This window comes from Amycolatopsis taiwanensis DSM 45107, from assembly GCF_000519205.1.
Classification (GTDB): domain Bacteria; phylum Actinomycetota; class Actinomycetes; order Mycobacteriales; family Pseudonocardiaceae; genus Amycolatopsis_E; species Amycolatopsis_E taiwanensis.
In genome coordinates, this window is record NZ_JAFB01000019.1 from 169,440 (window position 1) to 225,638 (window position 56,199).

52 protein-coding genes and 2 pseudogenes (1 of these 54 cut by a window edge) are annotated in these 56,199 nt (G+C 69.1%); 28 read left to right on the top strand and 26 right to left on the bottom strand.

Features of this window, described 5'->3' with window-relative positions; translation table 11 throughout:
• The 4 genes in view from qcrB to ctaE are tightly spaced (at most 46 nt apart) and all read right to left on the bottom strand, a layout consistent with a single transcriptional unit that may run on beyond the window.
• Window positions 1-417, bottom strand: the 5' portion of a protein-coding gene (gene qcrB, locus A3CU_RS0116710; protein WP_027943284.1) for a cytochrome bc1 complex cytochrome b subunit. It extends 1,239 nt beyond the left edge of the window; only the first 417 of its 1,656 coding nucleotides appear in the window; its start codon is at window positions 415-417; its stop codon lies beyond the left edge, outside the window.
• Window positions 414-1,556 carry a cytochrome bc1 complex Rieske iron-sulfur subunit gene (gene qcrA, locus A3CU_RS0116715; protein WP_027943285.1) on the bottom strand — a complete coding sequence of 381 codons (1,143 nt, stop codon included), beginning with the start codon at window positions 1,554-1,556 and terminating at the stop codon, window positions 414-416. Before qcrA ends, qcrB begins: the two co-directional genes overlap by 4 nt.
• Entirely contained in the window at window positions 1,553-2,371 is an 819-nt protein-coding gene (gene qcrC / locus A3CU_RS0116720; RefSeq protein WP_027943286.1) for a cytochrome bc1 complex diheme cytochrome c subunit, read from the bottom strand. Before qcrC ends, qcrA begins: the two co-directional genes overlap by 4 nt.
• A gap of 46 nt (window positions 2,372-2,417) precedes the next feature.
• Window positions 2,418-3,041 (bottom strand): aa3-type cytochrome oxidase subunit III, encoded by a 624-nt coding sequence (gene ctaE, locus A3CU_RS0116725; RefSeq protein WP_027943287.1) that lies wholly within the window; start codon window positions 3,039-3,041, stop codon window positions 2,418-2,420.
• Window positions 3,042-3,124: 83 nt separating this feature from the next.
• Here ctaE and A3CU_RS0116730 point away from each other — a divergent pair, with 83 nt between their 5' ends.
• The 3 genes from A3CU_RS0116730 (at window position 3,125) to trpD (ending at window position 5,248) form a co-directional block, all read left to right on the top strand.
• Window positions 3,125-3,541, top strand: a complete 417-nt coding sequence (locus tag A3CU_RS0116730) for a hypothetical protein (protein ID WP_027943288.1) — start codon at window positions 3,125-3,127, stop codon at window positions 3,539-3,541.
• 149 nt (window positions 3,542-3,690) lie between these two features.
• Complete coding sequence (locus tag A3CU_RS0116735; protein ID WP_027943289.1) at window positions 3,691-4,101, top strand: chemotaxis protein CheY; 411 nt, start codon at window positions 3,691-3,693, stop codon at window positions 4,099-4,101.
• Between the two features lie 121 nt (window positions 4,102-4,222).
• Complete coding sequence (gene trpD / locus A3CU_RS0116740; protein WP_027943290.1) at window positions 4,223-5,248, top strand: anthranilate phosphoribosyltransferase; 1,026 nt, start codon at window positions 4,223-4,225, stop codon at window positions 5,246-5,248.
• 87 nt (window positions 5,249-5,335) lie between these two features.
• Here the strand turns inward: trpD and A3CU_RS0116745 are convergent, their stop codons facing one another.
• Together A3CU_RS0116745 and ctaC are read right to left on the bottom strand one after the other, a co-directional pair.
• Window positions 5,336-5,755, bottom strand: a complete 420-nt coding sequence (locus A3CU_RS0116745; protein ID WP_027943291.1) for a cytochrome c oxidase subunit 4 — start codon at window positions 5,753-5,755, stop codon at window positions 5,336-5,338.
• Window positions 5,756-5,768: 13 nt separating this feature from the next.
• A complete protein-coding gene (gene ctaC / locus A3CU_RS0116750) occupies window positions 5,769-6,665 on the bottom strand; it encodes an aa3-type cytochrome oxidase subunit II (protein WP_043841335.1) in 897 nt (298 codons plus the stop codon).
• 177 nt (window positions 6,666-6,842) lie between these two features.
• On the opposite strand from ctaC, the gene asnB reads away from it, so the two are divergent.
• Window positions 6,843-8,777 (top strand): asparagine synthase (glutamine-hydrolyzing), encoded by a 1,935-nt coding sequence (gene asnB / locus A3CU_RS0116755; RefSeq protein ID WP_027943293.1) that lies wholly within the window; start codon window positions 6,843-6,845, stop codon window positions 8,775-8,777.
• 103 nt (window positions 8,778-8,880) lie between these two features.
• Here asnB and A3CU_RS0116760 read toward each other — a convergent pair whose 3' ends face one another.
• Window positions 8,881-9,870 carry a carbohydrate kinase family protein gene (locus A3CU_RS0116760; protein WP_027943294.1) on the bottom strand — a complete coding sequence of 330 codons (990 nt, stop codon included), beginning with the start codon at window positions 9,868-9,870 and terminating at the stop codon, window positions 8,881-8,883.
• A gap of 207 nt (window positions 9,871-10,077) precedes the next feature.
• Window positions 10,078-10,452, bottom strand: a complete 375-nt coding sequence (locus A3CU_RS0116765; protein ID WP_027943295.1) for a HesB/IscA family protein — start codon at window positions 10,450-10,452, stop codon at window positions 10,078-10,080.
• A gap of 139 nt (window positions 10,453-10,591) precedes the next feature.
• On the opposite strand from A3CU_RS0116765, the gene A3CU_RS0116770 reads away from it, so the two are divergent.
• A complete protein-coding gene (locus A3CU_RS0116770; RefSeq protein WP_027943296.1) occupies window positions 10,592-11,254 on the top strand; it encodes a DUF3043 domain-containing protein in 663 nt (220 codons plus the stop codon).
• 10 nt (window positions 11,255-11,264) lie between these two features.
• Here A3CU_RS0116770 and A3CU_RS0116775 read toward each other — a convergent pair whose 3' ends face one another.
• The 3 genes from A3CU_RS0116775 to A3CU_RS0116785 all read right to left on the bottom strand — a co-directional run bounded on the left by A3CU_RS0116775 (window position 11,265) and on the right by A3CU_RS0116785 (window position 16,332).
• Window positions 11,265-15,194, bottom strand: a complete 3,930-nt coding sequence (locus tag A3CU_RS0116775; RefSeq protein WP_027943297.1) for an NACHT and WD repeat domain-containing protein — start codon at window positions 15,192-15,194, stop codon at window positions 11,265-11,267.
• A gap of 171 nt (window positions 15,195-15,365) precedes the next feature.
• A complete protein-coding gene (locus A3CU_RS0116780; RefSeq protein WP_027943298.1) occupies window positions 15,366-15,914 on the bottom strand; it encodes a DUF2165 domain-containing protein in 549 nt (182 codons plus the stop codon).
• A 31-nt stretch (window positions 15,915-15,945) separates the two neighbouring features.
• A complete protein-coding gene (locus A3CU_RS0116785) occupies window positions 15,946-16,332 on the bottom strand; it encodes a VOC family protein (RefSeq protein ID WP_027943299.1) in 387 nt (128 codons plus the stop codon).
• A 278-nt stretch (window positions 16,333-16,610) separates the two neighbouring features.
• On the opposite strand from A3CU_RS0116785, the gene cobT reads away from it, so the two are divergent.
• Entirely contained in the window at window positions 16,611-17,627 is a 1,017-nt protein-coding gene (cobT, locus tag A3CU_RS0116790; protein WP_027943300.1) for a nicotinate-nucleotide--dimethylbenzimidazole phosphoribosyltransferase, read from the top strand.
• Window positions 17,628-17,675: 48 nt separating this feature from the next.
• On the opposite strand, the gene A3CU_RS0116795 is transcribed toward cobT, so the two are convergent.
• On the bottom strand, window positions 17,676-18,779 hold the full coding sequence (locus tag A3CU_RS0116795; protein ID WP_027943301.1) for a branched-chain amino acid aminotransferase: 1,104 nt from the start codon (window positions 18,777-18,779) through the stop codon (window positions 17,676-17,678).
• A 36-nt stretch (window positions 18,780-18,815) separates the two neighbouring features.
• Between A3CU_RS0116795 and A3CU_RS45065 the strand changes: the two genes are divergently transcribed.
• From A3CU_RS45065 to A3CU_RS0116810, 3 genes are all read left to right on the top strand, one after another.
• Window positions 18,816-19,064 carry a type II toxin-antitoxin system prevent-host-death family antitoxin gene (locus A3CU_RS45065; RefSeq protein ID WP_043841337.1) on the top strand — a complete coding sequence of 83 codons (249 nt, stop codon included), beginning with the start codon at window positions 18,816-18,818 and terminating at the stop codon, window positions 19,062-19,064.
• Window positions 19,061-19,324 (top strand): type II toxin-antitoxin system RelE family toxin, encoded by a 264-nt coding sequence (locus tag A3CU_RS0116805; RefSeq protein ID WP_027943302.1) that lies wholly within the window; start codon window positions 19,061-19,063, stop codon window positions 19,322-19,324. Before A3CU_RS45065 ends, A3CU_RS0116805 begins: the two co-directional genes overlap by 4 nt.
• A gap of 78 nt (window positions 19,325-19,402) precedes the next feature.
• Window positions 19,403-19,693 (top strand): hypothetical protein, encoded by a 291-nt coding sequence (locus A3CU_RS0116810; protein ID WP_027943303.1) that lies wholly within the window; start codon window positions 19,403-19,405, stop codon window positions 19,691-19,693.
• Here the strand turns inward: A3CU_RS0116810 and A3CU_RS45070 are convergent.
• Window positions 19,635-20,666 (bottom strand): hypothetical protein, encoded by a 1,032-nt coding sequence (locus tag A3CU_RS45070; protein ID WP_052371786.1) that lies wholly within the window; start codon window positions 20,664-20,666, stop codon window positions 19,635-19,637. The two genes, A3CU_RS0116810 and A3CU_RS45070, sit on opposite strands and share 59 nt — an antisense overlap.
• Before the next feature lie 76 nt (window positions 20,667-20,742).
• On the opposite strand from A3CU_RS45070, the gene A3CU_RS0116820 reads away from it, so the two are divergent.
• The gene (locus tag A3CU_RS0116820) at window positions 20,743-22,236 is read left to right on the top strand and encodes a leucyl aminopeptidase (RefSeq protein WP_027943304.1); all 1,494 of its coding nucleotides are present in this window, start codon (window positions 20,743-20,745) and stop codon (window positions 22,234-22,236) included.
• A gap of 229 nt (window positions 22,237-22,465) precedes the next feature.
• Here A3CU_RS0116820 and A3CU_RS0116825 read toward each other — a convergent pair whose 3' ends face one another.
• Window positions 22,466-22,807, bottom strand: a complete 342-nt coding sequence (locus A3CU_RS0116825) for a hypothetical protein (RefSeq protein ID WP_027943305.1) — start codon at window positions 22,805-22,807, stop codon at window positions 22,466-22,468.
• A gap of 217 nt (window positions 22,808-23,024) precedes the next feature.
• Between A3CU_RS0116825 and lpdA the strand changes: the two genes are divergently transcribed.
• The 5 genes from lpdA to lipB all read left to right on the top strand — a co-directional run bounded on the left by lpdA (window position 23,025) and on the right by lipB (window position 28,519).
• Window positions 23,025-24,398: a dihydrolipoyl dehydrogenase gene (gene lpdA / locus A3CU_RS0116830; protein ID WP_027943306.1), complete on the top strand. Its 1,374-nt coding sequence runs from the start codon at window positions 23,025-23,027 to the stop codon at window positions 24,396-24,398.
• 54 nt (window positions 24,399-24,452) lie between these two features.
• Complete coding sequence (sucB, locus tag A3CU_RS0116835) at window positions 24,453-26,198, top strand: 2-oxoglutarate dehydrogenase, E2 component, dihydrolipoamide succinyltransferase (RefSeq protein ID WP_027943307.1); 1,746 nt, start codon at window positions 24,453-24,455, stop codon at window positions 26,196-26,198.
• Window positions 26,199-26,296: 98 nt separating this feature from the next.
• Window positions 26,297-27,175 (top strand): TIGR01777 family oxidoreductase, encoded by an 879-nt coding sequence (locus A3CU_RS0116840; protein ID WP_027943308.1) that lies wholly within the window; start codon window positions 26,297-26,299, stop codon window positions 27,173-27,175.
• Window positions 27,172-27,801 carry a phosphatase PAP2 family protein gene (locus A3CU_RS0116845; protein WP_027943309.1) on the top strand — a complete coding sequence of 210 codons (630 nt, stop codon included), beginning with the start codon at window positions 27,172-27,174 and terminating at the stop codon, window positions 27,799-27,801. Before A3CU_RS0116840 ends, A3CU_RS0116845 begins: the two co-directional genes overlap by 4 nt.
• A 10-nt stretch (window positions 27,802-27,811) precedes the next feature.
• Window positions 27,812-28,519, top strand: coding sequence for a lipoyl(octanoyl) transferase LipB (gene lipB / locus A3CU_RS0116850; RefSeq protein WP_027943310.1), 708 nt, complete (start codon window positions 27,812-27,814; stop codon window positions 28,517-28,519).
• Between the two features lie 209 nt (window positions 28,520-28,728).
• On the opposite strand, the gene A3CU_RS0116855 is transcribed toward lipB, so the two are convergent.
• Window positions 28,729-29,664 carry an LLM class F420-dependent oxidoreductase gene (locus A3CU_RS0116855; RefSeq protein ID WP_027943311.1) on the bottom strand — a complete coding sequence of 312 codons (936 nt, stop codon included), beginning with the start codon at window positions 29,662-29,664 and terminating at the stop codon, window positions 28,729-28,731.
• 45 nt (window positions 29,665-29,709) lie between these two features.
• Window positions 29,710-30,300 carry a TetR/AcrR family transcriptional regulator gene (locus A3CU_RS0116860; RefSeq protein ID WP_027943312.1) on the bottom strand — a complete coding sequence of 197 codons (591 nt, stop codon included), beginning with the start codon at window positions 30,298-30,300 and terminating at the stop codon, window positions 29,710-29,712.
• A 126-nt stretch (window positions 30,301-30,426) separates the two neighbouring features.
• Here A3CU_RS0116860 and A3CU_RS0116865 point away from each other — a divergent pair, with 126 nt between their 5' ends.
• The 4 genes from A3CU_RS0116865 to A3CU_RS45075 all read left to right on the top strand — a co-directional run bounded on the left by A3CU_RS0116865 (window position 30,427) and on the right by A3CU_RS45075 (window position 33,630).
• Window positions 30,427-30,927: a hypothetical protein gene (locus A3CU_RS0116865; protein ID WP_027943313.1), complete on the top strand. Its 501-nt coding sequence runs from the start codon at window positions 30,427-30,429 to the stop codon at window positions 30,925-30,927.
• A 19-nt stretch (window positions 30,928-30,946) separates the two neighbouring features.
• Window positions 30,947-31,882, top strand: a complete 936-nt coding sequence (locus tag A3CU_RS0116870; RefSeq protein ID WP_027943314.1) for an oxidoreductase — start codon at window positions 30,947-30,949, stop codon at window positions 31,880-31,882.
• 37 nt (window positions 31,883-31,919) lie between these two features.
• The gene (gene lipA, locus A3CU_RS0116875; protein WP_027943315.1) at window positions 31,920-32,921 is read left to right on the top strand and encodes a lipoyl synthase; all 1,002 of its coding nucleotides are present in this window, start codon (window positions 31,920-31,922) and stop codon (window positions 32,919-32,921) included.
• An 88-nt stretch (window positions 32,922-33,009) separates the two neighbouring features.
• Complete coding sequence (locus A3CU_RS45075) at window positions 33,010-33,630, top strand: hypothetical protein (RefSeq protein WP_027943316.1); 621 nt, start codon at window positions 33,010-33,012, stop codon at window positions 33,628-33,630.
• On the opposite strand, the gene A3CU_RS0116885 is transcribed toward A3CU_RS45075, so the two are convergent.
• Window positions 33,627-35,561 carry an acyl-CoA dehydrogenase family protein gene (locus A3CU_RS0116885; protein WP_027943317.1) on the bottom strand — a complete coding sequence of 645 codons (1,935 nt, stop codon included), beginning with the start codon at window positions 35,559-35,561 and terminating at the stop codon, window positions 33,627-33,629. The two genes, A3CU_RS45075 and A3CU_RS0116885, sit on opposite strands and share 4 nt — an antisense overlap.
• A gap of 255 nt (window positions 35,562-35,816) precedes the next feature.
• Here A3CU_RS0116885 and A3CU_RS0116890 point away from each other — a divergent pair, with 255 nt between their 5' ends.
• Entirely contained in the window at window positions 35,817-37,037 is a 1,221-nt protein-coding gene (locus A3CU_RS0116890) for a L,D-transpeptidase (RefSeq protein WP_052371787.1), read from the top strand.
• Between the two features lie 78 nt (window positions 37,038-37,115).
• On the opposite strand, the gene A3CU_RS0116895 is transcribed toward A3CU_RS0116890, so the two are convergent.
• Window positions 37,116-37,673, bottom strand: a complete 558-nt coding sequence (locus tag A3CU_RS0116895) for an HD domain-containing protein (RefSeq protein WP_027943319.1) — start codon at window positions 37,671-37,673, stop codon at window positions 37,116-37,118.
• Between the two features lie 141 nt (window positions 37,674-37,814).
• Between A3CU_RS0116895 and A3CU_RS0116900 the strand changes: the two genes are divergently transcribed.
• Both A3CU_RS0116900 and A3CU_RS0116905 read left to right on the top strand, forming a co-directional pair.
• A complete protein-coding gene (locus A3CU_RS0116900) occupies window positions 37,815-38,177 on the top strand; it encodes a YciI family protein (RefSeq protein ID WP_027943320.1) in 363 nt (120 codons plus the stop codon).
• Entirely contained in the window at window positions 38,177-39,403 is a 1,227-nt protein-coding gene (locus tag A3CU_RS0116905) for an RNA polymerase sigma factor (protein WP_027943321.1), read from the top strand. Before A3CU_RS0116900 ends, A3CU_RS0116905 begins: the two co-directional genes overlap by 1 nt.
• A 9-nt stretch (window positions 39,404-39,412) precedes the next feature.
• Here A3CU_RS0116905 and A3CU_RS55635 read toward each other — a convergent pair whose 3' ends face one another.
• The 4 genes and pseudogenes from A3CU_RS55635 to dnaE all read right to left on the bottom strand — a co-directional run bounded on the left by A3CU_RS55635 (window position 39,413) and on the right by dnaE (window position 44,441).
• Window positions 39,413-39,781 carry a CysS/YqeB C-terminal domain-containing protein gene (locus A3CU_RS55635; RefSeq protein ID WP_425388254.1) on the bottom strand — a complete coding sequence of 123 codons (369 nt, stop codon included), beginning with the start codon at window positions 39,779-39,781 and terminating at the stop codon, window positions 39,413-39,415.
• Window positions 39,690-40,109 (bottom strand): annotated as a pseudogene (locus A3CU_RS55640) (YqeB family protein); the annotation flags it as partial. The pseudogene A3CU_RS55640 and the gene A3CU_RS55635, both read right to left, overlap by 92 nt.
• A gap of 287 nt (window positions 40,110-40,396) precedes the next feature.
• Window positions 40,397-40,774, bottom strand: coding sequence for a DUF6928 family protein (locus A3CU_RS55645; RefSeq protein WP_425388255.1), 378 nt, complete (start codon window positions 40,772-40,774; stop codon window positions 40,397-40,399).
• Window positions 40,775-40,877: 103 nt separating this feature from the next.
• On the bottom strand, window positions 40,878-44,441 hold the full coding sequence (gene dnaE, locus A3CU_RS0116920; protein ID WP_027943323.1) for a DNA polymerase III subunit alpha: 3,564 nt from the start codon (window positions 44,439-44,441) through the stop codon (window positions 40,878-40,880).
• Window positions 44,442-44,633: 192 nt separating this feature from the next.
• Between dnaE and A3CU_RS0116925 the strand changes: the two genes are divergently transcribed.
• Window positions 44,634-45,803 carry an aminotransferase class V-fold PLP-dependent enzyme gene (locus A3CU_RS0116925; RefSeq protein WP_027943324.1) on the top strand — a complete coding sequence of 390 codons (1,170 nt, stop codon included), beginning with the start codon at window positions 44,634-44,636 and terminating at the stop codon, window positions 45,801-45,803.
• A gap of 39 nt (window positions 45,804-45,842) precedes the next feature.
• Window positions 45,843-46,307, top strand: a complete 465-nt coding sequence (locus tag A3CU_RS0116930; protein ID WP_027943325.1) for an NUDIX hydrolase — start codon at window positions 45,843-45,845, stop codon at window positions 46,305-46,307.
• Between the two features lie 63 nt (window positions 46,308-46,370).
• Here A3CU_RS0116930 and A3CU_RS0116935 read toward each other — a convergent pair whose 3' ends face one another.
• Both A3CU_RS0116935 and A3CU_RS0116940 read right to left on the bottom strand, forming a co-directional pair.
• The gene (locus A3CU_RS0116935; protein WP_043841341.1) at window positions 46,371-48,668 is read right to left on the bottom strand and encodes a beta-xylosidase/alpha-l-arabinosidase; all 2,298 of its coding nucleotides are present in this window, start codon (window positions 48,666-48,668) and stop codon (window positions 46,371-46,373) included.
• Between the two features lie 95 nt (window positions 48,669-48,763).
• Window positions 48,764-49,768, bottom strand: a complete 1,005-nt coding sequence (locus A3CU_RS0116940) for a LacI family DNA-binding transcriptional regulator (RefSeq protein WP_052371788.1) — start codon at window positions 49,766-49,768, stop codon at window positions 48,764-48,766.
• A 230-nt stretch (window positions 49,769-49,998) separates the two neighbouring features.
• Here A3CU_RS0116940 and A3CU_RS0116945 point away from each other — a divergent pair, with 230 nt between their 5' ends.
• From A3CU_RS0116945 to xylA, 4 genes are all read left to right on the top strand, one after another.
• On the top strand, window positions 49,999-51,285 hold the full coding sequence (locus A3CU_RS0116945) for an extracellular solute-binding protein (RefSeq protein WP_027943328.1): 1,287 nt from the start codon (window positions 49,999-50,001) through the stop codon (window positions 51,283-51,285).
• A gap of 63 nt (window positions 51,286-51,348) precedes the next feature.
• The gene (locus A3CU_RS0116950; protein ID WP_052371789.1) at window positions 51,349-52,302 is read left to right on the top strand and encodes a carbohydrate ABC transporter permease; all 954 of its coding nucleotides are present in this window, start codon (window positions 51,349-51,351) and stop codon (window positions 52,300-52,302) included.
• Entirely contained in the window at window positions 52,302-53,129 is an 828-nt protein-coding gene (locus A3CU_RS0116955; protein WP_027943330.1) for a carbohydrate ABC transporter permease, read from the top strand. The genes A3CU_RS0116950 and A3CU_RS0116955 overlap by 1 nt, the downstream gene beginning before the upstream one ends.
• Window positions 53,130-53,263: 134 nt before the next feature.
• Window positions 53,264-54,421, top strand: a complete 1,158-nt coding sequence (xylA, locus tag A3CU_RS0116960; protein ID WP_027943331.1) for a xylose isomerase — start codon at window positions 53,264-53,266, stop codon at window positions 54,419-54,421.
• A 281-nt stretch (window positions 54,422-54,702) separates the two neighbouring features.
• Here the strand turns inward: xylA and A3CU_RS51105 are convergent.
• Window positions 54,703-54,882, bottom strand: a pseudogene (locus tag A3CU_RS51105) (transposase); the annotation flags it as partial.
• On the bottom strand, window positions 54,878-55,942 hold the full coding sequence (locus A3CU_RS0116965) for an IS110 family RNA-guided transposase (RefSeq protein WP_027943332.1): 1,065 nt from the start codon (window positions 55,940-55,942) through the stop codon (window positions 54,878-54,880). The pseudogene A3CU_RS51105 and the gene A3CU_RS0116965, both read right to left, overlap by 5 nt.
• Window positions 55,943-56,199 lie beyond the last annotated feature (257 nt).

The window sequence follows — 56,199 nt, forward strand, 5'->3', positions numbered from 1 at the left end:
GGTGAAGAAGACGCGGAGCATGTGCACCATCATCGCGGCGACGAAGATCAGCGCCGCCCAGTGGTGGAGCTGGCGGACGAACAACCCGCCGCGCACGTCGAAGGAGATGTCCAAAGTGGTCGCGAACGCCCGCGACATCTCCACGCCCTGCAGGTTGGCGAAGCTCCCGTGATAGGTCACCTCGGCCATCGACGGGTCGAAGAACAGCGTCAGGTAAACGCCGGAGAGGATCAGCACGATGAAGCTGTAGAGCGCGATCTCGCCCAGCAGGAACGACCAGTGCGTGGGGAAGACCTTGTTCATCTGGTGCCGCAGACCCTTGGCCAGGCGGTAGCGCTGGTCCATGTCGTTCGCGGCCCGCGCGGCTTCCCGCTGCAGCAGGTTGGTCCCCTTGGTCGGCGTGGTGAGTGAACTCATGACTTACGCTCCCAGAAGGCCGGGCCGACCGGCTCGACGAAGTCGCTGCGGGCGACCAGATACCCGTCCGCACTCACCGTGATCGGCAGCTGGGGCAACGCACGGGTAGCCGGGCCGAAGATCGGCTTTCCGTAGTGTAGCGCGTCGAACTGCGATTGGTGGCACGGACAAAGGATGCGGTTGGTGCGCTGCTCGAACAGCGACGCCGGGCAACCCACGTGTGTGCAGATCTTGCTGTAGGCGTAGTACTCGCCGAAGTTGAAGTCCTCCTGCCCCTGGCGCTTGACCACGCGGGCCGCGTCCTCGGGCCGGAGCCGGATGAGCATGACCGGCGTGTCCGAGCGGTTGAAGACCGCCGAGAGCTTCTCCGGGTCGTTGCGCTCGGACTCGTGGAACGGGAAGACGGTCTCCATACCGCCGGCGTCCAGGTCCTCCGGGCGGAGCAGGACGATGTCGTGCGAGTTGCCGGTGTAGCGGCGCAGGTACACGACGTCGCCCGGGTGCTCCGGCCCCCACGGGGTGTGCCACAGCGTGTTCGCCGGGTCGGGCTCCGTCCACGGGTTCTTGATGAACGACGCGACCGGCAGCGCGACCAGACCAAGGCCGAGCGCGCCACCGCCGAGCGCGGCGCTGCGCTTGATCAGCGACCGGCGGGCGATGGTGCTGCGGTGACCCGCATCCTCCAGGTGCGCGACGATCGTCTTCCTGTCGATCTCCGACGAGCCCTCGCCGCCGCCGTCGTGACGCTCCTGCACGGCCAGCTCGTGCGGGATGAACCTCTTGGTGTAGAGCAGGATCCCGACCCCGAGGCCGAGAATCGCGAGGCCGAGCGTGACCCCGAGCGCGGGGGTGTACAGGCTGTACCAGAAGGTTCCCTCGGCTTCCGGGGCCTTGTACCGCCAGACGTCGGGCCAGCACAGCAGCACCACGAACGCCAGCCCGGCCAGCCCGGCGAGCAGGAACCACAGCGCGACGCCGCGCTCAGCGCGCTTCTCCGCCCTGGTGCCCTTGACCGGCCACGGGTCCGGGTAGTCGACGATCTCCACGCCGTCCAGCGCGCCGCCCAGCTTGAGCAGCTGGTCCCGGTCCATCTCGGCCAGTTCGGCTTCGGACGGCTCCCTTGCGTCCTTGCTATTCATGCCCTCGATCCAATCCACAGGGTTACGCCGACGAGCGCAGCGATCCCCACGATCCAGGCGATGACGCCCTCGGACGCCGGGCCGAAGCCGTTGAGCGAATCACCGCCCGGGCTGTTGTTGCTGTCGGACACCGACTTGATGTAAGCGATGATGTCCTTCTTCTCCTCCGGCGAGAGCTGCCGGTCGGAGAACCTCGGCATGTTCTCCGGGCCGGTGAGCATCGCGGTGTAGATCTGGTCCTCGTTGGCCGGGTCGAGGTTCGGCGCGTACTTCCCGGCGGACAGCGCACCACCACGGCCGGTGAAGTTGTGGCACGAGGCGCAGTTGAGGCGGAACAGCTCGCCGCCGCGGGCCGGGTCGTTGCCGCGCAGCGCGGCGCCGGTCTCCGCGGGCCGCTGAGGACCACCGCCGTTGGCCTGGATGTAGGCGCCGACCGCGTCGATCTCCTCCGGCGTGAGCTTCGGCGGCTTGCGGTCGGCCTGGGCCTCCTGGCGCACCAGGGGCATCCGGCCGGACGAGGTCTGGAAGTACACCGCCGCGTCACCGACGCCGATCAGGCTCGGTCCGCGGTCCTGCACGCCCTGCAGGTTCGAGCCGTGGCAGGTGATGCAGGTGTTGTTGTAGACCTGCTCGCCAAGGCGCAGCTGCGCGGGATCGCCCTGCGCCTGCGCGGTTTGGGGCTTTGGCACGAACACGGCGTACGCCGCGCCCGCGCCGAGCAGCGCCATACCCAGCGCGAGCAGGCCGGCGAACCGCCTGCGCAGCTTGGTGCGCGCACGGAACCGGCGCTCGGAGGTCTTCTTGCTGGTGGTCATCTCTGCGGCAACCCTTGCTGTCGGAATACGGAGGAGGGCCCTGCGGTCAGGGGAGGATCTCGATGACCGCGAACAGGCCAATCCACACGATGTCGACGAAGTGCCAGTAGTACGACACCACGATCGCCGACGTCGCCTGCGCGGGCGTGAACTTGCTCAGCTTGGTGCGGATGAGCAGGTAGATGAACGCGACGAGCCCACCCGCCACATGCAGACCGTGGAAACCGGTCGCGACGAAGAAGATCGAGCCCCATGGGCCCGACGGGATGGTCACGCCTTCCTCGACCAGGCTGGCGTACTCACCCGCCTGACCAGCGAGAAAGATCGCGCCCATGATGAGGGTCACGACGTACCAGCGGCGCAGGCCGTAGACGTCCCCGCGCTCGGCGGCGAACACACCGAGCTGGCAGGTGAACGACGAGGCGACCAGGATGATCGTGAACGGCAGCGAGAACGGGATGTCCAGATGGATCGGCTCGCCGGTCGCCGGGTTGATCGGCGGCCAGACGCCCGTGGAGTTCTGCGCCTTGATCGTGAAGAACATCGCGAACAGGCCGGCGAAGAACATGAGCTCGCTGGAAAGCCACACAATCGTGCCGACGCTGACCATGTTCGGCCGGTTCAGCGAGTGCACACGCTGGCTGATGGAGGGAGCTGTCACGAGTCGCATTATGTCCTCTGGCAAACCGGCCCGCCGCGTCGGGTCTGGGGCATGCGAGTCAGGACCGCGGACGCGGTAGACGAGGAGTGGCCATGAGCCCGCGGAATCGACTGTTTCGACTGTTCAGAAGGCCTGTGGAGGAAGAGCTGACGATCGACGCGCCCGATCTTGCCGTGGTGGCCGAGGCGTTCGATCCCGCGGAAGCCGATTCGGCCGTGCTGTGCAGGTCACACCGCTGGAACCCGGCGCGCGCGGCCGTGCTGCGGCACCATCTCTCGCTTCCGGCGGAGGGCATCGATACCGCGGCACGGATCTTGGCTCAGGACGGCTACCAGCTGCGCATGGCGCCCGACCAGCGAGAATCCGGCGAGGTCACGCGGGTCCACGCGGTGCGCGTGCAGGTACTGGACGCCCTGGGTTGCGCCCAGGAACGCGCTCGGATGGCGGGGCTGGCACAGCGGCTCGGCGGCGACGCGCTGGGCTGGGACGCCCTGCAGCCGCCGGCGTGAACCGGCAGGGTGAGATCGGACACGTCCACCGCGGGGCCGGGCGAAAGCGCCATCTCGCCATGCGGCCGGGGCGGAAATCACGCCGCCGGTGGTAATCGGTGGCGGATTGGTGTTCGCAGCGGTGGGCGCGAACACTAGCATCTCCAGACATGAGCGAGCAGGCGATGAGGGTACTGGTGTTCAGCCACCGGGCGGACGTGCGCGAGTCGATCACCTCGGCCGTGGGCCGACGTCCGGCCGCCGACCTCGGCCGGGTCGAGTACGTGGAGGCCACGGGGGTCGGCGAGGTGATCACCGAGATGGACGAGGGCGACATCGACCTCGCGATCCTCGACGGTGAGGCGCAGCCGACCGGCGGGATCGGGCTGTGCCGCCAGCTCAAGAACGAGATCGAGGACTGCCCACCTATCGTGGTCGCGGTGCGCCGCAAGGACGACCGGTGGCTGGCCACCTGGTCACAGGCCGACGCCGTGCTGGTGCACCCGCTCGACCCGCTGTCGGCCGCCGAGACTGTCGCCGACGTCCTGCGGGGGCAACGCATTCCCACCGTGCACGCATGACGGGCGTTGTGACCCCCTTGGCGTGGCGGCGGGGCGCCCTCGTCGCGGCCTTGACTCGATCCCCTACGCAGCGCCCCGCCGACACGGTCGCGGTCGCGCGCACACTCGCGAAGGAAACAGCGTGACCGACCAAACCTGGCCTGCCGTGCTCACCCGGCTCATCGCCGGGGCCGACCTGTCCGAACAGGACGCCGCGTGGGCGATGGACCAGATCATGTCGGGCGCCGCGACGGAAGCGCAGATCGGTGCCTTCGCGGTCGCCCTGCGCGCCAAGGGCGAGACGCCCGAGGAGATTTCCGGTATGGCCGAGGCCATGCTCGCCCACGCGCACCGGGTACAGCTCGACCGGCCTGCCGTGGACGTGGTCGGCACCGGGGGTGACCGGTCCGGCTCGGTCAACATCTCCACCATGTCCGCGCTCGTCGTGGCGGCCGCCGGGGTCCCGGTGGTCAAGCACGGCAACCGGTCGGCCTCGTCGAAATCCGGCGCCGCGGACGTGCTGGAGGCGCTCGGCGTCGCGATCTCCCTGCCCGCCGAGGGCGTGCGGCGCTGCGTGGCGGAACTGGGCATCGGCTTCTGCTTCGCGCCCGTGTTCCACCCTGGCTTCCGGCACGCCGGGCCGCCGCGCAGCCAGCTGGGCGTGCCGACGACGTTCAACCTGCTCGGCCCGCTGACCAACCCCGCCCAGCCGGGCGCCGGGCTGATCGGGTGCGCCTACCCGGACAAGGCCAGGGCGCTGGCGGAGGTGTTCGCCCGCCGCGGCGCCAGCGTGCTCGTGGTACGCGGCGACGACGGCCTCGACGAGATCACCACCACGACGAGCACGTCGGTGTGGGTCGTCTCCGGCGGCCAGGTCCGTGCAGAGCGCTTCGACGCATCCACTTTGGATATCCCACGGGCGGCCGCGGAAGACCTGCGCGGCGGGACGGCGGAGATCAACGCGGAGGTCGTGCGCGAACTGGTCGCCGGCAAGCCCGGACCGGTGCGCGACGCCGTGCTCATCAATGCCGCGGGCGCGGTGGCCGCGCACACCGGGTTCACCGCTTCCCTGACCGACGACCTGGCCGCCGCCCTGTCCCGGGTGGCCGAGGCGATCGACTCCGGCGCCGCCGCGGAGCTGCTGACCCGCTGGTCTTCGTACCGCTAGCAGACCGTCTCGCGTGACCTGCCAGGCGGTGCGGGTAGCGAAAGGGGCCGCGCGGGGATCTCCCGCACGGCCCCTTTCAAAATCTTTTTACTCGTGGTTGGGGCCGGTGTGGTACTCGAAGACCAGCCCACCGACGGTGATCAGGATCAGCACGCCGGCAACGACGATCAGCCAGATGTGGAAGAACGCCAGCGCGATCCCGCAGGTGGCCACCGCGGCGGCCATGCCGATCGGCCAGTAGCTGCCGGGGCTGAAGAAACCCATTTCGCCGGCGCCGTCGCTGACCTCGGCGTCCTCGCGGTCCTCGGGGCGAGGCTCGATGCGGCGTGAGACGAACCGGATGTAGCTGCCCGCGATGAGCGAGAGACCGCCGGTGAGGCCGAGCGCGACCACGCCGATCGGCTCGATGCCGAACCCACTGAACTTGGCTGTGGTGACGCCGTAGATAACGGCGACAATCAAGCAGAATCCCGTGACCAGATCGAAAATCCGGGCTTCGACCTTCATGGAGCTATCCCTCTCAGCGGGCGGTGCGGTCGGTGTTGAACGGTTCTGTGGTCACCGCGTGGGGTGTGCACAACTCGCCACAGTTCAGCGCGGCCAGTGCCTCTGCCGCCGTGTTCGGCAACCCGGTGGCCGGGTTGACCTGCGTACGCAACTGAATGTAGCGCGCGTACTCGTCCGCCGGCAGGGCCCGGACCTCGAAGTTCATCATCGAGTGATAAGTGCCGCACAGCTCGGCGCAGCGGCCGACGAAGGACCCGGGCCGGTCGATCGTGTTCTGGAACGAGGAGTCCTGGTTGTTCTTCTCCGGGTAGGGGAAGACGTCGCGCTTGAAGTTGAACTCCGGCACCCAGAACGAGTGGATCACGTCGGTGGAGCGCAGGTTGTACTGGATGGTCTTGCCGACCGGAACGACCAGGAGCGGGATCTCCGAGGAGCTGCCGATGGTCTTGATCATCTGACCATTGGCGTCCTTGGCCTCCGCCGGGTAGTCGAACTCCCAGTTCCACTGGAAGGCGACCACGTCGACCGTCACGTCCGGGTTGGGCTTCTTGTCCAGCACCTGGCTTTCGGTCGTCGCGGTGAAGAAGAACAGCACGCAGACCATGACCAGCGGCAGCACGACACAGAACAGTTCGAGCGGCACGTTGTACTGGAACTGGCGGGGCAGCGCGGTCGGGTCGGCGTTCTTCTTCCTGCGGTGGAAGGCCGAGGACCAGAAGATCAATCCCCACACGATCACGCCGACGACCAACGCCGCGATGACGGACCAGGTCCACAGCCAGCGCATCTTGGCGGCCTGCTCGGTGACGCCGACCGGCCAGCCGAAGCGCAGCACCTCGTCACCCGAGCACCCAGTCGCCAGCAGCGCGACCAACCCGGCCAGCGCGGCGACCTTACCGACCCTCTTCAACCCAGGCCTCCTCGATTTCTGGCGTGACAGCCGGAGTCTAGCTGTCGTGTTCACCGGGTCCGTTGAGGGTGGTGGTGGGAGACATTCCCGGCCGACCAAGGGGTAACGGGTGACACAACGGCCGCCCGGCATACTGGGCGCCCGACAACCAGTGACGACGCAAGGGTGTGAGTACACGTGTGCGGCCTGCTTGGACTGGTCTGTGCCAGTGAGAACGACGCTGCCAAGGCCCGTGACGCGCTCGGCGCTGCCCTGCGCTGCCAGCGCCACCGCGGCCCGGACGAGACCGACACCTGGGCCGACGCCGAGGTCGTCTACGGCTTCAACCGGCTCGCGTTCATCGACGTCGAGCACGCCCATCAGCCGCTGACCTGGGGTCCGCCGGAGTCACCCCACCGTTACACGCTGAACTTCAACGGCGAGATCTACAACTACCTCGAGCTGCGCGAAGAGCTCACCGCCGAGCACGGTGCGAAATTCGCCACAGCCGGCGACGGCGAAGCGATCGTGGCGGCCTACCACTACTGGGGCCCGGCCGCGGTGAGCCGGCTGCGCGGCATGTTCGCGTTCCTGCTCTGGGACGCCGACGAAAAGGTCCTCTTCGGAGCGCGCGACCCGTTCGGCATCAAGCCGCTGTTCTACTCGTCGGGTCCCGGTGGCACGGCGTTCTCCAGTGAGAAGAAGAGCCTGCTCGAGCTGTCTACTGTGCTCGGTGTACGTGAGGAACTCGACACCAAGGCGCTGCAGCACTACCTCACGCTGCAGTACGTGCCCGAGCCCGAGTCGCTGCACACGGGCATCCGCAGGATCGAGTCGGGAACCTCGTTCACCGTCTCGCCGGGCGGCAAGCTGACCCAGGAACGCTATTTCTTCCCGGTGTTCAACGCGACACCGGTGCGCTCCGAGGCCGAGGCCACGGCGCTGCACGAGCGGATCGCCGCGGCGATGCGGGACTCGGTCGCCAAGCACATGATCGCCGACCCGGACATCACGGTGGGCACGTTCCTCTCCGGCGGCATCGACTCGACCGCGATCGCGGCGCTGGCCAAGGAGCAGAACCCGAATCTCATCGCGTTCACCACCGGCTTCGAGCGCGAGGGCTACTCCGAAGTGGACGTGGCGGCCGAGTCGGCGGCCGCGATCGGCGTGAAGCACGTGATCCGCACGGTGTCAGCCGACGAGATGATGGACACGCTGCCGCTGATCGTCTGGTACCTCGACGACCCGGTGGCCGACCCGGCGCTGGTGCCCTTGTGGTTCATCGCACGCGAGGCCCGCAAGCACGTCAAGGCGGTGCTCTCCGGCGAAGGCTCGGACGAGCTGTTCGGCGGTTACACCATCTACAACGAGCCGATCTCACTCGCGCCGTTCGAGAAGGTGCCGGGCGGGGTGCGGCGGCTGCTCGGCAAGGTGTCGGAGAAGATCCCCGAAGGGACCCGCGGCAAGGACCTGCTGCGGCGAGGCTCACTGACCCTTGAGGAGCGTTACTACGGCAACGCGCGGATCTTCCGCGACGACCAGTTGCGGGGTGTGCTCCGCAACTTCGTCGAAGGGGTCGGGCATCGCGACGTCACCGCCGAGCACTACCGGACGTCGGCGGGCTGGGACCCGGTGGCGCGGATGCAGCACGTGGACCTGTTCACCTGGCTGCGCGGCGACATCCTGGTCAAGGCGGACAAGGTGACCATGGCGAACTCGCTGGAGCTGCGGGTGCCGTTCCTGGACGCCGAGGTGTTCAAGGTCGCGGCGAGTATCCCGTTGGAGCAGAAGGTCACCCGCGAGACCACCAAGTACGCGCTGCGGCGGGCGCTGGAGGGGATCGTGCCCGGGCACGTGCTCAACCGTCGCAAGCTGGGTTTCCCGGTGCCGATCCGGTTGTGGCTGCGGGACGAGATGTACGACTGGGCGCGGGGCATCATCAACGACTCCGGCACCGGCGCGCTGCTCGACAAGGCCGCGGTGCTGCGGCTGCTGGAGGAGCACAAGGCCGGGACCCTGGACCACAGCCGCCGGCTGTGGGCCCTGCTGGTCTTCATGGTGTGGCACGGCATCTTCATCGAGCACCGCATCAAGCCCGAGGTGCCCGAGCCCGCCTACCCGGTGCGGATCTGAGGCGTGCAGGGTGGGGGCGCCGCCCCCACCCTGAACCCCTTGACAGCGCTGCCCCTGCGGGATAGCAACCCACACTGGGCTGGGGACAAGCGCCCAGACCCCCTCAGGCGGGAAGGACGGGCGCGATGTCGTTCGCCGCGTCCGTCCCGTAGGCGTCGGCCAGCCGCTTGAGCGCCGCCGGCGAGTCCAGCGTCCATTCCTGGGTGCCGACGGTTTCCAGCACCAGCACGGCGATCAGGGAACCGAGCTGGGCAGCGCGTTCGAGGCTGAGGCCGCCGGTGACGCCGGCGAGGAAGCCCGCCCGGAAGCCGTCGCCGACGCCGGTCGGGTCCGCCTTGGCCGATTCGGGAACCGCGCCGACCTTGATCGCGAGCCCGTCCGGGCCGAAGATCTCCACACCCTTCTCGCCGAGCGTGGTGATCCGGATGCCGACCCGGTCGAGCACGTCCCGCTCGGTCCAGCCGGTCTTGCGCAGCAGCAGTTCCCACTCGTAGTCGTTGGTGAACAGGTACCTGGCGCCGTTGACGAAGGCGCGCGCCTGTTCACCGTCCATCCGGGCGAGCTGTTGTGAGGGGTCGACCGCGAAGGGGTAGCCGCGCTCGCGGCATTCCTCGGCATGGCGGAGCATGCCCTCGGGATCGTCGGGGCTGATCAACACGAGTCCGAGCCCGCCGGCCCGCCTGGCGATCGGCTCCAGTTCGATGTTGCGTGCCTCGGCCATCGCACCCGCGTAGAACGTGGCGATCTGGCAGAGGTCCTCGTCGGTGGTACACACGAACCGGGCGGTGTGCGCGATGTCCGAGACGTGCACGCCCGACGTGTCGACGCCGTGCCGCTCCAGCCATGACCGGTAGTCCACGAAGTCCTCGCCGACCGCCCCGACCAGCACCGGCCGCATTCCCAGCACGCCGAGCCCGAAGGCTATGTTGGCGCCGATGCCGCCGCGCCGGACCACCAGGTCGTCCGCGAGGAACGACAGCGACACCCGGTGCAGCTGCTCGGCCACGAGCTGTTCGGCGAACTTGCCGGGGAAGTGCATGAGATGGTCGGTCGCGATACTGCCGGCCACCGCGATGCGGTCGTTGGTTGCCACCGGTTCTCCCTGTCTTGACCTGGCGTCATAACCCGATAGTCCGACTGGCGAACACTACCGGTAGGTAGAGCTGTCGTGGCTCCCCTGCGCGCTCCGGCGCCCGGGGAATGGATCGTCGATGACGCCTGCCACCCGCGCGTGACCGGCCTTGACGAGTAGTGCGGAAAAAGCGAAGCGGGGTCCCGAAGGACCCCGCACGCCGCTGCCTCAGTGGAACGAGTCCCCGCACGCGCACGATCCGGTGGCGTTCGGGTTGTCGATCGTGAAGCCCTGCTTCTCGATGCTGTCCACGAAGTCGATCACGGCGCCCTGCACGTACGGCGCGCTCATCCGGTCGACGGCCACACGCAGGCCGTCGAAGTCGCGGAACAGGTCGCCGTCGAGCGTGCGCTCGTCGAAGAACAGCTGGTACCGCAGGCCCGCGCAGCCGCCGGGCTGGACTGCGATCCGCAGGTGCATGTCATCGCGGCCCTCTTGCTCCAGCAGGGCCTTCGCCTTGGCGGCCGCGGCGTCGGTCAGGTTCACGCCGTGGGTGGCCTCGCCGGCCTCGGCCTGGGTGCCGGTCTGCTCAGCGGTCGTCATTGCACTCCCTCGGTCTTGCGTGCGGCGGGCACGACATTCGTCCTGGTGAACACAACAACCGTGGTGCCCGATCTGTTCCATGGTTACATACCGGTCGACCGCGTGAACACCTGCGCCGGACCTGGAATATCCTGACCGGGTGAGATTCCTACGTCGCAGCGGCACTACCACCGAAGAGAGCCCGCAGGCCGCCCAGGATGCGGACGCGTCGAGTATCGAATCTCACACCAACAACAAGGGCTATACCCCCGGCAAGGGCCGCGCCACCCCCTCGCGGCGCGAGGCCGAAGGCAAGCGTCGTGGCCCGGTCGCGCCGCCGCCCCGCACCATGCGCGAGGCGATGAAGCGCAACAAGGAGTTGCGGAAGGCGAACCCGAACTACAAGGCCGAGCGGCGGGCCGAGGTGCGCGAGCGCCAGCGGCGCATGGCCGAGGGCGACGAGCGCTACCTGCTGCCCCGCGACCGGGGACCGGTCAAGGCCCACGTGCGTGACCTGGTCGACTCGCGACGCAACTTCGCCGGCCTGTTCATGCCGATGGGCGTGCTGATGATCGTCCTGCTGGTGGTGCCGTTGGCCATCGTCCAGCAGTACGGAACGCTGTTGTTCCTCGTGCTGCTGCTCAGCATGGCCGTCGACGGGTTCCTGTCCGGCCGGCGGATCAGCAGGCAGGTGCGGGCCAAGTTCCCCAAGGAGACGATCAGCGGCCGGTCCGTCGGCTGGTACGCGTTCGTCCGGTCCACGCAGATCCGCAAGCTGCGGATTCCCAAGCCGCGCGTCAAGCCCGGCGACACCGTCTCCTGATCGCCCGCCGTCAGGACGGGCAAGGCGGGTCGTAAGGCACCTGCGGCAGGTGCTGCTGCCAGATCTCGCGGGTGAGCACGCCCCGGGTCGCACCGCAGATACGGGCGATGGCGTGGTTGACGTCCACGTCCCAGAGCAGCGCGGTGTAGGCGCCGCCCGTGGTCGCCATGGTCGTCCCGTCGGCGCCGAAGGCCACCGAGACCGTCGTGTTGCTCGATCCCACGCTCAGCGGCAAGCCGTAGCTCACCGCGGTCGCGGGGTCGGACACGTCCCACAGCAGCACCGTGCCGTCGTCGGCGGACGCGGCCAGGCGGGTGCCGTCGGGGCTGAACGCCACCTTCTTGACCAGGCCGCCGAAGCCGGTCAACGGCCGGCCGAGGGGGCTGGCATGCGCGGGGTCGGCCACGTTCCAGAGCCGGACGGTCTTGTCGTCGCCGCCGGTGGCCATCGTCCGGCCGTCCGGGCTGAACGTCACCGAGTTGATCGCGCCGGATTGCCCGGTGAGCTCACCGAGCCGGACCGGGTGGGCCGGATCGGCGACGTTCCACAGCGACACCGTCTGGTCACTGCTGCCGGTGGCCATCGTGCGGCCGTCGGGGGTGAACGCGATCGCGTTGTCATAGCCGGTGTGCCCGGTCAGCGGCGGCCCGAGCCGGACCGGGCGGGCCGGATCGGCCAGATCCCACAGCTGGACGGTCTGGTCGTCGTCGTTGGTCGCCATGATCCGGCCGTCCGGGCTGAACGTGACGGGGTTGGCGTAGCGGACGCCCAGGGCGAGCGGGTCGCCCAGCGGCGCCGGATTCGCGGGATCGGCGATGTTCCACCGCCACACCGTCCGGTCGGCGAGGCCCGCGGCCAGCGTCCGCCCGTCCGGTGAGAACGACATGGACCAGATCTGGGCGGGGGCGACCAGCGGCCGGCCGAGCGGGACCGGCCGGTCCGGGTCGCGCACGTCCCACAACCGCAGCGTGTGGTCGCTGGAGCCGGTGCCCATGACCCGCCCGTCCCGGGTGAACGCGACCGCACCCACGTCGGCGGTGTGACCGGCCAGCACGGTGGCCGGGAGCGACCACAACCGCACCACGCCGTCCTGACCACCGGTGGCGACGAACCGCCCGTCAGGGCTGAACGACACCGCGTACCCGGCGCCCCCGGCCAGCGGATTTTCCAGCTCGGCCGCCCTGGCCGGGTTGGCCAGGTTCCACAACCGGGCCGTGCCATCGGCTCCGGTGCTGGCCAGCACCTTGCTGTCCGGGCTGAACGTCACCGACCACACCGCACCCGCATGCCCGATGCGGGGCGCGCCCTGCTGGAGAGGGGCGGCCCGGTTGCCGACGTCCCACAGCCGCACGGTCTTGTCCGCGCTGCCGGCGGCGAGCAGCCGGCCGTCGGGACTGAACGCCACCGAATGCACGGTGTCGGTGCCCCCGTTCAGCGGTTCACCCAGTGGCACCGGGGCGTGCGGATCGGTGATGTCCCACAACAACACGGTGGTGTCGTCGCTCCCGGCGGCGATCGTGTGCCCGTCGGGGCTGAAGGCCACCGAGCGGACGGCCTGCGTGTGGCCGCCGAGCACGCCCAGATCCTCCGGCGCGCGCGGGTCGGCGACGTTCCACAGCCGGACGGTGTGGTCCTCGTCGGCGGTGGCCAGCAGCCGCCCGTCCGGGCTGAACGCGACCAGGTAGATGGTGCCGTCGTGGCGGGTGACCGGGTCGCCGAGCCGGCGCGGGTGGGCCGGGTCCGTGACGTCCCACAGCAGTACCGTGCCGTCGTCGCCCGCGGTGGCCAGCGTGCGGCCGTCCGGGCTGAACACGGCCGTGCTGACCCAACTGGTGTGCCCGGTCAGCGGCACGCCTAATGATTTGGGGTGGGCGCGGTCGCGGACATCCCACAGCCGGGCGGTGCGGTCGTAGCTGGCGGTCGCCAGGACGTTGCCGTCCGGGCTGAACGAGGTCAGGTACACCGCGCCGGTGTGCCCGAGCATCGGCATGCCCAGCGCCTGGTGTTCGGCAGACAGCAGCCGGGTGTCGACGTCGGTGTCGCGCGGCTGCATCCGGTGCGCGACCAGAGCGAGCAGGGCCGACAACGACGGATCGCTGTCGGCCAGCTGGTCCGCCGCGGACAGGACCTGCTGGAAGCGCGCGTCGTCGCGCTGCTCGACCGCGACGACGGCGGCGAGCACGGCGGTCAGCGCGAACACGACCACCAGCGCGACCGCGGAGCGGCCCAACCACGAGATCCTTCGCCTGTGCCGCACGGAGAAGGCGAGAAAGGCCTGGGCGACCGCACTCACCGATTCCTGCCCCCCGGTGGTGGCCCACTGCTGGACGTTGTCCAGCCTCGCTCCCCGGTACAGCATCGAAGCGTCGCGCTTCTCCGACTCCCAGGCGCGCGCGTCCTCCTCCAGCCGCTGGCGCAGCAGGTTGCCCGCGCGGTCGGCGCCGATCCACCGCCGTAGCCGGGGCCAGGCATGCAACAGGGCCTCGTGGGTGATCTCGACCCACTCCGCGTCCAGGGTCAGCAGCCGGGCGCTGGCCAACGTCTCCAGAGCCCGCTCCGCAGCCCCCGCGTCCGGCGCCTGTTCCACCAGTTCGTGGCGGTCGCACCGGCGGCGTGTGTCCTGCGTGTCGTCCCCGACCCGGATCAGCCGCAACAGCATCCGCCGCGCGGCGGCCTGACCGGCCGGGTCGAGGTTGCCCCACGCGCGTTCGGCGGTCTCGGCCACGGCCCGATGGATACCGCCCGCGGCCCGGTAGCCGGCGATGGTGAGCTTCCCGTTCTGGCGGCGCTGCCAGGTCGCCAGCAGCGCGTGCGAAAGCAGCGGCAGCGCCCCGGCGTTGTACGCGCCCCTCGAATGTCCATTCTGGACGTCGAGGTCGCGCAGAATGAGGTCGGTGAGCCCGGTCTCCAGTTGCAGCCCGGCCGACTTCGCCGGGCCGGTCACCGCCTCCCGCAGCTCCGCCGCGGTCATCGCGCCGAGCACCATCGAGCGGGCCTGCAGCGCCTCGGCCAGTTGCGGATGCTCCAGGCACTGACCGTAGAAGTCGGCCCGCACCGCCACCAGCACCAGGCCGGCGCCGCCGTCCGAGCAAGCGGCGTGCAGCGCGTGCACGAACTGTCGGCGCTTTTCCTCGTCCTCGCAGACCGTGAAGGTTTCCTCGAACTGGTCGACCACGAGCACCAGCCGCGCCCCGGAACCGCCGCGGCGCTCGGCCTCGGCCGCGACCGCGGCCCGGATCTCGTCCGGACCGGATGCCCGTGCCAGCGCGGGGATTTCGGTGGTCAACTGCTTGACCGGATCATTGGTCGGGGTGATCACGACGGTCGGCCAGGCGGCGGAACCGGCGACGGGCAGTGCGCCGCGGGCGAGCGCGGGGATCAGCCCGGCGTGCACCAGGGAGGACTTTCCGGCGCCGGACGCGCCGGCCAGCGCGACGATTCCTCCGCTGTGCATCGCCTCGACCAGCCACGACACCAACATGTCCCGGCTCCGGTCCTGCCCGAAGAACCAGGTGGAGTCCTCCGGGCGAAAGGCGGACAGCCCGCGATAGGGGCACACCCCGTGGTCCCGGCCGGTCGTCTCCGTGGGCGGCGCGGACACGGGTGTGTCCAGCGCCTCACGCCACAACGCCCGCCATGCGGGAAGATCGTAGAGACCTTCCACGGTCGGCTTCGGGCGAAGGCGGCGAGCCTGGGTGATGAGGACTTCCAGCACGATCGCGAGCGCGGCGAACCGGGCGGGAACGTTGCGTCCGCGCCGCCAGTCACTCACCCGCTGCGGCACGACCCGGACCCGATGGCCGCGTTCGTCGACCCGCGCAGCCCGCGCGACCGCATTGGTCACCTGCTTCAGCGGCGGGTCGCCGGCTTGGGCGTAGAGCAAGGAAAAACGTTCGGCGAAGGTCTCACGTGGCAACCGATCCGAGCCGGAATCGACCATCTCCTCGGGCCTGTCCTCCCCGTCGTGACTCCGGACCGGAAACCCCGCGTACCGCGTTCAGCAGGGATTTTAGCGACCGGATCGGATCGGTCCAGGCCGACCGGGGGATCCGCTGTCATGATGTTGACGCGCCGCCGAGAAGTTCTGGGGGTTTTCTCGGCGGCGCGGCGACTACCGTGACCTTTCGACAGCCCGCTCCCGGCTTCCTCCAGACCGGTCGAGCCGGCCGTTTTCACGTGCCGGCAGCAGATGGACGAGGATCAGGCCCACCGCGGCCAGCAGCAGGTAGCGCGTCGCCGAATCGAGGCCGTTCCACTTCGAGGACTGCCACATCTGGAACCATTCGCCGCCCAGCGCGAGAAAGCCACCGGCGAACAGGGTCAGTTGCAGCACCCAGCCGGCGGCCGACAGCCGGCGCGCCAGCGGGCGGCGGAGCATCCAGGCCACGCTGCCCGCCAGCAGGAGCGCGGACGTGACCGCCTCCCACGCGATGATCACGAGGTAGGCCGTGGTGATCAGGCCGGGCGCGGTGATCGCGCGCCACATCATCGACGGCGCGCGGAAGGTGGTGTCCATGGCCAGCACGTGCTGGACGAACGCGTAGTTCGTGTCGTAGTCGATGAGGTTGTCGATGGTGACCAGCGTCATCTGGACGGCAGTGATGATGGTGAGTGCCGCGACGGCCAGAGACAGGCTTCCCAGTCTGGCGATGAGACGCATGACCTGGACTCTAGTGATTCTTGCCAGGAAATCACTCGTCGCGGTAAGAACTTACCTCGATCAGGTTACGGTCGGGATCCCGGAAGTAGACGCTGAGAATGGGCCCGGTGGCGCCGGTGCGTTGGACCGGTCCCTCCTCGACCGGGACGCCGTGTGCGGCGAGCTCTTCGATCACCTGGTCCAGCGGATCGGTGGTGATCAGGCACAGGTCGGCGCTGCCGGGCGTCGGGCGGTGGGCCTTCGGCTCGAACTCGTGACCCGCGCGATGCAGATTGATCTTGCTGTGGCCGAAGGCGAGCGCGGTGCGGCCCGCGCCGAACGTCACCGCCTCCATCCCCAGCACCCGGGTGTAGAAGTCCACGGTCACGCCGATGTCGGCGACGGTGAGGACCAGGTGGTCGAGCCGGTCGATGCGCACGGTCTCCGACCCTAGGCAGTGTTCGAAGTACGCGCGACCGGATTTGGGTAGCCAGGCCGTGACTCCCGCGTGGCCCTGGCTTTCCGAAGTCGGCGGCCTGCCTGCCCAAATCCGAGGCCTCCGGCGCGCGACTCCACAGTGGACCTCCGGCGGCCGGTGTCCGTCAGGTTCGGACCGCGGGCCGGCCGGCCGCGGGGATGCCCTGGTTTCCGGATCCGACCGAGCAGTGTCGGGCAGGGCGGTTCCCAGGGAGAGATCACGGCGGCTAGGTTGTCGCCGTGACCGTTGAGTTCGCCCCAGTCGTCCAGCCCGACGAGTCCGCCCACGCCGCGGCGTTGCGACGGCACGCCACCTTGGTCAAACCGGTGGCCTCCCTGGGCAGGCTCGAGGATCTGGGTGCCTGGATCGCCGCCTGCCAGGGCCAGTCACCGCCGCGCCCGTTCACCCGACCCCGCGTGGTCGTGTTCGCCGCGGACCACGGGGTGGCCGCCCTGGGCGTGTCGGCCTACCCCCAGGAAGTCACCGCACGGCGGGTCACCGCGCTTCTCACCGGCGGCGGCGTGACCAACGCGCTGACCCAGGTCGCCGGTGCCGGGCTGCGCGTGATCGACGTGGGAGTGGACGCCGACACGCCCGTCGCGGGGTTCAAGGTGCGCCGGGGGTCCGGCCGCATCCACATCGAGGACGCGCTGACCGACGAAGAGGTCGAGGCGGCACTACAGGCCGGGATCCAGGTGGCCGACGCCGAGGTGGACGGCGGCGCCGACCTGCTCGTCGCGGGCGACCTCGGGGTCGGCGCAAGCACTCCGTCGGCCACCCTCGTCGCGGCGTTGACCGGCACCGAGCCGGTCGCCGTCGTGGGGCGGGGCTCCGGGATAGACGACGCCGCGTGGATGCGGAAGGCGGCCGCGATCCGGGACGCGCTGCGCCGGGCACGTCCCGTGCTCGGCGATCCGCTCGCCCTGCTGCGCACCGTCGGCGGCGCGGATCTCGCCGCCATCACCGGGTTTCTCGCGCAAGCCGCGGTGCGACGGACTCCGGTGCTGCTGGACGGACTCACCGTCGGCGCGGCCGCGCTGGTGGCCGAGGAACTCGCGCCGGGGGCACGTTCGTGGTGGGTCGCGGCCCATCGCAGCCCCGAGCCCGCGTACGAGCTGGTGCTGAAACACCTTGCGCTGCAACCGATTCTGGATCTCGGCATCCGCCTCGGCGAGGGGGCCGGCGCGGCCACGGCACTGCCGCTGTTGACCATGGCGACCCGCCTGCTCACCGACGTCGCCACCCGGGACTGGTAGCGGGGATCTCGGCGCGAGCCCCCGCTACCAGCGACCGTTGGGGACCGCTCAGGCCAGCGGGTACATCCAGTCGTGCGGGTCGGGACGGGTGCCCTCCTGGATGCCGGTGAGCTCGGCGCGCAGCTTCATGGTCAGCTCGCCGGGCTGCCCGCCGGCGATGCTGAACTCGCCATCGGCGTGCTTGACGGCCCCGACCGGCGTGATCACCGCGGCCGTGCCGCAGGCGAACACCTCCGTCAGCTCACCGGAGGCCGCCGCCTTCGCCCACTCCTCGACGGAGATCCGGCGTTCCTCCACCTTGTGCCCGAAGTCCGCCGCCAGCCGCAGCAGCGAACTGCGCGTCACGCCCGGCAGGAGCGAACCGGTCAGCTCGGGCGTCACGACCCGGGCGTCGGGGCCGGAGCCGAAGACGAAGAACAGGTTCATCCCGCCCATCTCCTCGACCCACCGCCGCTCGACCGCGTCGAGCCACACGACCTGGTCGCAGCCGTGCTCGACGGCCTGTGCCTGCGCGACGAAGGAGGCCGCGTAGTTCCCGGCGCACTTCGCCGCCCCGGTGCCGCCCGGAGCGGCCCGGACGTACTCGGTGGACAGCCACACGGTCACCGGCTTGACCCCACCCGAGAAGTAGGAGCCCGCGGGCGAGCCGATCACGGTGTAGAGGTACTCACTGGCCGGCGCGTTCACGCCGAGCCCGACCGACGTCGAGATCATGAACGGGCGCAGGTACAGCGAATCGCCCGCCTTGGTGGGCACCCACCGGCCGTCCACCGCGATCAGCTCGCGCAACGACTCGACGAACAGCTCCTCCGGCAGTTCCGGCATGGCCATCCGGCGGGCCGACGCGCGGAACCGCGCCGAGTTCGCCTGGGGACGGAAGGCGGCGATCGAGCCGTCCGGCTGCCGGTACGCCTTGAGCCCCTCGAAGATCGCCTGCGCGTAGTGAAACACCGACGTCGCCGGATCCAGGGTCACGGGCTCGTAGCCGCGCACCGCGCCGTCGTGCCAGCCACGCTCGGTGGTCCAGCGCAGCGTCACCATGTGGTCGGTGAAGTACTTCCCGAAGCCCGGCTTCGCCAGTACCTCGGCTACCCGTTCCTCGGACGCGGGAGCGGGATTCGGGGTACGGGTGAAGGGCTTCGTCGTAGTCATGGGCATGAGGATAACGCTTAATCGGACGTCCAACGATTGCCCGGCCGACACAACCACCTGGCCGACTTGCTGGATCTTGTCGATCGCGAGGGCCGGCGCGTGTACGTGACCAAGCGCGGCCGGCGCGTGGCGGCGATCGTGCCCGTCGACGTCGCAGAGCGCTCAGAAGAGGAAGAAGACGCCTACTGGGCCGCGCGCGCTGCTCGCGTGCTAGAGGCCGGCGAGCCCACCGTGGCATGGGATGAGGCCGTCCGGATGCTGGAGACCGGAGCCGTCGACGAGTGAGGTACTCGATCGAGATCACCCGCGAGGCCATGCGAGCGTTGGCCAAACTGGACAAGCCCGTTCGCCGGCGCCTGCAGACCGCGATCTATGGCCTCCAAAACGAACCACGACCAATTGGCGTAAAGGCCCTCAAGGGTCTCAACGGCGCCTACCGGATGCGAGTGGGCGATTACCGCATCATCTACACGATCGACGACGGCCGCCTGGTCGTGGTGGTCGTCGACCTGGGTCGTCGGCGAGAGGTCTACCGGAACCTCTGACCTGGCCAGGCGTGCTGTCTCAAGGTACGTGCGCACGAGTGGGGCGGCTCGATGCACGTTGGCGGCTAACATCGGACTGTGCTGGAAAACAAGGTATCGGCCGGGACGGCCTCGGACGTACGCACCTTCATCGCCGCGACACTGCTGACCTACGCCGCCGGCGTGCTCACGTTCCTCGGGTACGCCATGGTCGACGGAAGCGGTGGCGGAGTCATCCTCGGCCTGATCATCGCGCTCTTCGCCGCCCTGGGCTGGCGCCACATGCAGGGCGGGAAGTTCTTCCCGCGCGACCCGTCGACCAGGTCGGTGGTCATTCTGGCGTTGTTCTCGGCTGTTCTGACGGTCGGCGTGGTCGCGCTGACCTCCTGATCACGGCGGCCACGGCGACGAACACCACCGCCAGCAACAGGTAGCCGGGCGGAATCCGGGCCAGCAGGACGATCGCGAGCAGCACGCTCAGCACCGCGCGCACGTCCCATCGCCGGGCCGACAACGTGAGCAGGCCCGCCACCAGCACCTCGGCCAGCGCCAGCGCGGCCGCGAGCAGCAGCGCCTCCACCGGTTCCAGCAACACCGCGCCCACCGCCGCGACCGCGCCGCAGGCCATCGACGCCACGGGCCGCACCGAGAACCGGGCCCGCGCCTGCGCCAGCGCCCCCAGCGCGGCGGGCACGGTGGCGATGACCACCACCCCGGCGAGCAGGGGCAGGAGTGCCTGCGCGTCCCCCGCGGCCAGCAGATCCCGCAGCGGCACCCGGGAAAGGCCGAGGCGCACACCGCCCATCTGGTACAGCGCGGCGGCGCACACCGCCAGGGCCACGGCGACCGATCCGGCCAGCCACCAAGCCTTTTTGCGGCCTTGACCCCCACGCCCCCGGCCGCCGGTCAGCAACGGGAAGAACACCGCCGCGGCGGCGAACGCCCCGCTGAACGGCGGGGTCCCGCCCACGGCCGGCGCGGGCGGGATCGCCAGGCAGACCGCGACCAGCCCGGCCGCCGCGGCGAGCAGGACGCCGAGCAGCCAGCCGCGCGCCGGGCGGGGCAGGGTGAAACCGGCCGCGTCCACCGCGGTGACCAGCAGCACCACCCCCAACGCGGTGAGGGCGGAGTACCGCGGAACGAGGTAACCGGCGAAAGCCGCGGCGAACAGCGGCACGCCGGCCAGCCGGGCGGCGGTCCGTGCGCCGTCGAGCAGCCATTCGGCGCGGGGGTGGACGGTGGCGGAGCCGGCCACCTGCAACCCGGCGAGCAATCCGGCCAGCGCGATGCCGGCGAGAAGCCACCAGCCCGCCACCGCCGCACCCGCGGCCAGCGCGACCAGCAGTCCGGCACCCAGCCACATCGCCTACCACCTGCCCTCGATGAGGAACTCCTCATTAGCATGACTCACGATCCCTGTCCCACCACAAGGAGCCATCGTGACCGTGCCCAAGTTTGCCCTTACCGAGAAGACCGAACTCAGCCGCGCCGACGTCGTGGTGATCGGCATCCTCAAGGGCGAGAACGCGATAACGCTCGCGCCGGGCGCGGAAGCGGTCGACGCCGCGTTCGACGGCAAGCTCGCCAGCGTGCTGTCCACGCTCGGTGCGAGCGGCAAGGCCGAAGAGACCGTGAAGCTGCCGACGCTGGGCAAGCTGCCCGCGGGCGTCGTCCTCGCGGTCGGCCTCGGCAAGCCCGGTGCCGACGGGACGGTCACCGGCGAGCAGGTGCGGCGGGCCGCCGGAGCGGCCGCCCGCGCGCTGGCGGGCACCGCGCGGGCGGTGTCCACACTGTCCACAATGGATCTCCAGGCCGCGGTGGAGGGCACCGCGCTGGGCGCCTACACCTTCACCGAATACCGGTCCGAGCCCGGCGACGGCCCCGTCGGCGCGGTGGACTTCGTCAGCCCCGCCGACGGCACCGCGCGGGCGCACAAGGCGACGCTGAAGGCCGCGACCGCGATCGCCGAGTCGGTCATCATCGCGCGTGACCTGATCAACACCCCGCCGAACGACCTGTTCCCGGCCTCCTTCGCCGAGCGCGCCGGAAAGCTCGCCGACGCCAACGGGCTCGAGTTCGAGGTCCTGGACGAGAAGGCGTTGAAGCGCAAGGGATTCGGCGGGATCCTCGGCGTCGGCGGCGGCTCCGCGCGCCCGCCCCGCCTGGTCCGGGTGCGCTACCGGGGCGCGAAGGCCCGCAAGAAGATCGCGCTGGTGGGCAAGGGCATCACCTTCGACTCGGGCGGCATCTCGATCAAGCCCGCCGCGAACATGGACCACATGACCTCGGACATGTCCGGGGCGGCGGCCGTGCTGGCTTCCGTGGTGCTCGCCGCGAAGCTTCGGTACCCGCTGGATGTCACCGCCAACATCCCGCTCGCGGAGAACCTGCCGTCCGGCACCTCCTACCGGCCCGGCGACGTGCTCAGCATGTACGGCGGAAAGACCGTCGAGGTGCTCAACACCGACGCCGAGGGCCGGCTCGTGCTGGCCGACGCGATGGTGCGCGCCGCCGAGGACGAGCCCGACTACCTGATCGAAACGTCTACGCTGACCGGCGCCCAGATGGTCGCGCTGGGCAACCGGACGGCCGGGATCATGGGTTCGGACGACTTCCGCGACCGGGTCGCGGCGATCGCGCAGGCCACCGGGGAGAACGGCTGGCCGATGCCGCTGCCCGAGGAGCTGCGCGGCGATCTCGACTCCCGGCTGGCCGACCTGGCCAACGTCACCGGCCACCGCTGGGGCGGCATGCTCGCGGCCGGGATCTTCCTGCGCGAGTTCGTCGCCGACGACCTGCCGTGGGCGCACATCGACATCGCCGGCCCGGCGTTCAACACCGGTTCCCCGTGGGGCTACACCGGCAAGGGCGGCACGGGTGTGCCCGTCCGCACCATCGCGGCCGTCCTCGCCGACATCGCGGACAACGGCTGAACCCCACGCAGGCCGGAGGGCTATTCAAAACGCGAGATGGGCACACTCGGTGACAGCGCACGACGGTGTGCTGTGGGGCTCCGCCCCACACCCCGACTGGGGGCAAGCCCCCAGACCCCCTTCACGTGGGCGGGGAGGCAGGCCGCCATCGTGACCAACCGGCAGCCGACGAGGAGAAGTCACGGCCTGACTACCCGAACACGTTCTGAATAACACTGCGCCGGGGTGGTCAGTCCTGACCGCCCTGGCGCTTCAGGCGCTGGGTGTATTCGCGCATGCGCTTGGGATAGCCGACGCGCGCGACCTCGTAGACCGGGATGCCGTGCTTGCGCCCGAAGCGCTGCGCCGCGTCCAGGCTGCCGATGCGGCGGCGGGTCCATTCGCCGTCGTGCGCGATCAAGACCACGGTGGTGTCGGTGAAATTGGTTCGAGGCTCCACGTAGGCCTCGACCCCGTGGCGCGTCGCCGCCCAGTTCTCCAGATGCGTCGTGTCGTTTTCACTGGGTCCCCTCAGCGTGCCCGGCCGGCCACGTCTGCGGCGCAGCGAGTCGAACAGACCCACCTCCACCACCTCTATCCTCCGCCGTGTGGCCGCCATTATGCAGGCGATCACGTGTGCGCCGAGTAATACACCCCCGCGCCCAGCCGTCGAAAACGCCTCCGACTGTGTTCACCGGCACTACCGCCTCTGTCGCGACAGGGAAGTGCCTAGTGACAAGATGAGGAGGCCGAGAAGCAGTAAAGACGTCGAAGAGTTCTGCGAACGAGCTCACCGAGGAGTATTCGAAGTGACCGATACCTCCGCCGACCTGGTGATCCTTGGTGGCGGATCGGGCGGCTACGCCGCCGCTTTCCGCGCGGCCGAGCTGGGCCTTTCCGTGATCCTGATCGAGAAGGACAAACTGGGCGGGACCTGCCTGCACCGGGGTTGCATTCCCACCAAGGCGCTCCTGCACGCGGCGGAAGTCGCCGACGTCGCGCGCGACGGTGAGCAGTTCGGGGTCAAGACCACCCTCGAAGGCATCGACATCGCAGGGGTCAACAAGTACAAGGAAGGCATCATCGCCCGCCTCTACAAGGGGCTGCAGGGCCTGGCCAAGTCGCACAAGGTGAACCTCGTCGAGGGCACCGGCACCTTCGTGGCGCCGAACGCGGTCGACGTCGACGGCCGGCGCTACACCGGCAAGAACGTGATCCTGGCGACGGGTTCCTACGCCAAGAGCCTGCCCGGCCTGGAACTGGGCGGCCGGATCATCACCAGCGACGACGCGCTGTCCCTGGACTACATCCCGGAGAAGGTCGTCGTGCTCGGCGGCGGCGTGATCGGTGTCGAGTTCGCCAGCGTGTGGGCCTCCTTCGGGGTCGACGTGACCATCGTCGAGGCGCTGCCGCGGCTGGTGCCCAACGAGGACGAGTTCGCTTCCAAGCAGCTCGAGCGCGCCTTCCGCCGCCGCAAGATCGCGTTCAAGACCGGGGTGAAGTTCACCGGTGCCAGGCAGGACGAGAACGGCGTCGCGGTGTCGCTGGAGACCGGCGAGACCCTGGAGGCCGATCTGCTGCTGGTCGCGGTCGGCCGCGGCCCGAACACCGCCGGCCACGGCTACGAGGAGGCCGGGGTCGGGATGGACCGCGGCTTCGTGCTCACCGACGACCGCTTGCGCACCAACCTGCCGAACGTCTACGCCGTCGGCGACATCGTGCCCGGCCTGCAGCTCGCGCACCGCGGTTTCCAGCAGGGCATCTTCGTCGCGGAGGAGATCGCCGGCCTGGCCCCGCGCGGGATCGACGAGTCGGGCATCCCCCGCGTCACCTACTCTCACCCGGAGGTCGCCTCGGTCGGGCTCACCGAGGCCGCGGCCAAGGATCGCTACGGCCAGGGGGTCACCACCTTCACCTACGACCTCGGCGGCAACGGCAAGAGCCAGATCCTCAAGACTTCCGGCGCGATCAAGCTGGTCAAGGCCCCCGACGGACCGGTCGTGGGCCTGCACCTGGTGGGCGACCGGGTCGGCGAGCTGATCGGCGAGGCCCAGCTGATCTACAACTGGGAAGCCTTCCCGGAGGACGTCGCCCCGTTGATCCACGCCCACCCCACCCAGACCGAGGCCCTCGGCGAAGCACACCTTGCCCTGGCCGGCAAGCCACTGCACGTGCACAGCTGACGAACCTCCCAGCACTTTCGACCACACCAAGAAGATTCAAGGAGTCAGCGAACGATGGCCTACTCCGTCACATTGCCGGAGCTCGGGGAGAGCGTCACGGAGGGCACCGTCACCCGGTGGCTGAAGCAGGAGGGTGACCAGGTAGCGGTCGACGAGCCGTTGCTGGAGATTTCCACGGACAAGGTCGACACGGAAGTCCCGTCGCCGGTGGCCGGTGTTCTCCAGCGGATCGTCGCCAAGGAGGACGAGACGGTCGAGGTGGGCGGCGAACTCGCCGTGATCGACGACGGTTCCGGCGGTGGCGCGAGCGCACCCGCCGAACCGGCGCAGCCCGCGCAGCCCGCGCAGCCCGCGCCCGCCGCCGAACCACAGCCGGCCCCGGCCGCTCCCGCGCCCGAGCCGGTACCGGCCGCCGCCGCGCCCAGCCCGGCGGCGGCGCAGGGCACGCCGGTCACCCTGCCGGAACTCGGTGAGAGCGTCACCGAGGGCACGGTGACCCGGTGGCTCAAGCAGGTCGGCGACTCGGTCGAGGTGGACGAGCCGCTGCTGGAGATCTCCACGGACAAGGTCGACACGGAGGTCCCGTCGCCGGTGGCCGGGGTGCTGCTGGAGATCAGCGCGGCCGAGGACGAGACCGTCGAGGTCGGTGGCCGGCTCGCGGTGATCGGCGCCCCCGGCGCCGCGCCGGCAGCCGCTCCCGCTCCGGCCCCGACGCCCGAGCCGCCCGCTCCGGCCCCCGCGCCGGAGGCCGCACGGCCCGCGCCCGCGCCCGAGCCGCCCCGGCCGACACCTCAGCCCGCCCCGCAGCCCGTCGCGGAGACTCCCGCGCCGAGCGCGGAAGCCGAGGGCAACGGCACCGCGCCGTATGTCACGCCGCTGGTGCGCAAGCTGGCGACCGAGCACGGGATCGACCTGTCGTCGCTGACCGGCAGCGGCGTGGGCGGCCGGATCCGTAAGCAGGATGTGCTGGCCGCGGCGGAGGCGAAGCAGAAGACCGCGGCTCCGGCAGCGCCGGCTCCGGCGGCGGCCCAGCCCAGCAGGCCGGCTCCCGCCGCCGTCTCGCCGGAGCTGGCCGCGTTGCGCGGCACGGTCCAGAAGGCGAGCCGGATCCGGCAGCTGATCGCCCAGCGCACCCGGGAGTCGCTGCAGACCTCCGCGCAGCTCACCCAGGTCTTCGAGGTCGACATGACCAAGGTGGCCCGGCTGCGGGACCGCGCGAAGGCGCAGTTCCTCGAGCGCGAGGGCGTGAAGCTGACCTTCCTGCCGTTCTTCGCGAAGGCGACGATCGAGGCGCTCAAGCAGCACCCCAACATCAACGCCTACTTCGACGAGAACACCAAGGAGATCACCTACTTCGACGACGAGCACCTGGCGATCGCGGTGGACACCGAGAAGGGCCTGCTCTCCCCGGTGATCCACAACGCCGGCCAGCTCAACCTGGCCGGGCTGGCCACCCGCATCGCCGACCTGGCCGCCCGGACCCGGTCGAACAAGGCCAAGCCGGACGAGCTGTCCGGCGGCACCTTCACGGTGACGAACCTGGGCAGCAACGGCGCGCTGTTCGACACGCCGATCATCAACCAGCCGCAGTCCGGGATCCTGGGCGTCGGCGCGGTGGTGAAGCGGCCGGTCGTGGTGACCGATGCGGAAGGGCAGGACACGATCGCGATCCGGTCGATGGCCTACCTGGCGCTCACCTACGACCACCGGCTCATCGACGGGGCCGACGCCGGCCGGTTCCTCACCACCATCAAGCACCGGCTGGAAGAGGGTCAGTTCGCCGACGAACTCGGCCTGTAGGAATCACGAGAGCCGCAACCCCCTTCCCCGGCCGGGGAAGGGGGTTGTTGCTGCTACCCGGAGGTGCGTGGCCGCGGATGGTGAGCAACGATCGACACATGCGCATCCTGATCGCCGGGTCCAGCGGCTTGATCGGCCGGCCGCTGATGGCCGCGCTGCGGGAGTCCGGCCACGAGGTGCGGCGGCTGGTCCGGGCCTCGTCGCCCGCGGCCGGTGAATACCGCTGGGATCCGCCCGCCGGTCGCGTCGAGGACGGTGCGTTCGACGGGGTCGACGCGGTGATCAACCTGTGCGGCTCGCCGATGGGCATGCGGTGGAGCGCCGCGCGCAAGCAGATGATCGTCGACAGCCGGATCGAGCCGACCGACGTGCTCGCCGAGGAGGTGGCCGAGCACGGTGTCCCTTCCCTGCTCAACGCTTCGGGCATCAGCTTCTACGGCGACACCGGGGAAACCGTCGTCGACGAGACCTCGGCCGCGGGGCAGGGGTTCCTGGCCGGGTTGTGCCAGCGGTGGGAGGCCGCGACGGGCCCGGCCGTGCGGGCCGGTGCACGCGTGGTCCACCTGCGGACCGGGCTCGTGCTCGCCCGTGGCGGTCTGCTCGGCCCGTTGGCGCCGCTGTTCCGGCTCGGCCTCGGTGCGCGCCTCGGCGACGGCCGGCAGTTCATGCCGTGGATCAGCCTGGCCGACGAGGTCGCGGCCATCCGGTTCCTGGTGGAGCACGAAACGCTGACCGGTCCGGTCAACCTCTGCGCGCCCGAACCGGCCACGAACGCGGAGTTCACCCGGACCCTGGCCCGCGTGCTGCACCGCCCGGCGCCTTGGTGGGTCCCGGCTTCGGCGCTCCGGCTGGTGCTGGGCGAAGCCGCGGACGAGCTGGCGTTGATGTCGGTGCGGGCCGTTCCCGCCGTGCTGACCAAGGCCGGCTTCTCCTTCACCGACACCCGGTTGGAGCGGGCCCTGGCGGTCGTCGGGTGATCAGGTGGGTGTTGCTGGGCGGCGCATTGGCCGCCCTGTTCGTACTGCTCGGCGCGGCGGTCGCCGGACATCCGCTGCCCATCGATCTTGCCGTCGCCGGCGCGCTGCAGGGCTGGTGGCGGGGCACAACCGGGGTGGTCACGACGGTGATCAGCGACACGTTCGGCATTGTGTTGCCCACCGTTTTCGCGGTCGCGTTGCCGGTCGCGGCGGTACTGTGCTGGCACCGGGGACTCCGGCGGGAGCTGGACGTCCTGCTGCGGGCATTGCCGGTGCTGCTGCTGTGCCGGCTCACCAGCGTGGTCGGCAAGCCGCTGTTCGAGCGATCCCGGCCGCGCGAGTACGCGCAGTTCAGCTATCCGAGCGGGCACGTCGTCGCCGCGGCGAGCATGGGCCTGGCCGCGGTGCTGCTGTGCGTGTGGCTGGCGCCCCGGCTGACCCGCTGGGCCATTGTCACGTTCGCGTCGATCACCGTGCTGGTCGCGGTCAGCCGGCTGGTGCTGGGAGTGCACTGGCTGACCGACACCGTCGGCGCGGTGCTCGGCGTTCTCGGCGTCGGGCTGGCCGGCGCGGCCGTTGTGAGGTTGCTACCACGGCCCGTGCTGGCGGCGACGCTCCCGGCGTAGATTGCTTGACGTGACCGCTTCTTCCTGCCGCGCCACTACAGATCCCGTTGACGTCCGCGCGATCGGCACGATCGACTACCTCAAAGCGTGGGAACTGCAACGCAGTTACGCGACCGCCCGCGCCGACGGCACCGGTCCCGACACCTTCCTGCTGCTGGAACATCCCTCGGTCTACACCGCCGGTAAGCGGACCGAGCCCGCCGACCGCCCGGTCGACGGCACCCCCGTGATCGACGTGGACCGCGGCGGCCGGATCACCTGGCACGGGCCGGGCCAGCTGGTCGGATACCCGATCATCAAGCTGAGCGACCCGATCGACGTGGTCCACTACGTGCGGCGGCTCGAGGAGGCGCTGATCAGGGTGTGTGACCAGTTCGGCGTGCCCACCGGGCGGGTGGAGGGCCGCAGCGGGGTGTGGGTGCCGGCCGACGACCGCGGGCCGGAACGCAAGATCGCCGCGATCGGCATCCGCGTGCAGCGCGGCGTGACCATGCACGGGTTCGAGCTGAACTGCGACGCGGACCTGTCGGCGTTCGGCCGGATCGTCCCGTGCGGCATCCGCGATGCCGGGGTCACGTCGTTGTCGTTCGAGCTGGATCGCGTCGTCACCGTCAACGAGGCGCTTCCGCTGGCCCGGGACGCCGTCCTCGCCGCGCTCGACGGCGAACTTCCGGTCACCGACCACTGGCTGCCCCGCCCGGCTGCCGTCGCTTCCTGAGCCGCTGCTCTGTCTTGCGGGCCTCTAGGCCCACAAGGCGGAGCCGTCAGGGGGTTTGCTTCATGAGTGACCCGTACTGTCGAAAATCGGCATAAACGGGCCACTCATGCACGTAACCAGCCGCGCCACCGCGAGGTCGCCGGTCCCGGGTCCCGGGCGGGCGTGGCCCCCCGAGGGGCCTGCGGAAGGACCCTCGGGGCGGGCGAAGCTCAGGCGAACTGCGGGGCGACCTCGGCGGCGATCAGCTCGACGTGCGCGAGGTCGGTCAGGTCGAGGATCTGGAAGTAGATCCGGGACACCCCGGCCTTCTCCCGGAAAACGCCGATCTTGTCGACGACCTCGGCAACCGTCCCGGCCAGGCCGTTCTGCCGCAGCTCGGCCACTTCCCGGCCGATCGCCGCGGCGCGGCGGGACAACTCGGCCTCGTCGCGGCCGACGCAGGCGACCTGTGCCGTGGAGCGGATGATCTCGCCCGGGTCCCGGCCGATCTCGCGAGCCGCCCCGGCCACGCGCTCGAACTGCACCGCGGCGGTGTCGGCGTCGGCGAAGGCGGCGTTGAACTCGTCGGCGAACCGGGCGGCCAGCGCCGGGGTGCGCTTCTTCCCGCCCCCGCCGATGATCACCGGCGGGCGCGGCGACTGCACGGGCTTCGGCAGCGCGGGCGAGTCTTCCAGCTGGTAATGCTTGCCCGTGTAGGAGAAGGTTTCGCCATCCGGCGTCTCCCACAGCCCGGTGACGATCTCCAACTGTTCGGTGTACCGGTCGAATCGCTCGGGCAGGTCGTACATCTCAATCCCGTAGGCGCGGTGCTCGGCCTCGTACCAGCCGGAGCCGAGGCCGAGTTCGATCCGGCCGCCGGACATCTGGTCCACCCCGGCCACGGAGATCGCCAGCACCGACGGGTGCCGGAAGGTGATGGGGGTGACCAGGGTGCCGAGCCGGATCGCCGACGTCTCCCTGGCCAGGCCGGCCAGCGTGATCCAGGCGTCGGTGGGCCCGGGCAGGCCCGACGCGCTCCCCATCTTCAGGTAGTGGTCGGACCGGAAGAATCCGTCGAAGCCGGCTTCCTCGGTCCTTTTCGCGATCTTGAGCAAATCGTCGTAGCCGGCGCCCTGCTGGGGCTCGGTGAAGATCCGGAAGTCCATGCCGGTCAATCTAGTTGAGCGGTGGTGGCAGACGGGTGAGCCGGTTCAACGCCGCCGGATGAGGTTCAGCAACTGAACGATCACGGTCTCGACGTCAGCACCGACCCGCTGCGGATCCGGCGAAGTCGCGATCTCCGTGGCTGCGGCGAGAAGCGCGCCGAACAACAAGCGCGACGTGACATCCAGCGGGACATCGTCGATCTCACCGGCCTCGACGAGGTTCCGCACGTTGTCCCGGATAAGCCCGAAGGACGCGTTATCCTCGGCGGCCCGCCAGCGTTCCCAGCCCATTACGACCGGTGCCTCCTGGACCGCGATGCGCTGGTAGGCCGGATCGAGGCAACTGGTGATGAATTCGCGCAGCCCGTGCAACGCGCGATCCCACGGCGGTTCCGGCCCGTTGGTTATTTCTTCCAGGCGCCCTAAAACAGCGCTCTCCACCTTCTCGAACGCCGCTTCGAAGAGGGCCTGCTTGCCGTTGAAATGGTGATACAGGGCACCTTTCGTGACCCGCGCGCGCCGGGCGACCTCGTCCAGGGAAGTGCCCGCGTAGCCCCTTTTCGTGAACAGGTGGACGGCACTGTCCACGAGCGCGGACCGGGTCGACTCCGAATAGTCGAGCCGGCGGGATCGAATCGTCGCCACGGTCACCACCCTACGGCAGGGCCGGCGGGCCATACCCGTGGTATGGTGAAGGCAGCACCATACCGACAGTATGATGCAAACCATTGGTATGGCCATGGCGGAAAGGGGGAACATCCCATGACCTGGCACGACTTCTACCGCCGGCGCGATGTCATCGACGCGGTCCTGCGCGAAGCCCGCCGCGACCCGAGCGCACCGCTGCCCTTCGCCGACGTTCCCGGCGCCCGCGACACGTTCGGCGACGAGGAGAACCTTCTGCTGGCGCTGCAGCACAAGTGGACGCTGGTGTTCGGGGGCCGTCTGGAGACGGAACTGCTCGACGTCGCCGACACCGTGGACGCGATCCTGAGGGCCTGGCACAGCGCCGTCGGCGCCAACCCGACCCTGCGCGCCGTGCTCGACGCCAACCTCGACCGTTACCCGTCACTGCGCTCGGCCCACGAAGCCCAGCAGCGGACGCTGGCGGTCACCGCGGGTTTCGCCGGCATCGAGGAGCCCACCACGGAGATCACCCGGGTCGGCGCCACGATCGAGGCACTGGTGCGGCAGGGCACGCCGGCCGGCCATGCTAGCGATCTGGTCTCGAAGCCACGTCGGATGCTCGCGCCCAGCGGGTGAACGTAGTTAGCTGTGGCGCATGGGAAGCAGGTGGACCGAGGAACGCATCCCCGACCAGTCGGGCCGCACCGTGCTGATCACCGGCGCCAGCTCCGGACTCGGGCTGCGGAGTGCCCAGGTGCTCGCCGGGAAGGGAGCGCACGTCCTGCTCGGCTGCCGCTCCCGCGAGCGCGGTGAGCAGGCGCTCCGCACGGTGCCCGGGGGCACGCTGGTTCCGTTGGATCTCGCCGACCTCGACGCCGTCCGGCAGGCCGCGCTCGGTGTGCGCGAGCTGACCGGCGACCGGCTCGACGTCCTGATGAACAACGCCGGTGTGATGGCGCCGCCCAGGACCCTCACCAAGGACGGGTTCGAGCTGCAGTTCGGCACCAACCACCTCGGGCATGCCGCGCTGACCTGGCTGCTCATGCCCGCACTGCGGGGCGCCGGCGAGGCGCGGGTGGTGACCGTGTCGAGCATGGCAGCCGGGGGTACTCGGCTCGACCTCGCCGACCCGAACTTCGAACGTCAGCGCTACAACCCGAGCACCGCCTACCGTAGGTCCAAGCTCGCCAACCAGGTCTTCGCGATGGAACTGGATCGCCGGCTGCGCGTCGCGGGCGACGACGTCATCAGCGTCGCCGCCCATCCCGGCTTCGCGATGACCGGCCTGCTCGCCTCGATGGCCCGTTCCTACCGCAACCCGGTGCTGCGCGCGGGGATCGAGGCCGCGGACCGGATCGTGGGGGCGCTCCGGCTCGCCCAGGACGTCCGGACCGGTGTGCTTCCCCAGCTCTGCGCGGCGACCGCGCCCGGGGCCAACGGCGGTGACTACATCGGCCCGGCGAGCCTCGCCGGGGCCCGCGGCTACCCCACGATCGTGTCGCCGGTGCGCGCGGCGCTGGACCGGCGGACCGGGTCGGCATTGTGGGAGTTGACCGCGAAGTTGACCGGTGTCACCCCGGACCCCGCGTAGCCACGGAACGCCGTAACGGAAGCGTAGGCTGACCGATGTGACCGTTGCGCCTGAAGGTCGGAAGCTGCTGCGGCTCGAAGCCCGCAACAGCCAGACGCCCATCGAAAAGAAGCCGTCCTGGATCAAGACCCGCGCCAAGATGGGGCCGGAGTTCACCGAACTGAAGGGGCTGGTTCGCCGCGAGGGCCTGCACACCGTGTGCGAAGAGGCCGGCTGCCCCAACATCTACGAGTGCTGGGAAGATCGCGAGGCGACCTTCCTCATCGGCGGCGACCAGTGCACCCGCCGCTGCGACTTCTGCCAGATCGACACCGGGAAGCCCGCCGCGCTCGACCGTGGCGAGCCCCGCCGGGTCGCCGAAAGCGTGCAGGCGATGGGACTGCGGTACTCGACGGTCACCGGCGTCGCCCGCGACGACCTCGAAGACGGCGGCGCGTGGCTGTACGCCGAGACCGTCCGGCAGATTCACGCGCTCAACCCGGGTACCGGTGTCGAGCTGCTGATCCCCGACTTCAACGCCGACCAGGCCCAGCTCGCCGAGGTCTTCTCCGCCCGGCCCGAGGTGCTCGCGCACAACCTCGAGACCGTGCCCCGGATCTTCAAGCGCATCCGTCCCGGGTTCCGCTACGCGCGGTCGCTCGAGGTCCTCACCCGGGCCCGCGAGGCCGGCCTGGTCACCAAGTCGAACCTGATCCTGGGCATGGGCGAGACTCCGGACGAGGTCGAGCCCGCCATGCGGGACCTGCTCGACGCCGGCTGCGAGATCCTCACCATCACCCAGTACCTGCGGCCCTCGGTCCGGCACCACCCGATAGACCGCTGGGTCAAGCCCGAGGAGTTCGTCGAGCACGCGGCCACGGCCGAGGCGCTCGGCTTCGCCGGAGTGATGGCCGGACCGCTGGTGCGCTCGTCCTACCGCGCCGGCCGGTTGTACGCGCAGACGAAGCGTCACCGTGGCGAGCCGCTGCCGGAGAACCTGGCGCACCTGGCCGAGGCGGGCCACGCCGCGCAGGAGGCCTCGAGCCTGCTCAGCCGGTGATTTCCGGCCTAGCCGATTTGTGATCGTCCGCACGAAACCGGTACCCGACCAGGGTTCCTGTTGTGGCCCATCGACTATCAATCGGGGTATGAAGCACTTCTCCCCCAGTCGAGGACTCCGGGCCGCCGGTCTGCTCGCCGTCGCCGCCGCCGCACTCACCGCCTGCGGCGGCGGCACGAAAACCGAATCGAGCGCCACCTCCGCCGGTGCCCCGGAGACCAGCAACGCACCGGTCGAGGTCACCGAGCCGCCGACCCCGCCCGGCACCACGTTGGCCCTTGGCGAGCGGGCCGTGATCCACTACGACGACGGGATCGACAAGGGCATCCTCGCCCTGACGGTGACCGCGATCGAGGTGGGCGACCAGGCGGGCTTCGAGCGGGATTTCGGTGAGGACGCCAAGACCACCACGCCCTACTACCTGCGTTACACCCTGGAGAACCTCGCCGGAACGGACCTGGGCGGCAAGAACGGACCAAAGCTGGCCGGGCTTCTCGCCGACGGCACCACCACCGGCGTGTTCATCACCGGCGACCTGGAACCGGGCTGCACCACCCGGCTCTCCCCCGCCGACTTCAACAAGCCAGGGGCGAAGTACGAGAACTGCCAGCTGGACGCCGCCAGCACCGGCGACCCCGTCGTCGCCGTGAAGTACAGCGGAGGCGATTACCACGACAAGCCGATCATCTGGCGGAAGCCCGGCAGCTAACGGCTCGAGGGCAGGAACCTCCTTGCGACAGAGCTTTCGGTCGAAGCGCCGTTACGCCAGTCGGCGATCCACGGCCCGGTGCCCTCGCTCGGGTCGAACACGCCGGCTTCGAGCCAGGTGTAGCGGCCTTCGATCGCCTGGGCGGAGAGCCGGGTGTCGACCTGGTCGGTGTTGGACCACAAGGCACCGAACAGTTCCTCGATCCGCAGCCGTGCCTGCCGGCAGAACACGTCCGCCAGTTCGTAGGCCGTTTCGCCCCGCTGCGCGTCCTCGAAGCGCTCCATCTCGGCCCGCACGCAGCTGGCGGCCATCGCGAACAGCTCCGCGCCGATGTCCACGATCCGGCCGAGGAAGGCCTGGCGCTTCTCCAGGCGTGCCTGCCAGCGTGCCATGCCGTAGAACGTCGAGCGGGCCAGCTTCCGGGAAGTGCGCTCGACGAACCGCAGATGCGTGGCGAGGCGGCCGAACTCGCGGAACGCGACCGGCGACTGGCCCCGGCCCGTGACCAACTGGGGCAGCCAGCGGGCGTAGAAGCCGCTGGCCTTGGCCGCTGCCTTCGCCTTCGCGGACAGGTCCGCCTCGGCGTCGGCGAGCGCGCCCGCCGCGGACAGGTGTGCATCGACGGCTTCGCGCGCGATGAGCAGGTGCATGATCTCCGTGGAGCCCTCGAAGATCCGGTTGATGCGCAGGTCCCGCACCAGCTGCTCGACCGGCACCGCGCGTTCCCCGCGCGCCGCGAGCGATTCGGCCGTCTCGTAGCCACGGCCGCCGCGGATCTGCATCAGGTCGTCGGCCAGCCGGCAGGCCATCTCGCTCGACCACAGCTTGGCCAGCGCCGCCTCGATCCGGATGTCGTTGCGGCCGTCGTCGCTCAGGTGCGCGGACAGGTCGAGCACGCTTTCCAGGGCGTAGGTGGTCGCCGCGATGAACGAGATCTTCTTGGCCACGGCCTCGTGACGGGCGATCGGCTTGCCCCACTGCACCCGTTCCGCCGACCATTCGCGGGCGATCTTGAGCGACCACTTGCCGGCACCCGCGCACATCGCGGGAATGGACAGCCGGCCGGTGTTCAGCGTGGCCAGTGCGATCTTCAGGCCCTGGCCCTCGCCGCCGACCACGTTCTCCTTGGGCACGCGCACCTTGTGGAAGCGGGTCACGCCGTTCTCGATGCCGCGTAGCCCCATGAACGCGTTGCGCCGTTCGACCGTGATGCCCGGGGAGTCCATCTCCACGATGAACGCCGTCACGCCGCCGCGGTGCCCCTCGGACTTCGGCACGCGCGCCATCACCACCACGAGTTCAGCCACGATGCCGTTGGTGGTCCACAGCTTCACGCCGTCGAGCTCGTAAGCCTGCCCGTCCGCGGTCGGGATGGCGGAGGTGGCCAGACGCGCCGGGTCGGAGCCCACGTCGGGCTCGGTGAGCAAGAACGCGGTGACCGCGCCCCGCGCGCAGCGCGGCAGGAACTTCGCCTTCTGCTCCGGCGATCCGGCCAGCTTGAGCGGCTCCGGCACGCCGATGGACTGGTGCGCCGACAGCAGCACCCCGAGCGCCGGGTGCACCGAGCCGACCAGCATCAGGGCCCGGTTGTAGGCGACCTGGGTGAGACCGAGACCGCCGTAGGACTCCGGGATCTTGATCCCGAAGCAGCCGAGACCGGCCAGGCCCTTGACGTACTCGTCGGGGATGCGCGCCTCGCGCTCGATGACCGTCCCGTCCAGGGTGGCGCAGTACTCGCGGAGCTGGGTGAGGAACCCTTCCGCCTTGGCGGTGGCCTCCGTGGTGGGCCGCGGGTGAGGGTGAATCAGGTCGAGGCGGAACCGGCCGAGGTAGAGCTCCTTGGCGAAGGACGGCTTGCGCCAGCCGCTCTCCCGCGCCTCCTCGGCGATCGCCCGGGCTTCCTTCTCCGTAACCTTCGGTTGATCAACCATCGGGCACCTCCTCGACGGGCCGTCAGGCCGCTGGGACCTGGTTACTCATCAGTGTTACCCACCGGTAGCGACTGGGAAACCCCCCGGAATGTGCGAGTACGTTCACCCCAGGCCGGACGTGGGTAACAACTCACTAACAACCCGTGACGCAGACCACTTGACGAGAACAAACCGGGCCAACGAGCGTCTAGAACCGGTGACGGTATTTTGAGCCCCCACACGCCTGTCCATTCGGACTTCCGCAGAAGAGATCACATGTTGCCCAGACTGACTTCCCGCGACCGTGGCAGATTCGGCACGATCACCGCACTGCTCGTCGCAGCACTGGCCTTGTCCGCATGTACGTCCGGCGGTTCGGGAGGAAACACCGGCGGTCCGCAGTCCCCGTCGGTCGAAGCCCCCGCCGCGGTTTCCCTGTCCATCACGCCCGCGGCGGACGCCAAGGACGTGAACCCGGCGGCGCCCATCGTGGTCAAGGCGGACAAGGGCACCCTCACCGACGTGACGGTGACCAACACCGCGAAGAACAAACCCGTTGCGGGCTCGTTCTCCGCGGACAAGACGACCTGGACCACGTCCGAGCCGCTCGGCTATGGCAGCACGTATTCGATCACCGCGAAAGGTGTGGACAACGCCGGGAAAACCGCCGAGCAGCAGGGGAAGATCACCACGTTGAACCCCGCGAAGCAGGCGAACCCGAACATGATCCCGGCGCCCAACAGCGTGGCCCAGACCGGTGTCGGCGTCGGCCAGCCGATCGTCTTCCAGTTCACCTACCCGGTGAAGAACAAGGCCGCGGTGGAAAAGCAGCTTTCGGTCGTGTCCAACCCGCCGCAGCAGGGTGGCTGGTACTGGATCGACGACAAGAACGTGCACTACCGCCCGAAGGAATACTGGCAGCCGGGCACCACGCTGAAGGTCACCGCGAAGGTCTACGGGGTCGACTTCGGCAACGGGGTCTACGGGGCGGAGGACCGCAACGAGACCTACAAGGTGCACGACTCGTGGATCGCCAAGGCGGACGGCAACACCGACCAGATGCAGATATTCCGCAATGGACAGATGGTGAAGTCGATGCCGATCTCCCTCGGCAAGGACTCCACCCCGACCCACGTCGGTCCGCACGTGATCTCGTTCAAGGCCCAGAACTACACCATGGACTCGTGCAGCTACGGCGTGTGCCAGGGCGATCCGAACTGGTACCGCTCCGAAGAGCACTGGACGGCGCGGATCTCGAACGACGGGGAATTCGTGCACGAGAACCCGAACAGCGTGGGGGCACAGGGCAGCTCGAACGTTTCCCACGGCTGCATCAACCTGAACGCGGAGAACGCGACCTGGTTCTACAACAACTTCGGGCTCGGTGACGTGGTCGAGGTGACCAACTCCGGCGGGCCGCCGCTGCCGGTTTACGACCTCTACGGCGACTGGTCGCTGTCCTGGGCCCAGTGGCAGCAGGGCAGCGCGGTGAAGTAACCAGGCTCCCCCGGCGATACGGCCCCGCGTCCGGTCCTCCGGCGCGGGGCCGGCGCATGTTCACCTCGCGTTGGCCGGTTACCGGTCCCGCCAGGCCAGGGAGGACAGCTCGACCGCGACTTCGGCGACGCGGCGGGCGGTGCCGGTCGTCAAGCCCTTCAGCGCCGAGTCGATCCACTCCTGCACCTGCCGGACCCCGATATCGCGGTATTCGACCGCCTGGAACAGCATTTCGAGCTTGTCGGCGTCACGGGCGCACCTGGCCTCGGGGGTCGCGGCGGCCTCGTACTCCGCGACGGCCGCGCGCACACTGTCACCGGCCGGACCCAGCAGCCCGGCCGTCTGGTCCGCGGTGATCCGCTCCGGATCGGGCTTCTTCAGGTACGGGCGGGCGGTGTGCGGGAGATCGCCGGTGCGGGTCTCCTGACTGTCGTGCCAGATCGCGAGGTAGGCCGCGCGGGCCGGGTCCGCGCCTTCCTCGGCGGCCAGCAACCCGGCCAGCTGCGCGGCACGCAGCGAATGCTCGGCGACCGACTCCGGGTCGCGGACACCGGCGTGCCACCACCCGGTGCGGCGGACTCGTTTGAGAATGCCGAGCTCGAACCCGAACGCGGCGAGTTCGCGGGCCTGTGACACCTGTTCTCCTCACGGTCGGCGAGACTGCAGCCAGTCTGTCACCCGCCGAGCCCCATCCGAAAAAGGTAGGTTCGGCCGTGTCGAAGAGCCGCCGGCCACTCCGACCAACCGGTGAAAGCACTTCGACTTCAAGGAGTGAACATGAAGTACCTGCTGGCCATCTACAACAACCCGGCGACCTACGAGGCGTTTTCCGAGCAGGAGCGCGCGGAACTGTTCGGCGACGTCGACCGGATCATGAAGGAACTGACCGAGAGCGGTGAGCTGGTCGGCGGGCAGGCGCTGGCCGACGCGTCGACGGCGAAGATCGTCCGCGTGCGCGACGGGATCCCGGTCACCACGGACGGCCCGTTCGCCGAAGCCAAGGAACAGCTGGCCGGCTACCTGATCGTCGAGTGCGAGAGTGAGGAGCGCGCGGTCGAGATCGCGGCAAGCTGGCCGGACGCCCGTCACTTCGCCATGGAGGTGCGCGCGATCATGCACACCTCCGGCTCGGAGATGTGATGGCACAGGCGGTGGCCGAGGACCTGGTGCGCGAGCTGGCGCCGCAGGTCCTCGGCACGCTCGTCCGGCGCTACGGTCAGTTCGACGCGTGCGAGGACGCCGTGCAGGAAGCACTGCTGGATGCGACCGTGCAGTGGCCCACGAAGGGCATGCCGGAGAATCCGCGCGGCTGGCTGCTCACGGTCGCGTCGCGGCGGCTGACCGACCAGTGGCGCAGCGAGGCCGCACGCCGTCGCCGTGAGGTCACGATCGGCGCGCAAGACCCGGTGCTGGCGCCTGCTCCCGACGACGAGCGGGCTCCGGACTCCGACGACACGCTGGCGTTGCTGTTCCTGTGCTGCCATCCCACACTGTCCGCGCCTTCGCAGCTCGCGCTGACCCTGCGCGCCGTCGGCGGGCTCACCACCGCACAGATCGCCAGCGCGTTCCTGGTGCCCGAGGCCACCATGGCGCAGCGGATCAGCCGGGCCAAACAACGCATCAAGGCCGCCGGGGGCTCGTTCGCCATGCCGCCGCAGCCCGAGCTGGCCGCACGGCTGCGAGTGGTGCTGCACGTGCTTTACCTGATCTTCAACGAGGGCTACACCGCGACCTCGGGCCCCGATCTGCATCACGGTGAGCTCACCGCGGAGGCCATCCGGCTCACCCGCGTGGTCCACCGGTTGCTGCCGGACGATGGCGAAGTCGCCGGTCTGCTCGCGCTGATGCTGCTCACCGAGGCGCGCCGGGCGGCCCGGACCCGGCCGGACGGCACCCTCGTCCCGCTCGCGGAGCAGGACCGTGGGGGGTGGGACCGCGACCTGATCGACGAGGGAGTCGCGCTGATCGGCCGGACGCTGGAGCGGGCGCCCGTGGGGCCGTACCAGGTCCAGGCGGCGATCGCCGCCATCCACGACGAGGCGGCGTCTGGCACGGACACGGACTGGCCACAGATCGTGGCGCTGTACAAGGTTCTGGAGCGGCTGGCACCCAACCCGATGGTCACGCTCAACCACGCGGTCGCGCTCGCGATGGCGGAGGGCCCGCAGGCCGGGCTCGACCTGCTCGCACCGCTCGACGCCGACGACCGGATGGCCCGGCACCACCGGCTGGCCGCCGTCCGCGCCCACCTGCTGGAGATGGCGGGCTCACCGGCCGCCGCCCGCGACGCGTACCGGGAAGCCGCACGCCGCACCGCCAGCCTCCCCGAACGCCGCTACCTGGAGGACAAGGCCGCCCGCCTGTGAACACTGGGGCTACTTTGCGAGTCGCCAGTACTGCTTTTTGTCCTGATCCTTGACCACCACGCCCAGCCGGGCCAGTTCGGTGCGCAGGTCCTTGGCGTCGTCGCCGGATTCGGACTTGCGCAGTGCCCTGGCCCTGGCGTTCAACAGCGCGTTGGCCGCCGGGGTCCAGGTCCGGGGTCTCGGGGACCCAACGCCGGAACTGGTCCCGGGTGGGGTCGCTGTCCAGCCAGCGGTAGCCGTGCGCACGGAACACGGTCGCGAGACTGTCCGCCGTGAGGTCGCCGGACTCCCTGGCCAGTTCCTCGGTCTTGCCGCCCAGCAGCACCAAGTGTTTGCCGTCGAGGAAGACCGCGCCGACCGCGCCGCGGTCCAGTTCACGCGACTCGTCGCCCCGGGTCAGCACGACCTTGTCATCGTCGACGGTGACCGACAGCGCTTCCTTCCTGGCCAGGACGCCGAACACCAAGCCGCCGACGAGCCCCACCGCGACCGCGCCGATCATCCCCCATGGCTCCGGAACCGACGCGATCAGCTCGAAGGGGCCCCGCATCGGCGCCCAGGGAAGCGACACCACCCAGGGCGCGGCAAGTTTGATCGCGACCACCACGACGGCACCGATCAGCGGGAATCCCAACCAGACGAAAATCCGCACCGAGAGCGGATCGACAACCGTCTCCCGGCCCGGCGGCTGTTCCCCCGGCAACATCCGCAAAACTCCCCATGGCGTACTAAGTAGACAAATACCGTCGGATGCCAGTTTAGCGATTGGTCCCGTGATGGATCGGTCGCCGGGCCGCGGACGGCGTAATCGTCACGAGCGAGCTTGCGAGGGCAGGACCACTTGTTCGGTGCCGCCGACGGATCTCCCGATTGAGCGGGAACATACCCGGGATTCACCGCAGACGAGCTGGCCGGGCGCTCGGGGCCTTCCATCCGCCACAGGGCTAGGCCTCGTCGACCGCAACCCCGCGCTGGCCAACGTATGCAACAAGCTCACCTCCGCCGACGTGCACCCGACGTCGACGAACACACCGGCGGTCTCGTGATTTCGGCGATCGTCAGATATCGCAGGAGATTCGGGCGGCGAGTTGGCCGCCGATACGGCCCGAAACGGTGGAACCTCAATTTCTTCCGGGTCGATGCATGATTCGTCCCGGCGACCTTCCAGCATGAACCGAAGAACTCCCGCAGCGCCTCGTTTCCGAGATCGATCGGATGGAACGGCAGACCATAGCCCGGAACCGAATGCTCACCTTCCCAAAAGGGAACTTCGAATGAGAGGTCCCCTATATCCTCGATGACCCCGAACTCCGGATTCAAGCTCACGGACCTGAGTAGACGACCGCCCGACCAGACCGCATCCCGGGACACACCGTGCCTGAACCCGGAACATGGGTGCCTGAACCCAGAACACGCGTGCCGGAACTCGGAACACGCGTGCCTGGACCGGGGACACGCCGGGCGAGAAGGCGGGTCAGCTTGCCGTGATGCCGCGGATGCCCTTGAGCTCGCCCATGAGCATCGACGTGACCTTGACCGGATAGTCGTAGAGCGCGAAGACCGTCTCCCGCTGCCGGCCGACCAGCTTCAGCCGGACCGGGGTGTCTCCCTTGTGGGCCAACAGGGTCTGCTTGAGTTCACCGACCACGCTCTTGTCCAGTTTCTCGGCCGAGCAGTGCAGGATCAGGGGCGGCTCGTCGTCGCCGTTGCCGATCTCGGACAGGTCCAGCGGAACCAGGCCGCCACCGAAGACCGACATCTTGTCCTCGCGCCAGTTGACCCGGCCCTTGACCAGCACCGCGTTGTCCTCCACCAGATCGGTGGCGAACATGGCGTACGCCTTGGGGAAGAACAGCACCTCCAGGGCGGCGTCCATGTCCTCGATGGTGCAGATCGCCCACGGCTCGCCCTTCTTGTTCACCCGCCGCTCCAGCGAGGTGATCAGCCCGGACACCACCAGCTCGCCTTCCTTCGGCGGGTTGTCCAGGATCGCCGCGATCGGCCGCGGCGCGTGCTTGCGCAGGATGCGTTCCGCGCCGTCGAGCGGGTGCGCCGAGACGTACAGGCCCAGCATCTCCCGCTCGTAGGCGAGGAGTTGCTTGCGCGGCCATTCCTCGTCACCGAACTTCAGGTGCGCCAGGGGCGAGGAGGACGCCGCGGTGTCCGGTGTGTCGTCGGCCGAACCGAACAGGTCGAACTGGCCCATCGCCTCCTGGCGCTTGAGCGGCACCACGGCTTCCACCGCGTCCTCGTGCACGCCGATCATGGACAGCCGGGTGTGGCCCATCGAGTCGAACGCGCCCGCCTTGATCAGCGATTCGAGCACGCGCTTGTTGCAGGCCACCAGTTCCGACTTGTCCAGGAAGTCGGTGAACGAGGAGTACTTGCCCTTCTGCTCACGCGTCTTGATGACCGACTCGACCACGTTCGCGCCCACGTTGCGCACCGCGCCCATGCCGAACCGGATGGCCTCCCCGACCGCGGCGAAGCGAGGGCCGGACTCGTTGACGTCCGGCGGCAGCACCTTGACGCCCAGCCGGCGGCACTCCGACAGGTACACCGCCGACTTGTCCTTGTTGTCCCCCACCGAGGTCAGCAGCGCGGCCATGTACTCGGCGGTGTAGTTGGCCTTCAGGTAGGCCGTCCAGTACCCGACCAGCGCGTAGCCCGCCGCGTGGGACTTGTTGAACGCGTACCCGGCGAAGGGCAGGATCGTGTCCCACAGCGCCTTGATGGCCTCGACCGAGAAGCCGTTCTCCTTCATCCCCGCTTCGAAGCCCTCGAACTCCTTCTCGAGGACCTCCTTCTTCTTCTTGCCCATCGCCCGGCGCAGCACGTCCGCTCGGCCCATCGAGTAGCCGGCGACCTTCTGCGCGATCTGCATGATCTGTTCCTGGTAGACGATCAGGCCGTAGGTCTCGGACAGGATGTCCTTCAGGGGCTCGGCCAGCTCCGGGTGGATCGGCGTGACCTGTTGCCTGCCGTTCTTCCGGTCGGCGTAGTTGTTGTGCGTGTTCATCGCCATCGGGCCGGGCCGGTACAGCGCGTTCACCGCGGCGATGTCGGCGAACTCGGTGGGCTGCATCCGGCGCAGGAGGTCACGCATGGCGCCACCATCGAGCTGGAACACCCCGAGCGTGTCGCCCCGGCCGAGCAGCTTGTAGGTCTCCGGATCGTCGACGCCGAGGGTGTCGAGGTCGATGTCGACGCCCCGGTTGGCCTTGATGTTCTCGATCGCGTCACCGATGACGGTGAGGTTGCGCAGGCCCAGGAAGTCCATCTTCAACAGGCCGATGTTCTCGCAGGACGGGTAGTCCCAGCCGGTGATGATCGACCCGTCGTCACGCCGCCACAGCGGGATCGCGTCCATCAGCGGCTCGCTGGACATGATCACCGCGCAGGCGTGCACGCCCGCGTTGCGGATCAGGCCCTCCAGGCCACGGGCGGTGGTGAAGATCGTGGAGACCTCGTCGTCCGTCTCGACCAGCGAGCGCACCTCGGCCGCCTCGCCGTAGCGCTCGTGCTCGGGGTCGACGATGCCGGAGAGCGGGATGTCCTTGGCCATGATCGGCGGCGGCAGCGCCTTGGAGATCTTGTCCGCGATCGAGTAGCCCGGCTGCCCGAAGTGCACGCGTGCGGCGTCCTTGATCGCCGCCTTCGTCTTGATGGTGCCGAAGGTGATCACCTGGGCGACCTTGTCGACGCCGTACTTCTCCGTGGCGTAGCGGATCATCTCGCCGCGCCGGCGGTCGTCGAAGTCGATGTCGATGTCGGGCATCGACATGCGCTCGGGGTTGAGGAACCGCTCGAACAGCAGGCCCAGCGGGATCGGGTCCAGGTTGGTGATGCCCAGCGCGTACGCGACGAGCGCGCCCGCGGCCGAACCACGGCCCGGGCCCACCCGGATGCCCACGCTGCGGGCGTAGTTGCACAGGTCGGCCACGACGAGGAAGTACGCCGGGAAGCCCTTCTGGGCGATCACGCCGAGCTCCATCTCGGCACGCTCGACGTATCCGTCGGGGATCCCGTCCGGGAACCGCCACTTGAGTCCCTCCATCACCTCGTGATGGAGCCAGCTCGCCTCGTCGTGCCCGTCCGGCACCTCGAACCGGGGCATCCGGTCACGGTGCGTGTAGACCTCCTCGTAGGACTCCACGCGCTCGGCGATCAGCAGCGTGGAGTCCGCCGCGCCCGGGACCTCGGTGTCCCAGTACTCGCGCATGTCCGCGGCGGACTTCAGGTAGTAGCCGTCACCGTCGAACTTGAACCGGTTCGGGTCGTTGAGCGTCTTGCCCGACTGCACGCACAGCAGCGCCGAGTGCGAGTCGGCCTGGTCCTTGGTCACGTAGTGCGAATCGTTGGTGGCCAACGGTTTGAGACCGAGCTGGCGACCGATCTCCAGCAGGCCCTCGCGCACCGACCGCTCGATCGGCAGGCCGTGGTCCATCAGCTCGAGGAAGAAGTTGTCCTGGCCGAAGATGTCCCGGTAGTCCGACGCGGCCTGTATCGCCTCGGCGCGCTGGCCCAGCCGCAGCCGCGTCTGCACCTCGCCGGACGGGCACCCGGTGGTCGCGATGATGCCCTCGTGGTGCTCGGCGACCAGCTCGCGGTCCATCCGGGGCTTGCGGTAGTAGCCCTCCATGCTGGCCAGTGACGACAGCTTGAACAGGTTCCGCAGGCCGGTCGCGGTCTCCGCCAGCATCGTCATGTGCGTGTACGCACCGCCACCGGAGACGTCGCCGCCCTCACCGAACTCGTCGGCGCCCCGCTGGTTGCTCTGTCCCCAGAACACCGGCTTCTTGTGGAACCGGCTCTCCGGTGCGATGTAGGCCTCGATGCCGATGATCGGTTTGAGTTCGGCCTTGCGCGCCTGCTGGTAGAACTCGTCGGCGCCGTACATGTTCCCGTGGTCGGTCATCCCGACCGCGGGCATCCCCAGCCGCTTCGCTTCCGCGAACAGCGGGGCGATCTTCGCCGCACCGTCAAGCATCGAGTACTCGGTGTGCACATGCAGGTGGACGAAAGAATCGTTTGACACCAGCGAAAACCTCCCCGTGAACGGCTACCGCGAGACCGGCGTTCAGCCTAGCCCGGACCACCCACGGTTTCGCGGAGGCGTGCCGCGCGGGGCGGGGAGAAGCCGGCCCGGCGTTTTCGCCGCGAATCCACCTTGCTCACATCCTCCGCCGACACGTTCTGCCGGCGGAGGATCTTCTCTAAGGTCTCGAGTATGCGTGCTGAAGACGTGCAGAGGTTGCGGGCCGAGACGCCGGGCTGCGCAGAAGTGATCCACTTCAACAACGCGGGCTCGGCGCTGCCGCCTGCCCGGGTCACCGAAACGGTGATCGACCACCTGCGCGCGGAGGCGGCGCGCGGCGGATACGAGGCCGCCGAAGCCGCCGCCGAACGCGTCGAGGGGGTCTACGCCTCGTTCGCCCGCCTGCTCAACGCCTCCCCCGAAGATATCGCGCTCACCGACAACGCCACTCGCTCATGGCAGGCGGTCTTCTACGCGCTCCGCCTGGGGCCGGGCGACAAGATCCTCACCTGCCGCGCGGAGTACGCGAGCAACGCCATCGCTTACCTGCAATCCGGCGCGACCGTCGAGGTGGTCGACGACGACGAAACCGGGCAGTTGGACGTCGCCGATCTCGAACGCCGCATCGACGAGCGGGTCAAGCTGATCTCGATGACGCACGTGCCCACGCAGGGCGGGCTGGTCAACCCGGCGGAGCAGGTGGGGGCGGTCGCCGAGCGCGCCGGGATCCCGTTCCTGTTGGACGCATGCCAGTCCACCGGGCAGCTCGACCTCGACGTGACCCGGCTGCGGTGCGACGCGATGAGCGGCACCGGCCGCAAGTACCTGCGTGGCCCGCGCGGCACCGGGTTCCTTTACGTGCACCCGCGGCTGCGCGCCCGGCTCGAACCGGTGATGCTCGACCTGCGCTCCGCGGTCTGGACCAGTACCGGAGAGTACGAGGTGGCCGAGTCGGCGCGGCGGTTCGAGGTGTGGGAGCGTAACGTCGCCGCCACGCTCGGACTCGGCGCGGCGGTGGGCTACGCGCTGGAGATCGGGCTCCCCGCGATCGAGGCACGGGTGTGCGAACTGGCCGCCACGCTACGCGCGATGCTGTCCGGCATCACCGGCGTGCGGGTGCACGACCAGGGCAAACGACAGAGCGGCATCGTCACGTTCAGCGTCGACGGGATGCCCTCCGCCGAGCTCCGCGCCGAGCTGGCCCGGGCCAGGATCAACACGACGGTCACCGGCCCCACCTCGGCGCAGTACGACTTCACCGCCCGGGAGCTGCCGGACCTCCTGCGCGCGTCGGTGCACTACTACAACACCGAGGAGGAGATCCGGGTGCTGGCCGAGGAGGTGGACCGTCTGCGGCCCTGAGCGTCCCGGCCGGACGGAATTGGCGCTACCGTCTCGTTCATGGTCAAAGAGTTTCGGGTGGTTCCTGCCGTCTACGTCGTGCTTCGCAGGTCCGACGCCGGCGAGGAAGTGCTGTTGCAGCTTCGCAGCGGCACCGGCTACATGGACGGGCACTGGGCGATGGCCGCGGCCGGTCACGTCGAATCCGGTGAGTCGGCCGTCGACGCCGCACGCCGGGAAGCCGCGGAGGAGCTCGACATCGACATCGCCGCCGAAGACCTCGTGCCACTGGCAGTCATGCACCGGACGAAGGGCGACCGCAGGGCGGTGAACGAGCGCGTCGACTTCTTCTTCGAATGCCGCACCTGGACCGGCCGGCCCCGGCGCGCCGAGCCGCACAAGGCCGCCGACCTGCAGTGGTTCCCGCTCGACGCGCTACCGAACCCGACCGTGCCCCACGAGCAGTACGTCCTCGGCCACCTCCACGCCGACACCCTCCCCCGAATCATCACCTACGGCTTCTGACTCCGCACCAACCGACGGGTTTTCCGTTGTCGCCTCGGTAAAACGCGGCCTTGAGCACCCCGGTCAGGAGGCGATCGGGGCGACCGTGGCGGGGGTGGTCAGGACGCGGTCACGGGTGAGCTCGCGCACCGGGCCGGTCAGGTCGAAAGAGGCCGAGCAGGGCAGGTCAGCAGAGGACGGGCCGACGAACACCTCGACCGTCCCCGGCTCGACGATGCGCCGCAGGTTCAAACCGATGAACGAAGTGCGGTCGGCATGCAGCCCGAACGTCACCCGGGCCCGCTCGCCGGGCGCCAGTGCCACCCGGACGAACCCGGCCAGTTGCCGCACCGGCCTGGTGACCTGGGCGCACACGTCGTGCAGGTACAGCTGCACGATCTCCTCGCCCGCGCGGTCGCCGGCGTTGGCCACCTGCACCGAGACCGCCACCTCGCCGTCGGTCGGGATTTCCGGCGCGCTCAGCCGGAGATCCGAATATTCGTAGCGGGTGTAGGAGATCCCGTGCCCGAACGGGAACAGCGGCGTTGGGTCGAGGTTGCTGATGCCCTCGCTGTTGCCGCCCAGTGGCGGGTGCAGGTAGGTACCCGGTGAGCCGCCCGCCAGCCGTGGGACCTGCACCGGCAGTTTGCCGGTCGGCATGACCCGGCCGGAGAGCACCCCGGCCAGCGCGCCGCCGCCCTCCTCGCCGGGCAGGAATGCCTGGACCAGCGCCGCCGCCCGGTCGGCGTGCGCGCCGAGTGCGTAGGGTCGCCCGGACACCACGACCACCACGACCGGGGTCGGCGTGGCCAGCAGTTCGCTGAGCAGTTCGTCCTGCACGCCGGGCAGGCTCAGGTCGGCGGCGTCGCAGCCTTCGCCGGAGGTGCCCTCGCCGAACATGCCCGCACGGTCGCCGACCACCGCGACACACAGGTCGGCCTCCTGCGTGGCCGCTACCGCATCGGCGAACCCGGACCGGTCCTCCTCCCCGATCGGGCAACCCTGGTGCGCGACGATCTCCGCATCCGGCAGCTCGGCGCGCAGGGCCGCCAGCAGCGACGGCACCGCCACGCCCCGCCCGAGCTCTGGGTACCGCGGCAGCACGTGGTTGGGGTAGGAGTAACAGCCCAGGAAGGCCAGCGGGTCGTCCGCGCACGGCCCGACCACCGCGATCTTGCCGGCCCCCACCGGGAGCACGCCGGTGTTGGCCAGCAGCACCACCGATTTCTCCGCCACCTCACGCGCGATCGCCCGGTTGCGCGGCGAATCCAGGTCCACTTCGGACACCTCGGGCACCCAGCCCTCGTCCAGCAGGCCGAGTTCGGCCTTCTGGCGGAGCAGCCGCCGCACGGAACGGTCCACAACGGACTCGTCGACCTCGCCCGAGCGGACGAGGTCGACGAGTTCCTTGCCGTAACACAGGGTGTCCGGCAGCTCGACGTCGACACCGGCCGCGAGCGCCAGTGCGCCCGTCTGCCCGACGTCCTCGGCGATGCCATGCATGGTCTTGAGGAAGGCGATCGACCAGTAGTCCGACACCACCACACCGTCAAAGCCCCACTCGTCCCGCAGGATTCCGGTAAGCAGCCGCTCGTGGGCCGAAGCGGGCACGCCGTCGAGATCGACGTAGGCGGCCATCACCGAGCGGGCGCCGCCATCCCGGATGGCCATCTCGAACGGCGGCAGAATCACGTCTCCGAGCTCGCGCCAGCCGATCGACACGGGCGCGTGGTTGCGGGCCGCGCGGGAGGCGGAATAGCCGGCGAAGTGCTTGAGCGTGGCGATGATCCCGGCGTGCTCCAGGCCACGGACGTAGGCCGAGCCGAGCCTGCCGACCAGGTACGGGTCCTCGCCGAGGGTCTCCTCCACCCGCCCCCAGCGATAGTCGCGCACCACGTCGAGAACCGGCGAAAGGCCCTGGTGCGCACCGGCCCGGCGCATGTCGTCGCCGATCGCGCCGGCCATCCGCTCCACCAGGCCGGGATCGAAGGTGGCGGCCCACGCCAGCGAGGTCGGGTAGACCGTCGCGCCGTAGGTGGTGAAGCCGGTGAGGCATTCCTCGTGCACGATCGCGGGGATACCGAGCCGGGTCTGCTCGACGATCTCCCGCTGCAACGCCACCACTCGCGCGGCGCCGTCGGCCGCGCTCACCGGAGCGGTGCCGAACACCCGCGTGACGTGCCCGATCCCGTTGGCCCGTGCCTGCTCGAACGGCACGCCGCCGCGGGCGAACACGTCCTGCATCGGGGCGACGTTCCCGTTGAGCTCCTCGTTGCCGGGCCAGGAGCTGCCCAGCTGCGCGATCTTCTCCTCGAGCGTCATCTCCCCCAGCAGTGCTTCTACGCGCTCATCGAGGGGAAGCGAGCTGTCACGCCAGTTCACATGATCTCCTTCAGAATTCAACGAACGCGTTCGCGCAGATTTCCCCGGAGGGCGCGCGGCCGTCGCATTTGCCCACCCCGAACGGTTTCGCCGGCTCAGCCGCCCCGCACATGCGCCGTGGAACCGCGCACCACGAGATTCGTGGCCAGCTCGACATGGTGGGAATCCAGCGTTTCGCCGGCGATGAGGCGGAGCAGCGTCCGCAACGCGACGCGCCCCATGTCTTCGAGGGGTTGGCGAACCGTGGTGAGCGCCGGTGTCGCCACAGAGGCCATGACCGTGTCGTCGAACCCGACCACGCTGAGCTCTTCGGGCACGCGCAGACCCTGACGCCGGATCGCTTCCATCACGCCGAGCGCGGTCGCGTCACTCGCCGCGAACACGGCGGTGGGCGGATCCGGCAGCGCGAGGAGCCTGCTCCCCATCTCCAGCCCGTCCCGGTAGTGGAACGCGCCGTGCAGCACCAGTTCCGGGTCCGGGCGCACGCTCGCGCTGTCCAGCGCAGCGCGGTAGCCGCCCAGCCTTGCCTGGCTACACGAAGCCTGCACCGGCCCGCCCGCGAACCCGATCCGCCGGTGCCCCAGCCCAAGCAGGTGCTCGGTGGCGGCGAGCCCGCCCAGCCAGTTGGTGGCGCCGACGCTGGTGACCTCGACCCGCGGCAGGTTGAGCGGGTCGATCACCACGAGCGCCAGCCCGGCGCGGGCGAACCCCTCGACCTGGGCCAGGCTCAGCTCGGAGGTGACCACGATCAACCCTTCGCGGCCGCTGCTCTTCAGCCGCTGTGCCCAGGTGTTCTCCGGCGTGAGCGGTCCGCGGTGCTCCGCGTCGGGAAGCCGGCTCACGACGACGTCCACACCTGCCTCGGCGCCGGCCTCGGTCACCCCGCGCAGCAGCTCCAGGGAGTACGGGCTGACCAGGTCGTCGAACACCAAGTCCACGACCCGGGCCGGGGCGACCACCCGGCGCCCCATCTGGGGCACGTAGCCGAACTCGCGGAGCACCTTCTCCACGCGTGCCCTGGTCTCGGCGGAGACGTCGCCGCGTCCGTTGAGCACCTTGGATGCGGTCGGCAGGGAAACCCCGGCGGCGTCGGCCACCATGGCGAGCGTCGGCCGCTTGCCAGCAGCCACGGCAACCTCCAACAGTGTCGGTCCAAGACTTTCTCCGCGCCCGGGCCACCGGCCGCGCATCTATCGGAAAATTTTCGAGTCACTGTAGCCGGTATTTCGATTCACAGATAGCCCTTGACGGACGATTGTCGCCGGTTTACTTTCCGACTATTGCCAAACCATTTTCGAAAGTTTTCGACCTTCAATGGAGAAGGCAGATGATGACACTGGGCAAGCAGCGCACGGCTCTCGCGGCGGCCGGGCTGGCCGCTCTCCTCACCTTCACCACGGCGTGCGGTTCCAGCGGCCCCGGCGCCGCCAACGGAGTTACGGCGTGGGCGCTCACCGGCGGGGACGAGCAGACCTTCCGCGCCTCCTTCCAGGCCGACAAGGTCCAGGGCGAGTTCTACGGCAACGACGCCTACAAGCAGAAGATCCGCTCGGCCATCGGCGCAGACCAGGCGCCCACGCTGGTCTTCAGCTGGGGCAACGGCGGGATGCTCAGGTCCTGGGTGGACGCCGGCAAGATCTACGACCTCTCCGCCGACGTGCAGGCCAACCCCGCCATGACCGACCGCTACCTGCCCTCGGTGCTGAAGGCCGGGCAGATCGACGGCAAGACCTACGCGTTGCCGAACAACAGCATCCAGCCGGTGATGTTGTTCTACAACAAGGACCTGTTCGCCCAGGTCGGTGCGCAGCCACCCCGGACCTGGGACGAGTTGATGGCGCTGGTGCCGAAGTTCAACGCGGCCGGGATCGCGCCGCTGTCCATCGGTGGCCAGAGCAAGTGGCCGCAGCTGATGTGGGAGGAGTACCTGGTCGACCGGATCGGCGGCCCGGAGGTGTTCAACGCCATCGCCGCGAACAAGCCCGGCGCCTGGTCCGACCCGGCCGTCACCCGCGCCAACCAGATGATCCAGCAACTGGTAGACGCGAACGGCTTCGTCAAGGGCTTCAACTCGATCGCCACGGACAGCAACGCGGACACCGCCCTGCTGTTCACCGGAAAGGCGGCGATGTACCTGATGGGTTCCTGGGCCTTCCCGACCGTCAAGCAGGCCGACCCCCAGTTCGCCGCGAACAAGCTCGGCTACACCACGTTCCCGACGGTCTCGGGCGGCGTCGGTGATCCCAAGGACATCGTGGGCAACCCGGCCAACTTCTGGTCTATCGCGGCGCATGCCGGCGACGAGCAGAAGAAGGCGGCCGTGCAGTATCTCAAGGACGGCCTGATGAACAACTCCTATGTGGACAGTCTGCTCGCGTCCGGTTCGGTGCCGCCGGTCAACGGCATTCAAGACAAGCTCGCCAAGGCCCCGGACCCGGACTATCTGACCTACGTCTACAACCTCGCGGCTGGCGCGCCGAACTTCCAGATGTCCTGGGACCAGGCGCTGTCCACGGGGCAGGCCGATGCCCTGCTCACCAATCTCGACCAGCTCTTCGGCAAGCAGATCACGCCCGAGCAGTTCGCCGCGAACATGAACGCCACGATCGGGAAATGAGTCCCACATGAGCAGCGCTTTGTTTGCTCATAGAGCGCGCGCCGGACTCGCGAAGGAACCCACATGAGCACGGAGCGAGCAACGGTGGTCCTCACCGAGGACCGGCCGGCGCCTGCCTCGAAAAGATCCGGTGCGGCCCCCCGGGTTCGGGGTCGCACCGGGCCCAGCCCATTGCTGGCGGCACCCGCGCTGGTGCTCTTCGGCGTCTTCGCGCTGGTGCCGCTCGCCGGCGTGGTGGTGCTGAGCCTGATGAAGTGGGACGGCGTGGCCGACCCGGCGTGGATCGGGCTGGGCAACTGGACCGCCGCGCTGTCCGACCCGGCGACCGGGCACGCGATCTGGCTTTCCGTGCAGGTGATGGTGTTCAGCTGGCTGTTCCAGACACCGGTGTCGCTGCTGCTCGGGGTGCTGATCGCGCGGCGCGGCCGGTACCGCGCGGTCCTCGGCGTGCTGTACTTCCTGCCGATGCTGCTTTCATCGGCGGCCATCGCGATCGCCTTCAAGGCTCTGCTCGATCCGAATTTCGGGCTCAGCCGCGCTTTCGGCGCGAACTGGCTGTCCCAGGACTGGCTCGGCGACCCGTCGATCACGCTCTACGTGGTGATCTTCGTGATCGCGTGGCAGTTCGTGCCCTTCCACACCCTGCTCTACCAGGCCGGCGTGCGGCAGATCCCGGCACAGCTGTACGAAGCGGCGCAACTCGACGGCGCCGGTGTGGTGCGGCAGTTCTTCCACATCACGATGCCGCAGTTGCGGTACACGATCATCACCTCGTCCACCCTGATGCTGGTGGGTTCGCTGACCTACTTCGACCTGGTCTTTGTGCTCACCAGCGGCGGGCCCGGCAACGCGACCCGGTTCCTGCCGCTGGACATGTACCTCAACGGGTTTTCCAACAACGACATGGGCCGGGCGAGCACCCTGGCCGTGCTGCTGGTGGTCGCCGGGCTGGCGCTGTCTCTCGGCCTGGCCAGGCTGGCGAACTTCTCGCGAGGCAGCCAACTGGAGGGCTCCTGATGGCGAAGCGGCGCCTGCGCGCCAACGTGCCGGGCGGCATCGCCGGGTTCGGCTGGCTGATCATCACGATCGTGCCGGTCTACTACGTGGTCATCACCAGCCTGCGCGACCAGCGCGGCTTCTACGACGAGAACCCGTTGCGGCCGCCCACGCACCCGACCCTCGATGCCTATTCGCTGGTGCTGCAGAACGACTTTCTGCGCTACCTGGCCAACAGCGTGGTGGTGACGGCGGGGACGGTGGTCATCACCGTTGCCGTCTCGCTGATGGCGGCCTATTTCGTGGTGCGCGGCCGGACCCGGTTCTCGTGGTCGGTCTACCGGGTCTTCCTGCTGGGGCTCGCGATCCCGTTGCAGGCCACGATCATCCCGGTCTACTACCTCATCACCCGGGCGCACCTGTACGACACGCTGCTGGCGATCATCCTGCCGTCGGCGGCCTTCGCGATCCCACTGTCGGTGATCATTCTCGCGAACTTCCTGCGGGACGTGCCCAACGAGCTGTTCGAATCCATGCGGGTGGACGGCGCCGGCGACTGGCACACGCTGCTCTCGCTGGTGATTCCGCTGACCAGGCCGGCGCTGGTCACGGTCGCGGTGTACGACGGGTTGAACGTGTGGAACGGCTTCCTGTTCCCGCTGATCCTCACGCAAAGCTCGGACCAGCGCGTGCTGCCCATGTCGCTGTGGGCGTTCCAAGGCCAGTTCCGGGTCAACATCCCCGCGGTGCTGGCGGCCGTCGTCCTGTCGACACTCCCGGTGCTCGCGCTCTACATTCTCGGCAGGCGCCAACTCGTCAGCGGGCTGACCGCAGGCTTCGGCAGATAGGTGAAGGGCCGTTGTCGCTCAGCATGAGTGATACCCGTTCATGCCGGATTTCGACAGTAACGAGTCCCTCATGCCAGGACCCTCTTGACAACGCAAGATCGGCACACTGCCAGTAAGACACTAGGAGGAAAAGCATGCCGGACTTCACGCCAACCCGTGAGGACAGGTTCTCGTTCGGGCTGTGGACCGTGGGCTGGCAGGGGGTGGACGTCTTCGGCGGTGCCGTCCGGCCGCCGCTCGATCCCGGTCAGGCCGTGCACAAGCTGGCCGAGCTGGGCGCCTACGGGATCACCTTCCACGACAACGACGTCTTCCCGTTCGGCGCGAGCGCCGCGCAAAAGGAGGCCGCGCTCAAGCCGTTCCGGGCGGCGCTGGCCGCCACCGGCCTGGTCGTACCGATGGTCACCACGAACCTGTTCTCCCACCCGGTGTTCCGAGATGGCGGTTTCACCAACAACGACCGTGACGTCCGCCGTTTCGCGCTGCGCAAGGTGCTGGACAACCTCGACCTGGCCGCCGAACTGGGCGCGCGCACGTTCGTCTGCTGGGGCGGGCGGGAAGGCGCTGAGTCCGGTGCGGCCAAGGACATCCGCTCCGCGCTGGAACGGTACAAGGAAGCCTTCGACCTCCTGACCCAGTACATTCTGGACTCCGGCTACGACCTGCGGATCGCGATCGAGCCCAAGCCGAACGAGCCGCGCGGCGACATCCTGCTGCCGACCGTGGGGCACGCGCTGGCGTTCATCAACGAGCTGGAGCGCCCCGAGCTGGTCGGGCTGAACCCGGAGGTCGGGCACGAGGAGATGGCCGGGCTCAACTACGCGCACGGGCTCGCGCAGGCGCTGTGGCACGGCAAGCTGTTCCACATCGACCTCAACGGCCAGCACGGCCCACGGTTCGACCAGGACCTCCGGTTCGGCGCGGGCAACGCGCGGGGCGCCTTCTGGACCGTCGACATCATCGAAAACGGTGGCTACGACGGCCCACGGCACTTCGACTTCAAGCCGCCGCGTACCGAGGACTTCGACGGCGTGTGGGCGTCGGCAGCCGGCTGCATGCGTAACTACCTGATCCTGCGGGAGAAGGTGCGCGCGTTCCGCGCCGACACCGAGGTGCGGGAGGCGCTCGCGGCCGCCCGGGTGACCGAGCTGGCTCAGCCCACCCTGGCTGCGGGCGAGACACTGGAATCGTTGCGTGCCGAGGAATTCGATCCCGAGGCCGCGGCCGCCCGCGGCATGGCCTTCGAGCAGCTCGACCAGCTGGCCTTGGAGCACCTCTACGGCGTCCGCTAGCCGGCGCGGCGCTCTGTACGGCGCGTCCGGCCCGCCGCGTTATCGCCGACCGAACGGAACATTGTTGAACTCAGACCGTGGATCGAACACCAGGTAGAGATTCGACAAAAACGCAGCTTTCGAGCGAATACGTAGTACCGAAACAACCTGACCGAACCCCACGGCCGGACCACAGCCAGAAGCGCTGCCCACTCTCGAGGGCAGCGCTTCTGGCCAACCATGCACCTCGCGCCAATCCCAACCGAACTCCAGAGGCGGATTCAACCGGTGAGTGCACCGGGTTAGGTTGCTGAATCTAGCAAGAGGTTGTTGAAGGCTTCGGTGGGTTTGAGCCAGTCGAGCGTCTGTCGTGGACGGTTGTTCAGCTCGTCAGCGACCTTGTCGAGTTCTTGTTGGGTGTAGCCGGATAGGTCCGTCCCTTTGGGGAAGTATTGACGCAAGAGGCCGTTGGTGCTTCTATGTCAAATTGGCGGGCTGGTGGTGAGTGACGTGGTGTTGCCAGGCCGTGCGATCTGTGGTCATAGCTCGGTGGATCACGTCGATGAGGTGGCGTTGGAGGATGCGGCGGGCTCCCCGCGCGCCTTTGGCGGATTCGTGGCGAGCCAGGAGCGCCTGCGCGGGTGGGTGCCGGCGTTTCTGCACGATCGCGGCGGTGTAGAGCACGCTGTTGAGTCGCCGGTTGCCGCCGCGGTGCAGACGGTGGCGTTCGTTGTCGGCAGAGTAGACGGGGATCGGTGCGCAGCCGGTGTAGCGCGCTAGCTTGGCCGAGGTGGCGAACCGGGTGATGTCGCCAATCTCGCTGATCAAGACCGCTGCCGAGTTATGGCTGATCCCGACGACTTCCAGCAGCGCGGGTGCCAAGGGGGTCACGAGTTGCTTGATCGCGGTATCGAGATCGTGGACTCGTTTGTTGATCTCGGCGATCTCGGTGATCATGCCGATCAACGCCTGACGGACGTGCGTCCGCAGCGACGCGGTGTTCACCAGCGCGGTCACCGCTTCCAGATTCCTGGCTCGGGCCAGGTCGCCGGGCGTGTGGTCGAGCCAGACGTGCAGTTGGGCCTTGAGCTGGTTGATCGCCATCGTACGACGCTTGATGAGATCTGTTCGGTAGTCGACCAGGACGCGCAGCTCGCGCACGCGCTCGTCGATGCGGTGCCGGTCCAAGCCGGGGTTGGCGATGGCGGCATGGGCTACCGCGGTGGCGTCGATCTGGTCGGATTTTGCTCCGGTGGCCGCGTGCAGCTTGCGGTGTGCGGCGGCCAGGCGAGTGGGAACCCAGACCACTTCGTGGCCGGCGAGCAGCAGTCCGTCGGCCAAGCGGCGGGCGAAACCCCGGCCGTCCTCAATGGCCCAGGTCACGGGGACTCCGTCCTCGATCGACCTGATCCACTTCAGAAGCACCGCGATCAGGGACACGTCGTTGCTGACGGTCAGCGGCTTGCCGATACGCTTGCCGTCAGCGTTGACGGCCACCGCGACGTGGACGTGCTTGTGCGGATCGATACCCACTGTCACCATCAGTGCTTGCCCTCGTTGTCTGTTTTCGCTGATGACGGGACAGACGCGAGCGCCCTGGTCCGGGGACAGACCTAGTGCGAGTTGACGGCTCAGCAGGCTTCTATCAAGTCACTCCGGGCCAGGACGCTCACCCTGGGGCTGCTGTGGACAGATCAACGGAAGGCCCCTGGAGGCACGTGTTCTCAGAGTCACCCAACAACCCCACCGGTTCTTCCCCCGTCGAAGAAGATCCAGTGCCGCTCACTCTGCACTACTAG

Coding starts and splice junctions, on each gene's coding strand:
- qcrA (WP_027943285.1), bottom strand. CDS start 1,556: ATGAATAGCAAGGACGCAAGGGAGCCGTCCGAAGCCGAACTGGCCGAG.
- qcrC (WP_027943286.1), bottom strand. CDS start 2,371: ATGACCACCAGCAAGAAGACCTCCGAGCGCCGGTTCCGTGCGCGCACC.
- ctaE (WP_027943287.1), bottom strand. CDS start 3,041: ATGCGACTCGTGACAGCTCCCTCCATCAGCCAGCGTGTGCACTCGCTG.
- A3CU_RS0116730 (WP_027943288.1), top strand. CDS start 3,125: ATGAGCCCGCGGAATCGACTGTTTCGACTGTTCAGAAGGCCTGTGGAG.
- A3CU_RS0116735 (WP_027943289.1), top strand. CDS start 3,691: ATGAGCGAGCAGGCGATGAGGGTACTGGTGTTCAGCCACCGGGCGGAC.
- A3CU_RS0116745 (WP_027943291.1), bottom strand. CDS start 5,755: ATGAAGGTCGAAGCCCGGATTTTCGATCTGGTCACGGGATTCTGCTTG.
- A3CU_RS0116765 (WP_027943295.1), bottom strand. CDS start 10,452: ATGACGACCGCTGAGCAGACCGGCACCCAGGCCGAGGCCGGCGAGGCC.
- A3CU_RS0116775 (WP_027943297.1), bottom strand. CDS start 15,194: ATGGTCGATTCCGGCTCGGATCGGTTGCCACGTGAGACCTTCGCCGAA.
- A3CU_RS0116780 (WP_027943298.1), bottom strand. CDS start 15,914: ATGCGTCTCATCGCCAGACTGGGAAGCCTGTCTCTGGCCGTCGCGGCA.
- A3CU_RS0116795 (WP_027943301.1), bottom strand. CDS start 18,779: ATGACTACGACGAAGCCCTTCACCCGTACCCCGAATCCCGCTCCCGCG.
- A3CU_RS45070 (WP_052371786.1), bottom strand. CDS start 20,666: ATGTGGCTGGGTGCCGGACTGCTGGTCGCGCTGGCCGCGGGTGCGGCG.
- sucB (WP_027943307.1), top strand. CDS start 24,453: ATGGCCTACTCCGTCACATTGCCGGAGCTCGGGGAGAGCGTCACGGAG.
- A3CU_RS0116840 (WP_027943308.1), top strand. CDS start 26,297: ATGCGCATCCTGATCGCCGGGTCCAGCGGCTTGATCGGCCGGCCGCTG.
- A3CU_RS0116855 (WP_027943311.1), bottom strand. CDS start 29,664: ATGGACTTCCGGATCTTCACCGAGCCCCAGCAGGGCGCCGGCTACGAC.
- A3CU_RS0116865 (WP_027943313.1), top strand. CDS start 30,427: ATGACCTGGCACGACTTCTACCGCCGGCGCGATGTCATCGACGCGGTC.
- A3CU_RS0116870 (WP_027943314.1), top strand. CDS start 30,947: ATGGGAAGCAGGTGGACCGAGGAACGCATCCCCGACCAGTCGGGCCGC.
- A3CU_RS45075 (WP_027943316.1), top strand. CDS start 33,010: ATGAAGCACTTCTCCCCCAGTCGAGGACTCCGGGCCGCCGGTCTGCTC.
- A3CU_RS0116885 (WP_027943317.1), bottom strand. CDS start 35,561: ATGGTTGATCAACCGAAGGTTACGGAGAAGGAAGCCCGGGCGATCGCC.
- A3CU_RS0116890 (WP_052371787.1), top strand. CDS start 35,817: ATGTTGCCCAGACTGACTTCCCGCGACCGTGGCAGATTCGGCACGATC.
- A3CU_RS0116900 (WP_027943320.1), top strand. CDS start 37,815: ATGAAGTACCTGCTGGCCATCTACAACAACCCGGCGACCTACGAGGCG.
- A3CU_RS0116905 (WP_027943321.1), top strand. CDS start 38,177: ATGGCACAGGCGGTGGCCGAGGACCTGGTGCGCGAGCTGGCGCCGCAG.
- A3CU_RS0116925 (WP_027943324.1), top strand. CDS start 44,634: ATGCGTGCTGAAGACGTGCAGAGGTTGCGGGCCGAGACGCCGGGCTGC.
- A3CU_RS0116930 (WP_027943325.1), top strand. CDS start 45,843: ATGGTCAAAGAGTTTCGGGTGGTTCCTGCCGTCTACGTCGTGCTTCGC.
- A3CU_RS0116940 (WP_052371788.1), bottom strand. CDS start 49,768: ATGGTGGCCGACGCCGCCGGGGTTTCCCTGCCGACCGCATCCAAGGTG.
- A3CU_RS0116945 (WP_027943328.1), top strand. CDS start 49,999: ATGACACTGGGCAAGCAGCGCACGGCTCTCGCGGCGGCCGGGCTGGCC.
- A3CU_RS0116950 (WP_052371789.1), top strand. CDS start 51,349: ATGAGCACGGAGCGAGCAACGGTGGTCCTCACCGAGGACCGGCCGGCG.
- A3CU_RS0116955 (WP_027943330.1), top strand. CDS start 52,302: ATGGCGAAGCGGCGCCTGCGCGCCAACGTGCCGGGCGGCATCGCCGGG.
- xylA (WP_027943331.1), top strand. CDS start 53,264: ATGCCGGACTTCACGCCAACCCGTGAGGACAGGTTCTCGTTCGGGCTG.
- A3CU_RS0116965 (WP_027943332.1), bottom strand. CDS start 55,942: ATGGTGACAGTGGGTATCGATCCGCACAAGCACGTCCACGTCGCGGTG.